The 51659-nt window shown below is 28.7% G+C and carries 53 protein-coding genes and 1 pseudogene (1 of these 54 only partly in view); 7 read left to right on the top strand and 47 right to left on the bottom strand.

Translation table 11 applies throughout. The features are described 5' to 3' along the window. Positions 1-259: 259 nt before the first annotated feature. From K0039_RS18025 to yabG, 18 genes are all read right to left on the bottom strand, one after another. Entirely contained in the window at positions 260-445 is a 186-nt protein-coding gene (locus tag K0039_RS18025) for a hypothetical protein (protein ID WP_228106459.1), read from the bottom strand. 282 nt (positions 446-727) lie between these two features. Next, positions 728-2248, bottom strand: coding sequence for a lysine--tRNA ligase (gene lysS, locus K0039_RS18020; RefSeq protein ID WP_228106458.1), 1521 nt, complete (start codon positions 2246-2248; stop codon positions 728-730). 41 nt (positions 2249-2289) lie between these two features. Continuing rightward, positions 2290-2766 carry a transcription elongation factor GreA gene (gene greA, locus K0039_RS18015; protein WP_228106457.1) on the bottom strand — a complete coding sequence of 159 codons (477 nt, stop codon included), beginning with the start codon at positions 2764-2766 and terminating at the stop codon, positions 2290-2292. A gap of 97 nt (positions 2767-2863) precedes the next feature. Beyond that, positions 2864-3841 (bottom strand): tRNA dihydrouridine synthase DusB, encoded by a 978-nt coding sequence (gene dusB, locus K0039_RS18010; RefSeq protein WP_228106456.1) that lies wholly within the window; start codon positions 3839-3841, stop codon positions 2864-2866. 173 nt (positions 3842-4014) lie between these two features. Further along, a complete protein-coding gene (locus tag K0039_RS18005) occupies positions 4015-4782 on the bottom strand; it encodes a type III pantothenate kinase (RefSeq protein WP_228106455.1) in 768 nt (255 codons plus the stop codon). A 17-nt stretch (positions 4783-4799) separates the two neighbouring features. After that, on the bottom strand, positions 4800-5402 hold the full coding sequence (locus tag K0039_RS18000; protein ID WP_228106454.1) for an ECF transporter S component: 603 nt from the start codon (positions 5400-5402) through the stop codon (positions 4800-4802). A gap of 212 nt (positions 5403-5614) precedes the next feature. Beyond that, on the bottom strand, positions 5615-6583 hold the full coding sequence (locus tag K0039_RS17995; RefSeq protein WP_228106453.1) for a P1 family peptidase: 969 nt from the start codon (positions 6581-6583) through the stop codon (positions 5615-5617). Then, positions 6576-7553 (bottom strand): biotin--[acetyl-CoA-carboxylase] ligase, encoded by a 978-nt coding sequence (locus K0039_RS17990; RefSeq protein ID WP_228106452.1) that lies wholly within the window; start codon positions 7551-7553, stop codon positions 6576-6578. Before K0039_RS17990 ends, K0039_RS17995 begins: the two co-directional genes overlap by 8 nt. A 107-nt stretch (positions 7554-7660) precedes the next feature. Then, positions 7661-9637: an ATP-dependent zinc metalloprotease FtsH gene (gene ftsH / locus K0039_RS17985; protein ID WP_272491544.1), complete on the bottom strand. Its 1977-nt coding sequence runs from the start codon at positions 9635-9637 to the stop codon at positions 7661-7663. Positions 9638-9669: 32 nt separating this feature from the next. Beyond that, positions 9670-11055, bottom strand: coding sequence for a tRNA lysidine(34) synthetase TilS (tilS, locus tag K0039_RS17980; protein WP_228106450.1), 1386 nt, complete (start codon positions 11053-11055; stop codon positions 9670-9672). Between the two features lie 267 nt (positions 11056-11322). Beyond that, the gene (locus K0039_RS17975) at positions 11323-11727 is read right to left on the bottom strand and encodes a YwiB family protein (RefSeq protein WP_228106449.1); all 405 of its coding nucleotides are present in this window, start codon (positions 11725-11727) and stop codon (positions 11323-11325) included. Between the two features lie 141 nt (positions 11728-11868). After that, positions 11869-12393 (bottom strand): cell wall hydrolase, encoded by a 525-nt coding sequence (locus K0039_RS17970; RefSeq protein WP_228106448.1) that lies wholly within the window; start codon positions 12391-12393, stop codon positions 11869-11871. Positions 12394-12428: 35 nt separating this feature from the next. Continuing rightward, positions 12429-13085 carry a stage II sporulation protein R gene (gene spoIIR, locus K0039_RS17965; RefSeq protein ID WP_265589524.1) on the bottom strand — a complete coding sequence of 219 codons (657 nt, stop codon included), beginning with the start codon at positions 13083-13085 and terminating at the stop codon, positions 12429-12431. A 273-nt stretch (positions 13086-13358) separates the two neighbouring features. Next, a complete protein-coding gene (locus K0039_RS17960) occupies positions 13359-14030 on the bottom strand; it encodes a GntR family transcriptional regulator (protein ID WP_228106447.1) in 672 nt (223 codons plus the stop codon). Next, a complete protein-coding gene (ispE, locus tag K0039_RS17955) occupies positions 14023-14904 on the bottom strand; it encodes a 4-(cytidine 5'-diphospho)-2-C-methyl-D-erythritol kinase (RefSeq protein ID WP_228106446.1) in 882 nt (293 codons plus the stop codon). The genes K0039_RS17960 and ispE overlap by 8 nt, the downstream gene beginning before the upstream one ends. A 121-nt stretch (positions 14905-15025) precedes the next feature. Further along, positions 15026-16576, bottom strand: a complete 1551-nt coding sequence (locus tag K0039_RS17950; RefSeq protein WP_228106445.1) for a DUF3794 and LysM peptidoglycan-binding domain-containing protein — start codon at positions 16574-16576, stop codon at positions 15026-15028. 91 nt (positions 16577-16667) lie between these two features. After that, entirely contained in the window at positions 16668-16946 is a 279-nt protein-coding gene (locus K0039_RS17945) for a Veg family protein (RefSeq protein WP_228106444.1), read from the bottom strand. 160 nt (positions 16947-17106) lie between these two features. Beyond that, positions 17107-17958, bottom strand: coding sequence for a sporulation peptidase YabG (gene yabG, locus K0039_RS17940; protein ID WP_228106443.1), 852 nt, complete (start codon positions 17956-17958; stop codon positions 17107-17109). 202 nt (positions 17959-18160) lie between these two features. On the opposite strand from yabG, the gene K0039_RS17935 reads away from it, so the two are divergent. Then, on the top strand, positions 18161-18745 hold the full coding sequence (locus tag K0039_RS17935; RefSeq protein ID WP_228106442.1) for a DUF1638 domain-containing protein: 585 nt from the start codon (positions 18161-18163) through the stop codon (positions 18743-18745). Between the two features lie 52 nt (positions 18746-18797). Here K0039_RS17935 and K0039_RS17930 read toward each other — a convergent pair whose 3' ends face one another. The 5 genes from K0039_RS17930 to K0039_RS17910 form a co-directional block, all read right to left on the bottom strand. Next, positions 18798-19274 carry a C40 family peptidase gene (locus K0039_RS17930; protein ID WP_228106441.1) on the bottom strand — a complete coding sequence of 159 codons (477 nt, stop codon included), beginning with the start codon at positions 19272-19274 and terminating at the stop codon, positions 18798-18800. A 209-nt stretch (positions 19275-19483) separates the two neighbouring features. Continuing rightward, a complete protein-coding gene (locus K0039_RS17925; protein WP_228106440.1) occupies positions 19484-19981 on the bottom strand; it encodes an SEC-C metal-binding domain-containing protein in 498 nt (165 codons plus the stop codon). 44 nt (positions 19982-20025) lie between these two features. Next, a complete protein-coding gene (locus tag K0039_RS17920) occupies positions 20026-20733 on the bottom strand; it encodes a peptide arginase family protein (RefSeq protein ID WP_228106439.1) in 708 nt (235 codons plus the stop codon). A gap of 55 nt (positions 20734-20788) precedes the next feature. Continuing rightward, positions 20789-21460 carry an RluA family pseudouridine synthase gene (locus K0039_RS17915; RefSeq protein ID WP_228106438.1) on the bottom strand — a complete coding sequence of 224 codons (672 nt, stop codon included), beginning with the start codon at positions 21458-21460 and terminating at the stop codon, positions 20789-20791. A gap of 2 nt (positions 21461-21462) precedes the next feature. After that, positions 21463-22335, bottom strand: a complete 873-nt coding sequence (locus tag K0039_RS17910) for a class I SAM-dependent methyltransferase (protein WP_228106437.1) — start codon at positions 22333-22335, stop codon at positions 21463-21465. A 204-nt stretch (positions 22336-22539) separates the two neighbouring features. Here K0039_RS17910 and K0039_RS17905 point away from each other — a divergent pair, with 204 nt between their 5' ends. Further along, positions 22540-23289: a DUF3298 and DUF4163 domain-containing protein gene (locus K0039_RS17905; RefSeq protein WP_228106436.1), complete on the top strand. Its 750-nt coding sequence runs from the start codon at positions 22540-22542 to the stop codon at positions 23287-23289. A 57-nt stretch (positions 23290-23346) separates the two neighbouring features. Here the strand turns inward: K0039_RS17905 and carB are convergent, their stop codons facing one another. The 4 genes from carB to K0039_RS17885 all read right to left on the bottom strand — a co-directional run bounded on the left by carB (position 23347) and on the right by K0039_RS17885 (position 29502). Then, positions 23347-26553, bottom strand: coding sequence for a carbamoyl-phosphate synthase large subunit (gene carB / locus K0039_RS17900; protein WP_228106435.1), 3207 nt, complete (start codon positions 26551-26553; stop codon positions 23347-23349). Positions 26554-26576: 23 nt separating this feature from the next. After that, on the bottom strand, positions 26577-27626 hold the full coding sequence (gene carA, locus K0039_RS17895) for a glutamine-hydrolyzing carbamoyl-phosphate synthase small subunit (RefSeq protein ID WP_228106434.1): 1050 nt from the start codon (positions 27624-27626) through the stop codon (positions 26577-26579). A 12-nt stretch (positions 27627-27638) separates the two neighbouring features. Next, a complete protein-coding gene (pyrF, locus tag K0039_RS17890) occupies positions 27639-28355 on the bottom strand; it encodes an orotidine-5'-phosphate decarboxylase (RefSeq protein WP_228106433.1) in 717 nt (238 codons plus the stop codon). A gap of 286 nt (positions 28356-28641) precedes the next feature. Beyond that, positions 28642-29502 (bottom strand): nitroreductase family protein, encoded by an 861-nt coding sequence (locus tag K0039_RS17885; protein ID WP_228106432.1) that lies wholly within the window; start codon positions 29500-29502, stop codon positions 28642-28644. Between the two features lie 274 nt (positions 29503-29776). On the opposite strand from K0039_RS17885, the gene K0039_RS17880 reads away from it, so the two are divergent. Beyond that, a complete protein-coding gene (locus K0039_RS17880) occupies positions 29777-31006 on the top strand; it encodes an aminopeptidase (protein WP_228106431.1) in 1230 nt (409 codons plus the stop codon). Positions 31007-31232: 226 nt separating this feature from the next. On the opposite strand, the gene K0039_RS17875 is transcribed toward K0039_RS17880, so the two are convergent. The 7 genes and pseudogenes from K0039_RS17875 to K0039_RS22825 all read right to left on the bottom strand — a co-directional run. Then, positions 31233-33632 carry a homocysteine S-methyltransferase family protein gene (locus K0039_RS17875; protein WP_265589526.1) on the bottom strand — a complete coding sequence of 800 codons (2400 nt, stop codon included), beginning with the start codon at positions 33630-33632 and terminating at the stop codon, positions 31233-31235. Beyond that, the gene (locus tag K0039_RS17870; protein WP_228106429.1) at positions 33616-34335 is read right to left on the bottom strand and encodes a vitamin B12 dependent-methionine synthase activation domain-containing protein; all 720 of its coding nucleotides are present in this window, start codon (positions 34333-34335) and stop codon (positions 33616-33618) included. Before K0039_RS17870 ends, K0039_RS17875 begins: the two co-directional genes overlap by 17 nt. Continuing rightward, positions 34325-34780 (bottom strand): S-ribosylhomocysteine lyase, encoded by a 456-nt coding sequence (locus K0039_RS17865; protein ID WP_228106428.1) that lies wholly within the window; start codon positions 34778-34780, stop codon positions 34325-34327. Before K0039_RS17865 ends, K0039_RS17870 begins: the two co-directional genes overlap by 11 nt. 157 nt (positions 34781-34937) lie before the next feature. Beyond that, entirely contained in the window at positions 34938-35798 is an 861-nt protein-coding gene (locus K0039_RS17860) for a Rossmann-fold NAD(P)-binding domain-containing protein (protein ID WP_228106427.1), read from the bottom strand. Between the two features lie 208 nt (positions 35799-36006). After that, positions 36007-36903 carry an FAD-dependent oxidoreductase gene (locus K0039_RS17855; protein WP_228106426.1) on the bottom strand — a complete coding sequence of 299 codons (897 nt, stop codon included), beginning with the start codon at positions 36901-36903 and terminating at the stop codon, positions 36007-36009. Between the two features lie 3 nt (positions 36904-36906). After that, positions 36907-38334: an NAD(P)/FAD-dependent oxidoreductase gene (locus K0039_RS17850; RefSeq protein WP_228106425.1), complete on the bottom strand. Its 1428-nt coding sequence runs from the start codon at positions 38332-38334 to the stop codon at positions 36907-36909. Between the two features lie 278 nt (positions 38335-38612). Beyond that, positions 38613-39057 (bottom strand): annotated as a pseudogene (locus tag K0039_RS22825) (YitT family protein); the annotation flags it as partial. A gap of 191 nt (positions 39058-39248) precedes the next feature. Between K0039_RS22825 and K0039_RS17840 the strand changes: the two are divergent. Then, positions 39249-39617, top strand: a complete 369-nt coding sequence (locus K0039_RS17840; RefSeq protein WP_228106424.1) for a zinc ribbon domain-containing protein — start codon at positions 39249-39251, stop codon at positions 39615-39617. Positions 39618-39667: 50 nt separating this feature from the next. On the opposite strand, the gene K0039_RS17835 is transcribed toward K0039_RS17840, so the two are convergent. The 9 genes from K0039_RS17835 to K0039_RS17795 form a co-directional block, all read right to left on the bottom strand. Next, positions 39668-40009: a zinc ribbon domain-containing protein YjdM gene (locus K0039_RS17835; RefSeq protein WP_228106423.1), complete on the bottom strand. Its 342-nt coding sequence runs from the start codon at positions 40007-40009 to the stop codon at positions 39668-39670. Positions 40010-40208: 199 nt separating this feature from the next. After that, positions 40209-40856: a fructose-6-phosphate aldolase gene (fsa, locus tag K0039_RS17830; RefSeq protein ID WP_228106422.1), complete on the bottom strand. Its 648-nt coding sequence runs from the start codon at positions 40854-40856 to the stop codon at positions 40209-40211. Positions 40857-40874: 18 nt separating this feature from the next. Then, the gene (locus K0039_RS17825) at positions 40875-41801 is read right to left on the bottom strand and encodes a transketolase family protein (RefSeq protein ID WP_228106421.1); all 927 of its coding nucleotides are present in this window, start codon (positions 41799-41801) and stop codon (positions 40875-40877) included. 11 nt (positions 41802-41812) lie between these two features. Continuing rightward, positions 41813-42625, bottom strand: coding sequence for a transketolase (locus K0039_RS17820; protein ID WP_228106420.1), 813 nt, complete (start codon positions 42623-42625; stop codon positions 41813-41815). A 77-nt stretch (positions 42626-42702) separates the two neighbouring features. Further along, positions 42703-44073 carry a PTS ascorbate transporter subunit IIC gene (ulaA, locus tag K0039_RS17815; protein WP_228106419.1) on the bottom strand — a complete coding sequence of 457 codons (1371 nt, stop codon included), beginning with the start codon at positions 44071-44073 and terminating at the stop codon, positions 42703-42705. An 85-nt stretch (positions 44074-44158) separates the two neighbouring features. Beyond that, positions 44159-44434 (bottom strand): PTS sugar transporter subunit IIB, encoded by a 276-nt coding sequence (locus K0039_RS17810; protein ID WP_228106418.1) that lies wholly within the window; start codon positions 44432-44434, stop codon positions 44159-44161. A 1-nt stretch (position 44435) separates the two neighbouring features. Continuing rightward, entirely contained in the window at positions 44436-44837 is a 402-nt protein-coding gene (locus tag K0039_RS17805) for a PTS sugar transporter subunit IIA (RefSeq protein ID WP_228106417.1), read from the bottom strand. A 17-nt stretch (positions 44838-44854) separates the two neighbouring features. Then, positions 44855-46768, bottom strand: coding sequence for a BglG family transcription antiterminator (locus K0039_RS17800; protein ID WP_228106416.1), 1914 nt, complete (start codon positions 46766-46768; stop codon positions 44855-44857). A 223-nt stretch (positions 46769-46991) separates the two neighbouring features. Then, the gene (locus K0039_RS17795; RefSeq protein WP_228106415.1) at positions 46992-47693 is read right to left on the bottom strand and encodes a cyclic nucleotide-binding domain-containing protein; all 702 of its coding nucleotides are present in this window, start codon (positions 47691-47693) and stop codon (positions 46992-46994) included. Between the two features lie 118 nt (positions 47694-47811). Here K0039_RS17795 and K0039_RS17790 point away from each other — a divergent pair, with 118 nt between their 5' ends. Next, positions 47812-48234, top strand: a complete 423-nt coding sequence (locus tag K0039_RS17790; RefSeq protein WP_228106414.1) for a DMT family transporter — start codon at positions 47812-47814, stop codon at positions 48232-48234. A gap of 11 nt (positions 48235-48245) precedes the next feature. Then, the gene (locus tag K0039_RS17785; RefSeq protein WP_228106413.1) at positions 48246-48698 is read left to right on the top strand and encodes a DMT family transporter; all 453 of its coding nucleotides are present in this window, start codon (positions 48246-48248) and stop codon (positions 48696-48698) included. Here the strand turns inward: K0039_RS17785 and K0039_RS17780 are convergent. The 4 genes from K0039_RS17780 to K0039_RS17765 all read right to left on the bottom strand — a co-directional run bounded on the left by K0039_RS17780 (position 48695) and on the right by K0039_RS17765 (position 51346). After that, on the bottom strand, positions 48695-49438 hold the full coding sequence (locus K0039_RS17780) for a hypothetical protein (protein ID WP_228106412.1): 744 nt from the start codon (positions 49436-49438) through the stop codon (positions 48695-48697). The two genes, K0039_RS17785 and K0039_RS17780, sit on opposite strands and share 4 nt — an antisense overlap. A gap of 75 nt (positions 49439-49513) precedes the next feature. Next, entirely contained in the window at positions 49514-50269 is a 756-nt protein-coding gene (locus tag K0039_RS17775; RefSeq protein ID WP_228106411.1) for an ABC transporter permease, read from the bottom strand. Beyond that, complete coding sequence (locus K0039_RS17770; protein WP_228106410.1) at positions 50269-50925, bottom strand: ABC transporter ATP-binding protein; 657 nt, start codon at positions 50923-50925, stop codon at positions 50269-50271. The genes K0039_RS17775 and K0039_RS17770 overlap by 1 nt, the downstream gene beginning before the upstream one ends. A 115-nt stretch (positions 50926-51040) precedes the next feature. Then, entirely contained in the window at positions 51041-51346 is a 306-nt protein-coding gene (locus tag K0039_RS17765) for a PadR family transcriptional regulator (RefSeq protein ID WP_228106409.1), read from the bottom strand. A 223-nt stretch (positions 51347-51569) separates the two neighbouring features. Here K0039_RS17765 and K0039_RS17760 point away from each other — a divergent pair, with 223 nt between their 5' ends. Continuing rightward, positions 51570-51659: the 5' portion of a tRNA 2-thiocytidine biosynthesis TtcA family protein gene (locus tag K0039_RS17760; protein WP_228106408.1), read on the top strand. It continues 630 nt past the right edge of the window; 90 of the gene's 720 nt are visible here — the first part of the coding sequence; it begins with the start codon at positions 51570-51572; its stop codon lies off the right edge, out of view.

The following is a 51659-nucleotide window of genomic DNA, read 5'->3' as shown; positions in this document are numbered from 1 at the left end:
TTGTCCATCGCTCAGACTAATCATTATCTGAATATCTGGCTTGGTTTGTTTGTTGTTTCAGTTTAATTCTTAAAGAATTAATTTATTGTTAACCTACTGTTTAATTTTCAAAGTTCTTTGCTTGTTTCAACTTCTTTATCTTACCAAAGTTGTTTTTCTTTGTCAACAACTTTTCTAAGAAGTTTTTAGCTGTTTGCCCTTATCTCAAGGACAAGTAATACTATATCATTTATAATACAGTAGGTCAACACTTTTTTATTTATTTTGCTATTTTATTTTTATAATCATACGTAACATTTGCAGTAGCTGGTTTTTTGTTATTCTTTTTATTATTACAACTTACTTTATTAAATACTTTTAATGTGTCCTCACATAGAAAAATCATAACCTGTAAAGATAAAAAGCATATACTTATAAGACATATCCATGACATAATTTGATTCATTTTCATTGCCCCTTCCGTATAACATTAATTTTTATATTCATTTCTAAGTATTTATTCCTTTTTCCTTTAATAATTTTTCTTTCATTATTCTCATAATAAAATACCATTTTTTCTTTTTTATCATTTTAAATTAGGTAACAACATTTTTTGTTCATGTTTTTTATATTTTACTGTTGATATGTTAATTAATTTTTGTAATAAAAATAGTTATATTTTATGTAATAAAAAACTCGTGCCTATATAACTATAAAAGTTAGTAAACACGAGTTTTTTATATTAAAACTATTCTTCTATTTGATTTTTATTTTGGTCAATAGGTTTCATCGTTGGGAATAGTATTACATCTCTTATTGATGCAGAGTTAGTAAGTAACATCATAACTCTATCTATACCTATTCCTAGTCCACCTGTTGGAGGTAAACCTACTTCTAGCGCATTTATGAAGTCTTCATCCATATCACAAGCTTCATCATCACCTAGTTCTTTCTTTCTCATTTGATCCATAAATCTTCCTTTTTGGTCGATTGGATCATTAAGTTCAGAGAATGCATTAGCTAATTCCCATTTATTTGCGAAAGCTTCGAATCTATCAGTTTTTCTTGGGTCTTCAACATTTCTCTTAGCAAGAGGTGATACTTCAACTGGATGATGTGTTATAAATGTTGGTTGGATTAATTTATCTTCACCAAATTCTTCGAAGAATGCATTAATAACTTCTCCTCTTCTCATTCCAGGCATTATTTCTATACCTTTTTCTCTAGCTATTTCTAAAGCTTCTTCATCTGTATTTATTGTATCAAAGTCAACACCAGTATATTCTTTAACACATTCTATCATAGTCATTCTTCTCCAAGGTGGTTTGAAATCTATTTCAGTTCCTTGGTAGTTTACAACTGTACTTCCTGTAGCTACTTCCGCCATATGAGATATAAGATTTTCAGTTATTCTCATCATATCTTCATAATCAGCATATGCTTGATATAATTCCATAGCAGTATATTCTGGATTATGCTTTATAGACATACCTTCATTTCTGAACATTCTACCCATTTCATATACTTTATCAAACCCACCTACTATAAGTCTTTTTAAGTATAATTCATTTGCTATTCTTAAGTACATTGGTATATCTAGTGTATTATGGTGAGTAACAAATGGTCTAGCATTAGCTCCACCAGCAATAGTATTTAATATAGGTGTTTCAACTTCTAAGAATCCTCTTTCATCTAAGAATAATCTTAGTGCTTTTAATGCTTTTGTTCTTGTTAGGAAAGCATCTTTAACTTCTGGGTTAACTATTAAGTCAACATATCTTTGTCTATATCTTATATCTTGATCTTTTAATCCGTGATATTTTTCTGGTAATATTTGTAGCGATTTAGATAATAAAACTACAGAAGTAGCTTTTACTGATATTTCTTCTTTTTTAGTTTTAAACACTTCACCTTCTAAACCTATGATATCACCTATATCGTAAGTTTTGAAAAGATCATATTCTTCTTCGCCTATTTTATCTTTTCTTACGTAGCATTGTATTCTACCGTCTTGATCTTGGATATCTATAAATCCAGCTTTACCTTGAAGTCTTTTGCTCATTATACGTCCAGCTATTCTAACAACTTTTCCTTCCATTTCATCAAAGTTATCTTTTATGTCTTTAGAACAGTTAGTTCTATCATATCTGCTTTGTTCAAATGGATTTTTTCCCATTTCTTGTAACTTGCTTAATTTTTCTCTTCTTACTTTCAGTACTTCTGTAAGGTCTTCTTGGTTATCAATCACATTTTGTTGATCTTTACTCATTTTTTTCCTCCAAGTTATGTTCTTATTAAATTTTAATTAAACTATCTTCTTATGTCTAATATTTTATATATTACAACACCGTTTGGTACTTGAACTTCAACATCATCGCCTTTGTGTTTTCCTATAAATGTGCTACCTACTGGTGATTCATTTGATATTTTCCCATTGTATGGATCAGCTTCCGCAGAACCTACTATTGTATATTCTACTTCTTCTTCAAAATCAGTATCATATACTTTAACTGTCGATCCAATTGTTACTATATTGCTGTCTATTTGACTCTCATCTATTATAACAGCCTTTCTTAAAATATTTTCTAATTTTACGATTCTTTCTTCTACTTGAGCTTGCTCATTTTTAGCTTCATCGTATTCAGCATTTTCCGATAAGTCTCCAAATGAAATAGCTACTTTTATTCTTTCTGCAACTTCTTTTCTCTTAACTGTTTTTAAGTACTCTACTTCTTCTTCTATTTTGTTGTAACCTTCTTGTGTAAGTATCTCTTGTTTTTCTACCATAACCCCTACAACTCCTTCTATATATTTTTAAAATATGCTTATTCAACATATTTTACATTTATTCCTATTGATTTATTATGCGCTATATTATAAGTCACTATCTTATTTGTGTCAAGGAGTGTTCCATATACTCTTCTAACATAGCAATTACTTCTTTGTAATCCGTTATTTTATTAATTTGATCTTTATATTTAGCGGAATTTTTTAAACCTTTTAAGTACCAACCTATATGTTTTCTCATTTCCCTTACAGCAACATACTCTCCATGTTCCGCTACTGCTAAATTCATGTGCTTTATTGCTGTAGTTATTTTTTCTTCTAATGTTGGCTCTGGTAATATTTGTCCAGTCTCCATATAATGATTTATTCTTTTGAATATCCAAGGGTTTCCTTGCGAACCCCTACCAATCATTATAGCATCACATTTAGTTTTTTCTAACATATTTACTGCATCTTCAACTTCAAATACATCACCATTACCTATTACAGGTATATTTATAGTTTGCTTTATTTGTGCAATTATATCCCAATCTGCTTTACCAGAATAAAATTGCTCTCTTGTTCTACCATGTATAGCTAAAGCACTTATTCCGCATTCTTCTGCTATTTTAGCTATCTCAACAGCATTTACACTATCGTCGTCCCAGCCTTTTCTTATTTTTAATGTAACTGGTTTTTTTGAGTTCTTAACTACTGAACTTAAAACTTCTGCTGCTAGCTTAGGGTTTCTCATTAAAGCAGATCCATCACCGTTTTTTATAACTTTTGGTGCTGGACATCCCATATTTATATCTAAAACTTCATTTGGATACTCATTCATTATAGCTGCTGCTTTTCCCATAAATTCTGGTTCCGATCCAAATATTTGAACTGCAATAGGATGTTCTTCATCTTCTATTTTCAACATCTTCTTAGTATTTTCATCATCATAGCAAAGAGCCTTAGCATTTATCATCTCCGTGTAAAGCATACCACATCCTTTTTCTTTACAAATTAATCTAAAAGGTAAGTCTGTTACACCTGCCATAGGAGATAAAAAAACTTTATTATTTAATTGGACATTGCCTATTTTCATCTTCTGTCTCCTTTTAATTATGAATTATTTATAATGATTAACATTTTTCCAAATTTTAATTAACTACTCTAAATATATTATTACAAATTCTGAAAATATACTATTATTATTTTGTATTGTATTATTTTTACATATTAAAAAGGAATTGGATTACACCAATTCCTACATGATTTTTATTTGTTTTTTTCGTGTATTAATCTTAATCCTTCTAAAGTTAAAAATCTATCTACATAATCTATGCTATCAGTTTCTGAATGAATAAGAGAAGATAATCCTCCTGTAGCTATAACTTTTATATTTTCACTACGTAATTCTTTTTTCATCATTGATATTATTTTTTCTACCTGTCCAACGTATCCGTATATTATTCCTGATTGCATTGCTTCTACTGTAGTTTTACAAATAGTCTTACCTGGTTTAAGAAGTTCAACTCTAGGAAGTTTTGCAGCACCATTAAATAATGCTTCACTTGATATCTTAAGCCCTGGACATATTGTTCCACCTAGATACTCTGCTCTTTCAGATATTGCACAAAATGTTGTAGCTGTTCCAAAATCTACTATTATAAGCGGACTTCCGTATTTTTCAATTGCTGCCACAGCATTTACTATTCTATCTGCTCCTACTTGTTTAGGATTATCATATTTTATATTTAGCCCTGTTCTTATTCCAGGACCTACTATCATAGGCTTTTTCTCACAATACTTTATACAAAAGTTTTCTAAAGCATGCATTACATTTGGAACAACTGAAGATATTATTACATCATCAATTGATTTTAAGTCCATTTTATCATAAGTTAATAAATTACTTATTAACATTCCATATTCATCAGATGTTTTGTGTATATCTGTACAAATCCTCCAGTCTTTTACTAAAGTCTTTCCTTCATATATACCTATAACCATATTTGTATTTCCTATATCAAATACTAATAGCATATGTTTAAACCTTCCTTCTATTTTTTGCCTTTTCTTATTAGTGCCACTGAAACTGCAGATACTATTAATCCTGCGATTAATGCTTCTGGTACTCCACTTGTTAAAACAACGCCAAATAATAATTTGCCCGCGCTTGATCCTTGTTGTTCCATAAGTGCTAGGTATTTATCTGCATATAGTATATAAATCATACCTAAAACGCCAGCTGTATTAGCAAGAGATCCCATTATACCTGCTACAAATCCTGAAGCATACACTTTTTTACTTACTTTGTATACACCTTGATATACATAATAAGCTACTATTCCTATTAGTATTCTAGGAAGTACAGATACTAGCGGATTTATAAATAATGGCGACAATAATACTGGTTGTGTTATTGCGTTCCATAAGCTTGTTAATCCAAAAATTAACCCTATTGTTGCGCCTACTACTGGACCTTCTATAATCGCGCCTATAATAACTGGTATATGCATTATAGTTGCTTTTATAGGTCCTATAGGTATATAACCTATAAATGGTAACATTGACATCATAATAGAAATTGCAGATAAAACTCCTATTATAGTCATTCTCCTTACATTCAACCTTCTTTGTGCTGATGCTCGTGTGTTAATCATAATAAAAATACACCCCCGTTCCAGCTCTTAAAAGATGCCGGACTATTTTAGTTTTATTTAGTTTTGACTTTTGCGACTCTTAAGTGTCAACTAAGTCAGACTCTTCGTTAAGAAGATGTCAGCTATATAACAAGACAATTTTAACAGTGACTTTTTGCATTGTCAACAATATTATATAAACATATATAGTGCAACTTTTTTATATGATATTATTATTTGTCATTTTCTAATTCATTATAAGAAATAATATTTTTTACGTTTTTAGCGTTTTTTATGGCATTTATAATACTTTTTTCTACTACCTCAACTGTTAAACATCCTAATAGGGTAATATCTGAATCAACTTCTATTTTTCCCGTTGACATAGTAAATATTGCATCTCCATCATGAGGTGTATGTATAGGAAATATCGCTTTTGCATATCCATCATGAGCCATTTGAGATATTTTTTTACATTGGGCTTTTGTTAATTTTGCATTAGTGGCAACTATACCTATAGTTGTATTATCTATTTTAAATCCGCCCTTCATAAATCCTGGCTTCATTATTTCATAAGTATTTAATAATTTTGTTTTGTCATCATTTAATACTCCAGCTATTACTCTTCCATCTTCATATATATCTCCAAAAGCATTAACAGCTATTAATGCTGATACTACCACTCCATTATCAAGTTTAATTGAGTAACTTCCTATTCCACCTTTTGTTACATAGTCTAGCCCTTTTACTTTTCCTACAGTTGCTCCACATCCTGCCCCATAGTTTCCTTGTTTTAATTCAGTCTCACTGGCATTTAAACAAGCTTTGTATCCCATTTCTTTATCTGGTCTTACTTTATAATTTCCTACACCTAAGTCAAATAATACCGCTCCTGTTACAATAGGTACTTTACAAACCCCAACATCAAACCCTATATTCTTTTCTTCTAAATATTTACTTACGCCACATGTAGACTCCAACCCAAATGCAGATCCCCCAGATAATACTACTGCATGTACTTTTTGAACTGAGTTTATTGGATCTAGTAAATCTGTTTCTCTCGTTCCTGGGGCAGATCCTCTAACATCCACTCCACAGGTTGCACCTTCTTCGCATATTACAACAGTACAGCCAGTTAAAGCGTCTGTATCTTCTACTTGACCAACTTTCAATCCTTTTACATCCAAAATATTATTATACATATCCTTTAACTCCTCTTATTGAAACTTCTCCAGATAAAATTTCTTGTACGTTATTATTACCAGCCCTTACTATTAAATTTCCGTCATCACTAATATCAATACATTTGACTAGTTCTTTTTCATCACCTTTAATTATATATACATCTTTATTTAGTATTGCTGAGTATTCTTTACAAATTTTTAAAGTTTCTTCTTTGTAGTCATTTTTTATATAATCATTATATAGCTTTTCAAATTCATAAAGTACTTGTGATACTATTTCTACTCTTGATAAATGATAATCCTCTTTATACAATGATGTTGCCTTTTCTTCTAACTCTTTATCAAAATCTAAGTTCTTCACATTCATGCCTATTCCAACTACCACATAATTAATTCTTTCAATTTCGGCAGATAACTCAGTTAATATTCCACTTACTTTTTTATTATTTATAATAATATCATTTGGCCATTTAATATTTGCAGATACTTGTAAGTTATTTAATGCTTTTACTATAGCTGCCCCTGCTATTAAAGTTATAAAAGGAGCTTTATATGGTATAATCTCAGGTTTAAGTATTATGCTCATCCATATACCTTCTTTGGATTTTGATTGCCAATTTCTCCCCAATCTTCCTTTGCCTTTTGTTTGTTCTTCACTTATAACTACAGTGCCTTCTTGAACATCATCACCTACCTTCTTTAAGTAATCATTAGTTGAGTCTACACTTTCAAGATGAATTACATTTTTTCCTATAAACTCTGTTTTTAAATTATGATAAATATTTTGTGGGTTTAATAAATCCTTTGGTGATCCAATTAATCTATAACCTTTTCTATTAACAGATTCTATATCGTAACCTTCTTCTCGTAAAATATTAATATGTTTCCATATGGCTGTTCTAGATATACCTAATTTTTTTGATAATTCTTCTCCCGATACAAAATCTGTTCCACTATCTAAAATAACTTCTATTATTTTATCTCTCATACTTCACCTCTACTATTTCGACTTTTTTATAAAATTAATTATACACTAATTATATTATATATAAATAAAAACAGAGCTTTAATGCAAGCCCTGTTTTTCTATTTAAATTATTTATTATCATCTTCTGGTAATTTGAAATCTTCTAATTTTGATTTACTTAAATTAACCTTCACTTCTTCATTAGATTCTTCTTGTGTATCTTCTTCCTCATCAATAATAACTTTTGATTCTTCTTTTTTTGCAAATACATCTTTTTCATCTAATGACAACTCTTCATTAAATGCTTGCATAAATTGATCTGAATCTAATGTTTCATATAGCAGTAATCCTTTTGCAACATAGTGTAATTTATCCATATTTTTATTTAATATCTGTTTACACTCTTTATAAGCATTTTCAACTATAGCTCTAACTTCTTTATCTATCTCAAAAGCTATCTCTTCTGAGTAATTTTTCTTAGTAGTTATGCTGTTTCCTAAGAATACTTCATCATCACTGTCTCCGTATACCATAGGTCCCATTTTTTCACTCATACCATATTTTGTTACCATAGCTCTTGCTATTGCTGTAACTCTTTCTAGGTCATTAGATGCTCCTGTTGAAATGTCCTCCATGATTAATTCTTCTGCAACCCTACCACCAAGAGCCATTACTATAGTTTCTAACATTTCATTCTTAGTACCATACATTTGGTCTTCTTGTGGAAGAGGTTCAGTAAATCCACCAGCTCTACCCCTTGGTATTATAGTTACTTGGTGAACTGGATTTACATTTGGAAGTATATGCATACAAATAGCATGACCTGCCTCATGATAAGCTGTAAGCTTTCTATCTTTTTCACTGATAACTCTAGATTTTTTAGCTACACCAACCATAACTTTTGTTATAGCTTCTTCTATAGTATCCATATGAATTTCTTTTTCTCTTTTTCTAGCTGTTAATATAGCAGCCTCATTCATTATGTTTTCAATATCTGCTGGCGTAAATCCTGGAGTTCTCTTAGCTAACACTTCTTTATTTACATCATGTGCTAAAGGTTTATTTTTTGAATGAACCTCAAATATAGCTTCTCTACCTCTAACATCTGGTACTCCAACTACTACTTCTCTGTCAAATCTACCTGGTCTAAGTAATGCAGGGTCTAAAATGTCTGGTCTATTTGTTGCAGCCATGATTATTATTCCTTGATTAACTCCGAAACCATCCATCTCTACTAGAAGTTGGTTTAGAGTTTGCTCTCTTTCATCATGTCCTCCACCAAGACCAGCACCTCTTTTCCTACCAACAGCGTCTATTTCATCTATGAATATTATTGCAGGTGCACTTTTCTTCGCTTGTTCAAATAAATCTCTTACTCTTGATGCTCCAACACCTACGAACATTTCAACAAAGTCAGAACCACTTATGCTGAAAAATGGTACCCCAGCTTCTCCTGCAACAGCTCTTGATAAATATGTTTTTCCTGTACCTGGAGGACCAACCATTAGTATACCTTTTGGAATTCTAGCACCTAGATTAATATACCTCTTGGGGTTCTTCAGGAAATCAACAACTTCCTGCAAATCTTCTTTTTCCTCCGACAGTCCCGCCACATCTTTGAATGTGACCCTTGTCTTTTCATCATCTTTATGAACCCTGGCTTTAGATTTTCCAAAACTCATAACCTTTCCGCCTCCACCTTGAGACTGATTCATAAAAACAAACCATATTATAATCATAAATCCAATTAGAAGAACAGTTGGCAGCATACTTACAAACCAAGGTGTTTGTGGTTGTGCTTCCCCATCAATTACTAACTTATTTTCTACTGATTGATCTAATATCTCATTAGCTAGTTTATCTCCTAATACTTCATTTGGTATATATGACGTGAATTCCTTATTTGAGTCTTTTATTTTTCCTTTTACAGAAGTTCCTTCAACAAAATGTATACTCGATATATTTTCTTCCATTAAATTTTTATAAACTTCAGAAAACTTTAACTCTTCAATCTTAGTTGTTTTAGTACCTGAAAATTGGACTATTCCAATTATTATCATAAATAGTAACAGATAAAAACCTGCTCCTTTTAAAAATTTGTTCAAAAGAAGCCCTCCTTTCATAAGTTGTTTTAATTCTAAATTTTCTTAAAGCAAATCTTTAAGACTTCTTTTGTGGTTTCATCAACCTTATATGCTTCACTATTTCTAAAATTTCCAACACATAAAATTCCATTATCATCCTGTAGCACCGGAACTTTACCTCTTTCTTCTTTTGGAATTTTTAAATCTATGAATAATTCTTTCAATTTTTTGCTTCCCATAGAAAGTTTTATTTTATCCCCTGACTTTCTACTTCTTACAATTATCCCCCCTTTAATTTTATTACAATCAAACCATTTTAATGATTTATCTCTTTTCAAAGCCTTATACCTATTTATAGGCATTGTTTCAGTTTCAATAATGATATTAGCTTCATTTATTTTGACAAACCCATTTTTCGGTACTTTATAAGAGAATTCTATTTCTTCAAATATAATTTCTTTTGTTGTAAATACCAGTTTACTCTTTTGTCTATAAACAAATAATCCTCTTGGAAGAACTATTTTTTTATCAATTTTATTTTCACCTTCTAAGTCTAGAACTTCCTCAACATGCTTTTGGTCTATAAAATTTGTATCTCCCAAAACATATTTTATTCCTAATCTAATAATTCTACTTTTTAATGACTTATGTAAATTTATATATTTATTTAGCTTAATTTCTAAATTGTATCCATTTATAAAGGCTACTTCTTTAAACTTTTTAAAAGCCTCTTTTTCTATAAAATCATTATCAATTCTCAAGCTATTACTCATTCTTACTATGGATTCTATTATGTTAGAATTAAAATTATCCTTCATATATGGTATAAGATCTAGTCTAATTTTATTCCTTGTATATATGTTTTCTAGGTTTGTAGCGTCTATTCTTGGGTTCAATTTATACTCTTCACAGTAAGCTTCTATTTCATACCTTTCAATTTCTAAAATAGGTCTAATTATATCATCATCTCTTATGTAATCTATCCCTTTTAATCCTTGTAAACCTGTCCCCCTCATCATACGCATTAAAACGGTTTCAGCTTGATCATTCATATTATGAGCTATAGCTATTTTATTTGCATTTAGCTTTTCTTTTATTTCAAAGAACATCTCATATCTTAATTTTCTTGCTCCCTCTTCTAAAGACAGCTTATTTTGCTTACAATATTGTGGTACATTTATAGATTTAACAAAAAAAGTTACTCCTAAGCTTTCACACAATTGAGAAACATATAGAGCATCTTTTTGGGCTTCCATGCCTCTAATCTGATGATTCAAATGTGCTGCATAAACTTCTATATCTAGAACATCCCTCAATCTATTCAATATATGTAATAAACAAACCGAATCAGGTCCTCCAGAAAGGCCTAACACAATTTTATCCCCATTTTCGATTAAGCTGTATTTTTTTATCGTACTTAGCGTTTTCTCAAATATCATATTTTATACCTCTATTACAATTAATTTTATCAATAATTAATTTAATTGTCTTACTTATTTGCATCAAATTTTTAATTAATGAAATTCTTAACTACTAGTACTATTTTCTATAAAAAAACTTCAAATCCTTGTTTATATTTATCCTATTTTTTAAGAATATTTTTTAAACACTATAGTTATAATGATAACAAATAAATGAAACAAAAGGTAGTATTTTAACTACCTTTAATTTTATTCCATTAAAAATATTTATTTTTTTAACTTTATTTATTGATAAATATTTATTTTTATTTTATTACGGCCTTTGAACATATCTATTATTTCTATATTATAATCTATATCAATAATAATATTTTTTTCGTTTTTTATATTTAAATTTGTGGTTTTTGTTTCTACAATAAACATACCCTGTGGCGTTGCATAATTAGAGTTAATTGTCTGATCTGCTTTAAAAGCCATAGTTGAATTTATTTCACCAAATCTTTTTATTGTTACCTTATCATTTTCAATTTTAATAGATGTTGTCGTCTCTTTGCCATCTTCTTTTTCCTTATAAACTACATAGGTATTATCCCTTTTTTCATATAAGGTACCCGTAGCTTTTACTTTTATGTCATTTCGCTCTCCATATTCATTATATTGAATAGTATGGATATTAATTTTAACTTCCAATACATTACCTCCTTCTAAATATGGCTTTTTTAAGTAAAGCATTTAGTTTTAAATTTTGCTATCTAAATGATAATTATAATTTATTTTACAAAAAAAATAAAGGAGTAAAACTCCTTTACTTTTTTTATTTAAAATTTTATATTATTTAGCAAAAACATGATTTCCTATTCTTAAGTAAGGAGTCAGTGTGTTTATCCAACTACATGTGGATATATCTGGATTCCAAAAATATATTGCATTATTAGTTGGATCACTTCCATATAGTGCTTCCTGAGCAGCTCTATATGTAGAACTTGTTGGTTCTGCATATATGGTCCCATTTTTTACTACAGAAAATGCATTTTTTTGATATATAACTCCTTCTAAGGAATCGGGGAATCTAGAATCTTTTACTCTATTAATTACAACTGCTGCTACAGCAACTTGTCCTTCATAACTTTCTCCTCTAGCTTCTCCTGCTATTAATTTTGATAATAACATTATTTGTTCATCGTTAAGATTTATAACTGCTTCCTTTTTTTCATCTTGTTCTTGTACTTGCATAAAACAATTTTCTGTTTTATTGTCTAAATAGTAATATTCTAGTGCATATATTTGTTTTATAGATACAAATACATTGCCTAAAACTAATAGTGATACTATAAGTGTTTTATAGCACCTATCCATAGTTAAAGTCACTCCTTTTTTATTTTATTCTTGGTTTAAAACAAATTTTGAAATACTTCTGCTATTTTAAATTTAAATTTCAAATTACCTACTTCAGTCTTATTTTTTGCCATAATTAAGTCATATTCTTGTGGCGTTAGTATTTCTTTTAGTTTTTCATCAGTTTTCTCATCTATTACTCCATTTTGTTCATCTACAAAACAAAGAGGAGGAAACATTACACACCACCAATTTTTACCTTTCCCCTGTCCTATTATGATTTTTAAAGCCTTATATTTGCCTGCTGGTAATACTACACTTGAGTATTGTTTTGCTGGAAAATCACTATACTGTAACCCAATATCAACATTATAATCATATCCGTTCTTAGATATAATATCCTTACTTATTTTTTCTAAGTTATTATATTCATCTTTTATAATTGCTTCACTTTCTTCTATCGATTTAGAATTTTCAAGTTTCGGTTGTAAATAAGCTATAACTGCATCCCTAACTTTTAACTTTAATTCTTGATCTTCGTCTGTGTCGCTATTAGCTATGACATGAAATCTTATTAGTTTTTCTTTATAATCATATGTACAAGCTTCTATTTTATTTATTTCTTTTGATATTACTAAAGTAGTTACTGATAATATAGTAATCAAAATACCAAGCAGTATATATATTCTTTTTTTTATATTTTTCACTTTCATAATAATCCCCCCCAAAAATTAATTCATATTTTGAGTGTATCCATTTATTATTTTTTTATACAGAAATTTGATTTGCAACATATGAATATAAAGGGTTTTAGTATTCATTAAAAAATAAAAATTTACTTATCTTGATTAGCATATCTGAGGAATACTTTATGTCTACAATGATATATCTTCGCTACATTTTCATGCAACGACCTTACTTAAGTTAATAAGTTGGAAATAAAAAAGAAGGCTTAGCCTTCTTTCAAATATAATTCCCATTTTTATTTAACTATTTACTGTGTTCTCCATAAAAAATTGTTCTGCCAATTCTATATGCTCTGTTGCATATTTTTGGGCTAATTCAGAATTACCTGCTTTGATTGCTTCTAGTATTCTATTATGTTCATCTACCAGGCTTAATGATGCCTCATAATTTGATACATACGTCACTCTGAACCTATGCACTTGTTCCCATAAAGAAGTTATTAAGTGATATAGTTTCTTATTATTTGCCATTAAAAATATCTTTTCATGAAATTCTACATCTTTTTTTAATACATTGTCTATGTCAGTTTCTCTTACACTTTTTTCAAATTCTTTTGCAACTCTTTCTAACTCAACAATATCCTCATCTCTTAGTCTCTCTGATGCTAAAGATGCTGCTAACCCTTCTAAGCTTGCTCTTATTTCTAATACATCTATTAAGTCTTTAAATGACATATTAGCTACGTAAGCTCCCTTTCTTGGTAACATTACTACTAGACCTTCAAGTTCTAATTTTCTAATAGCTTCTCTTATTGGAGTTCTACTTACTCCTAACTGTTCTGCAAGTTGTACTTCCATAAGTCTTTGACCTGCTTTTAAATTACCTTCTAAGATAGCTGTTCTTAAGTTTTCAAATACTACATCTCTTAATGGCTTATAATTATCTAGGTTTAATTTTGTTAAACTATCCATTTATTTCAACCCCCTTTTTATGGCTTTTAACTAGATATACTTGTCTAAAGTTTTCTAGTAAAATTTTTTTACATTGTTCTGCGTCGTCTTCGCTATTATATAATCCAAAAACTGTTGGCCCACTTCCACTCATCATAGCTCCTAGTGCCTTATTGTTCATCATAATTTCTTCTATCTCATTAATAACAGGAAATTTTTCCTTAGTAACGGATTCTAAGACATTGTACATGTTCTTTGATAATAGCTCTATGTTATTTTCTTTCAATAGCCTTATTAATAATTTATTATCAGGCCTTTTTTTAATGATTTTAGAATCTATAGCTTCATATACTTCTTTTGTAGACACAAATAATTCTGGTTTACACACCAAAATAAATGCATCCTGAGATAAACCATCTATATTTGTTAACTTTTCTCCAATATTTTCAGCCAATGATGCTTCTCCTTCAATACAAAAAGGCACATCAGCCCCTAGTTGTAAGCCTATTCCCTTAAGTTTATTTTTACTTAAGTTAAGATCCCATAGCTTATTTAATCCAACTAAAACTGCCGCTGCATTACTACTTCCACCTGCCATACCAGCAGCAACAGGTATATTTTTCTCTATGTAAATTTTTATACCTCTTTTTATATTGAATTCTTGTTTTATTAAACTAGCAGCTTTATACACTATATTGCTACTGTCAATAGGGATATCTTTACTATTACTGTTTATTATTATTGTATCTTCATCCAGTGAAAAAATCTTTATAATATCAAATAAATCAATAGTTTGCATTATCATTTCAACTAAATGATATCCATCTTGTCTTTTTCCTAATACATCTATAGATAAATTGATCTTCGCTCTACTTTTCAGTTCTATAGAATTCATTTCATCCTCCTTGTATGTGGTTGCATTTAGTATAATGGATTCTCGAATTATAATTATTATACTACAAAAACAAAATAATAGGGGTTTTATCCCCTATTATTTTGTTACTTTTGTTAGTTTACTAATCTATAGTTGTAACTTTTTTTTGTAAAATTAAGCATTTTCCTGGCTTAATTGGTTCTTCTACCTTAATTTCATTTACATCTGCTATTTCTTCTTCTGTTGTATTATATTTTTTAGCTATATCCCAAAGATTGTCACCTTCCTTGCAAATATATACTATTATACTAGGAGCTGTTGAAAGATCGTAATCACCTTGGTCTTCACCTTTTATAATAAAACTTTCTGATTTCTTATCTATAGCTTCTGTAAATCTTTTCACTTTTATTACTAAATCTATTTCATCTCTGTTTAAATCTGCCTCAACTTTATCTATACACACTGTATTAAATATTGAACAAGTATCACTTAAATTTTCGATAACAACATCATTCTCAAAAGGAATTTCTTCTGATAATTTATAAATCATTTTCTCTCCTTCAACAGGAACAAATAATATTACCACCTTTATTATTCCTTGAATTATGCTTTTATTTCCTTCTACATAAGCGTTTTCTATTGATATTGATGGACACACACTTACTATATCTTTTACTTGTATGCTCTCATCACCTACACTTAAAGTCTCTCTAACTGTAAATATTTCTGACATAGAACACAGTGCTTTATTTAAATTTATTAGTCTATGATCAAATTTTACTATTTTTTGTGGCGAATATGCATCTTGCAATACTTCTCTAGTTACTTCATCAGTAACTTTTACCTTACAACATACTGTACACTCTATCTCTAACATAGCTGTGTTACTTTCACTATTTTCTTTAAAGTTATAATTAAAATCACCTATACTTAATAGGGTTTCTTCTTTCATTCCATCAAAAGCTCCTGGAACTTCAATAAATTGTGTAAAATCAATACCTACTTTATCTAACTCTACAATATCTCCCTCAGAAGTGCATGATAGAGGGCTAATTTCTAAAACCCCACCAATTATAACTTTATTGTCTGCTATTCTACTTTCCTTAACTTTTACTACAGGTGTAATATTTATTATTGCAGACACCTCTTCTGAACTTATAGCTATAGTGTCTCTTATTACACTTTCTGTTTTTTCTATTCCAATAATGTCTTGATATACTATTTCTTTTCTATGTTTTTGAATGCATTCAACTTGAGAAACATCTTTTACAATATCTAATCTTTGTTTTTCAAACAAACTACCTTTAATATTCATAAGAGCTCCTACTCTTATTTTTCTTTCATTCAAAATCGTACAATCAACATGTTCTACCTCTGGATATAGCATGTACTCCATATCTTGAACTATATTATCTTTTTCTACAACCTCATTTATGTCTATTTTTCCACAAACATTGGATAAAGTACTTTTATCATCTGCTATATACATAACATTGTAATTAAAACTTCCTCTACATACAAGTTTTCCATCTGATACATCAATTTTACTCAATGCTATGTACCCTTGAGTATCAACTATTTCATAAACGTCTGACTTAACATCTGGCACTACCGCTTCCGATTCAATAAATGTTTGATACTTCCCAAAATCAACTCTGCTATCTATTTTGATTATATCTTTAATTAATTCCATATTTGTCCCTCCTAAATATAAATAAACTATCACACTATATTTATATTTAAGAGAACAAAAAAAAATTACACCTAATTTAATAGGTATAATTTTAACTTACGCTCAATTTATCTTCTTCTGTTTTGCTATCTTTAAAAACTTGTAATTTTACATTTTCTGTTAACAAATCAGAGTAACTATAAGATACTCTTTGATATCCACTTCCACTTGCTTCTAGCTTCACTATAAAGACACTAGGATAAACATTTTCTAGTATTCCCCTTTTGGTTGTAATCTGTTTTCTTCCCTTATTTGCCTTCAATATTATTTTTTTACCTAGATGTTTTTCCAAATTTAGTCTGATGTTATCTAAAGTTTGAACAGTAGCCATAATATCACCCTCTTTTAGTTTCTATGTTTACATAATATCACAAAAAGAAGACTTTGTCAAATGTTTTAACTAATTATTTTATATATTTTCAAAGCAATTGTCAATAGTATTTTCAAAGAATACAGTATAATTTTAATAAAAATATATTTTTAATATAAAATTATATCAATCTAGGCATTGCCCATCTAAATTTTCCCCTAGTTTCAGAACCCCCTATACCTTTATATCCTGTTATTGTTTGTTCTATTACTTCTTCTATTGGTACTACCATATCAATTCTTGAACAAGCAATTTTTTCAACAATAAATACAGGATCAAGAGCATGTATCATTATTCTTCCTGGAGAACTAGCGTAGTTTGCCCCCGATCTTATTATTTGCTCATAATTGGATTGACATGCACCTGCAAAAATAACTAAGCCATCAAAATCAGGTTGCCATTTTCTAGCTTCTCTAACACACTTTATAAAGTTATAAGAATTTCTATAATTATTTATATCTTTTAAATTTCCCTTTTTAGACGTGATAGCATCATGTCCTGTTATAACCAAAATATCTGGTTTGTGCTTTTCTAAAAGTGCTCTCACTTCTTTATACTGATTTGCTTCTGGTATGGCTACTCCAACAGCTGGTATTCCCAATTCAGTATAAACATCTAAACATATTTTTAAATATTCTTTGTCCCCGTCTATTTGGAGCACCTTTCCTGGAATCCCATATACATTACTACTGGCCTGAAGTTTAGGAGCTCCTCTATACAAATTTTGTCTTTCTCTTGCATTAACTACTGATCTATATAATAAACTTTGAACATTTTTATCTATTAAAATCCCCCTAGTGTCACTTTCTTCCAACAATTCTAAATCATCTAAATATGCATCTGCCATTAATCTAAAAGCCACACCTTTTAATATGGCAACTTTTTTATTTTTTTCGTCCTTAGAAAATCCTACTATTTTAAATATAATATCTCTGTTATAAGATTTTCTAACTACTATATCTCCCTCTTTCATAGTTGTCCTCCTTAACATATGGTTTTAATTTATAGTATGTTTTAGAGGATATTTTGTTCATATGTTGATAAAAAACATATTTTGTTAAATATAATCAATGTACTAGATTAATATGTTCTCATATATATATAATAATTTCTAATATATAATGTATTTAAGAAAGTATTTTTTGTGTTCATAAAAAAGGGGGTTTATATTACATATGAATATATTTATTTTATCCTGTGGGGTATTCGAACCAGAACTAAATAAAGTTTTAGAAGATATAAAAAAAGAAAAGCTATTTAAAGAAAATATTAATGTGAAATATCTACCATTTGGACTGCATACAAGCTTGGATAAGTTAAAAAGTGTAATTACTGGTAATTTAGATAGTATACAGTCAGATAAGATAATTCTGCTTTATGGAAGTAAGTGCCATTATATGTTTCATGAGTTTCTAAAAGACTACGACAATTTAATTACTTTTAAAGATTCTAATTGTATTGAGTTAATAATTGGAGATGAAATAAAAAATAATGATGCTAATTTATATATAACACCAGGGTGGGTTCTTAAATTTGATGAGTTAAACAAATTTATGAACGCAGTTGATATTTATGATATTAGGCAACAGTATGGTCAGTATGATAATGTTATCGTCGGTGATACAGGTGTATGTGAATTTACAGATGATATGATATTTGATTTATTTGAAAAAATTCAAGTACCTATAGAAACGCAAAAAACAGATATTAATAATTTTAAAAATAAAATAATTGATGTTATAAAAAGAGCTATAATATAAATAGTTGACTTAAATCAGCTATTTATAGCTCTTTCATTTATATATTTAAAATTTATATTACTCTTCTTCCATTTACAAAAGTATTATAGTAATGACCACTAGCCATACTTGATATTACAACCTTGCCTTTAGTTGATGATGCATGGATGAATTTTTTGTTACCTATATAGATGCCTGCATGAGATACTCGTCCATTTCCTGTTGTAGCAAAAAATACTAAATCACCTTTTTTTAAATTTTTTCTACTTACATATTTTCCTTGTTTACTTTGTGTAGTTGAAGTTCTTGAGATACTTTTACCTGTAGTCTTTTTTATAACATAGTATGTAAATCCAGAACAATCAAATGTAGATGGACCTGAATTTCCCCAAACGTATTTTTTTCCTAATTGTTTTTTCGCAAAACTTACAACCTTCGTTGACTTACTACTTTTTGAAGCTGCATCTATTTGAGTCGGTGTTGCTAACACTGGCGTAATCATTGTAACAAGTAATAATAAAGCTATTAATTTTCTTTTAAAATTCTTCATATTATTCTATTTATATAGTATTTAAACTATACTCATTCAACCCCCTAATCTGATACAATTCTAATTGTAATCTTTTTGTAATAACTATATATATATTGTTACATTTTTGTAACCATTTTGCAAGAGTTTTTCCCATATTTTTGAATAAATATAGTTTCTTTATTTTGTAACAAAAAAAGACTACCTCATTAAAAGGTAGCCTAAATTATCTATTTTCCACAACATTTTTTGTATTTCTTTCCACTTCCACATGGGCATGGATCATTTCTTCCAACTCTGTTTTCTTTAACAACAGTCTTAGTTTTTTTGTATGCTTTTTCTATTTCTTTTCTTTTTTCTGCTGATAATATTTCTTCCCAACCTGGTAAAGTATATAACCATTCAGCTTCTACATTTAACATATTGAAGTATAATTTTTCGAAATCTATTTTTAAAGATATTTCAGAATCAGCTTCTATCTCTTCTAACACTATCTCCTCTTTTAAACTTTCACTTATTCCATCTATGAATCCCATGAAGTATTCAACAGAAGTGTCGTGAGATGCAGCTAAATCAGCAACTTTCCCTTCTATAACTTCTATTTTTTTATTTAATAATTCATTGTATATTCCAGCTTCTACTTTTAAGTATTCTTCCCAGAATTTTATTTCCGCTTCTTGAGTTTCAAGATTTTCGCTTAAAGCTCTCCATTCAGTTAGTAAACTCATACTAATGCTCCTCCTAAAATTAATTTAAAATTATCCTTGTTTAACTATACTATTATATCACAATTAAATAGTTCTTTTAATACCTTTATGGCATGGTCTTGCTCTATAAAGTATGGGCTAGTAGCTACAGTTATAACTTTTGCACCTCTTATTAATTCTTTAATTTTATTTAATCTAAAATCATAAGGTATATAGTCCATATCTTTTGAAAATATATCTAAGTCTATGTCTAGCACATACTCTCCGTCAATTTTAACATCAAAACCATAAGAACTATCAATTATTATAACTTTTGAGAAAATTTCTTTTTTCAATGCTGGTTGAATAAAGTTCCCTACGTTTAAAACTTCATTTGTATACGTAAATACATCATTCAAACTGTCTACATCCACATTATAATGATTAGGCTCTCTCATGTCTTTGTGCTGATCAACATGAACTAATTTGCAACCTTTATTGAATTCTTTATTTTTTAAACTTTTCATCCAAAAATAAAAGGCGTGATTGTGATTGTCAAAAATATATATAATTTTATCTTCAAATTTATATTTAACTAAGTTCTTAAGACCTTTAGCTTTTATTTCATTGTCTTCATCAATTTCATTAAAAACTATATCATCCCCAACCTGTACATCTTCCAAGTCACCTTCAATTAGTTTTGGTACAAAAATTTTTTTATTTTTTCTTTCTTCATAAGAAAAAACATTATTTCCATAAGGTTTATCAATATAAAACCCTTTATATCTTTCCATTGTATCTCCTTATTACTTGCACATAATTTCCTTACAATTAAAAATTTATAATTCATTAGTATGCAAATATATTCCATGGATATTCTTTTGGGACATCACATACAAATTCCATTTTTTCTTTTGTTGTTGGATGTTGTACTTCTATTTTATAGGACCATAAAGCAATTTGCTGTCCAACTTTATTTAAATGTTGACCGTATCTTTGATCTCCAAATAAAGGATGCTTTCTACTTGCAAACTGCACTCTTATTTGATGTGGTCTTCCTGTTTGTAAATCTATTTGAACAAGGCTAAATCCTTTTTGAGAATCTAGCGTTTCATATGAAAGCCTAGCATCTTTAGCTTCTTTTGTATTTTTACTAACTACACTAACCATATTAGTTTTTTTATTTTTGTATAGGTAGTCTAGAAGATTGTCTGACTTGTTATTCATATTTCCATGAATAACAGCTCTATATGTTTTTTTAAAAGATTTATTTCTTACTTGCTCTGATAGTCTAGAAGCAGCCTTAGAAGTCTTTGCAAAGACCATACAACCTCCTACAGGCCTATCTAATCTATGTACAAGCCCCACAAACACATTTCCTGGCTTATTGTATTTTTCCTTAAGGCATTTCTTTAGAAGATTTACCATATCATCATCATTAGTATTATCTCCTTGAGATAGTATATTAACAGGCTTTTCAACTACTAATAAATGATTATCTTCATATATAACCTTAATCATTATTATTTACACTCCCATCTTCCAAATATACCACATGGAAGAACTTTACCATCTCTTGATGTTGGTATTCCTATTTCTCCTGCATATATATTTCCGCCTTTGGATTTTCTAGCAACTGTAGCATCCAATATATGTTCAAGGATTATTGGAGATAAGCCAGTTGTATAAGAGTTTATTAAGAAGAATAAAGGCTCATCTGATAATACCTTTGTGCATAAATCAACTAAACCGTATAGTTTTTCTTCTATTTGCCATACTTCTCCCTTTGGTCCTCTTCCGTATGAAGGTGGATCCATTATTATGGCATCGTATTTATTTCCTCTTCTTATTTCTCTTTCAACAAATTTAACAACATCATCAACTATAAACCTTACTTTTCTATCTCCAAGTCCTGATGTTTGTAAGTTTTCTTTTGCCCAAGTTACCATACCTTTAGATGCATCTACGTGGCAAACTTCCGCTCCTGCTGCTGCACATGCTACTGTAGCTCCTCCAGTATATGCAAATAAGTTAAGTACTTTTATAGGTTTTTGGGCATTTTTTATCATTTCCATTTGCCAATCCCAATTTGCCGCTTGTTCTGGGAATAAACCTGTATGTTTGAATCCAGTAGGACTTATATTAAATTTTAGACCTTTATAATTTACAGTCCATTTTTGTGGATATTTCTTTTTAGTTTCCCAGTGTCCTCCACCTTTTGCACTTCTATGATAATGACCGTGAGGATTTTTCCATAAACCACTTTCATTTCTTATAGGCCACATTACTTGAGGATCTGGTCTTCTAAGTACTACATCTCCCCAACGTTCTAATTTTTCTCCGTTACCCATATCTATAAGTTCATAATCTTTCCATTTATCTGCTAATAATAACATATGTATCCTCCTAAATATCTTACTAATCTTATGTATTATATCACACTAATTAATTTTATTTTAGGTATTTTAATCAGTTTATATACTTTATTTGATTTGATGATTCCAATATTTATAGCCTTTTATATCTATCTACTATTATTATTTGATTTTGATTTGCATATAAATTACTAATGTAAATTATTTATCTAGGAGGAATTAAATATGAATAACACTCAAGCTAATAATTCATGTCTTTTTAATACTTTATATATTCAGTATGTTGAAGACATAGGACAAAACAAGTATTTTTATTATGATTTGAAATATCCTGTCTTTTATAATGTTAAAAATGGTTATTTTCAAGTGAATGAGGATATATTAAAAAATTTAAATGAAACTATAAACTCTTCTGTTTATACATTTAAAGAAGGTATTTTGGAAGAAGAGCAACAAATCAATGCAGCTAATCCTGATGGTAGTAAAACAAAAATAAATTATAGCGTTTATTCTAATTACGATATTACATTTAATAAAAATCATGTAATTAGCTTCACTTTACATCTAACAGCTATGGATAACGATAATCTACAATATAATGAATTATACAGCTATAACATAGATTTATTAACAGGAAACCAACTTTTACTTAAAGATATTTTTAGACCTGGTGTGGATTATTTAAAACTCGTTTCTGATTTTATAAATTTTAAAATTAGTCAAAATCCAAGTTATTATTACCCAAATATTGTTGTAGACATTCCAGAAGCTCAATCTTTCTATTTAACAGATCAAGGTATCGTAATCTACTTTGGTTTAGATGAAGTATCACCTGCAACAAACGGTATACAAAAGTTTTTAATGGAATTTACAAATTTTGAATCATATATAAATCCTCGTTTCTACTGCAATGCAAAAAATATGAATTATAATAGAAAAAATATAAGACCACAACATAATAGAATGTATTATTAAAATCATTAATAACAAAAAGGCTGATTAATCCACATTAATCAGCCTTTTTGTTGATAACTATTCTGCTATATTATAAACTTTTAATTCATTGTTGTTGATATGTTTTTTATTTACTTTAACTAATGCTTTTAGTGTATCTAAAGATGTCATTACATCCACATTGTACTCTGTAGCTGTTCTTCTTATTTTAAACCCATCTCTTGTTGCATCATTACCTTTTGTAGGAGTGTTGATAACCATATCTACTTGATTATTCATTATTGCATCTAGTATATTTGGTTTTCCTTCTCCTATTTTATTAACTGTTATTGCATCTATATCATTATTTCTTAAAGTTTTAGCTGTTCCTTCAGTTGCTAAGAAAGTATATCCTAATTCCTTCATGTCTTTTGCTATTTCCATAAACTCTTCTTTATCATGATCGTTTATAGTTGCAAGAACCATTCCTCTATCATCTGATATAGTTCTTCCTGCTGCCATAAATCCTTTATATAAAGCTTCTTCTAATGTTTCACCTACACCTAAAACTTCTCCTGTAGATTTCATTTCCGGCCCTAGACTTACGTCTACTCTAGCAAGTTTTGACATGGAGAATACTGGAACTTTTACAGATATTAATTCTGGAGTTTTGTATATTCCTGTACCATATCCTAAATCTTTTAATTTTTCTCCTAACATACATTTTGTAGCTAAGTCAATTATTGGCACCTTACTCACTTTACTGATGTATGGAACTGTTCTACTTGCTCTTGGGTTAACCTCTATTATATATAATTCGCCCTTGAATTCTATAAACTGAATGTTTACCATTCCTAAGACATTAAGTTCTAAAGCTATTTTCTTAGTATAATCTAATATCTTTTCTTTTATTTTCTCAGATACATTTTGGCTTGGGTACATTGTTATAGAGTCTCCTGAGTGAACTCCTGCTCTTTCTAAATGTTCCATTATACCTGGTATTAATATATCTTCTCCATCACATATAGCATCTACTTCTATTTCTCTACCTACTAGATATTTATCTATAAGTACTGGATTTTTGCTGTCTCTTTCAAATGCACTTTTTAAGTAGGCTTCTAATTTGTGCTCTTCATAAGTTATTTCCATACCTTGCCCACCAAGTACGTAAGAAGGTCTAACAAGCACTGGATATCCTATTTCTTTTGCATGATTTATTCCTTCTTCAACAGACCACACAGCTATTCCATTTGGTCTATTTATATCAAGTTTCTCAAGAAGTTCATCAAATTTTTCTCTATCTTCTGCTGCATCTATATCTGCAAAGTCAGTTCCTAGTATTGGTATATTTTTTTCGTTTAAGAACTTAGCTAATTTTATAGCTGTTTGTCCTCCGAATTGGAGAATAACACCTTCTGGATTTTCTTTTTCTATTATATTTAATACTTCTTCTTCTGTTAACGGCTCGAAGTATAACTTGTCAGATATATCGAAGTCTGTACTTACTGTTTCTGGATTGTTGTTTATTATTATTGTTTCTATTCCCATATTTCTTAATGATTTTATACAGTGTACTGAGCAGTAATCAAACTCTATACCTTGACCTATTCTTATTGGCCCAGATCCAAGAACTATTACTTTCTTCTTATCGCTAACTACTACTTCATCATATTGCTCATAAGTTGAGTAGTAATATGGAGATAGTGCATCAAATTCTCCACCACAAGTATCAACCATTTTATAAGCTGCACTTATATTGTATAAAGATCTAAGTTCATATACTTTTTCTGGGCTTATTTTCATTAAGTCCGCTATACCTTTATCTGAGAATCCTTTTTTCTTTAGTTTTTGTAAATAGTCTTTGTTTAAATCTTCTATTCTCATATTTTTAAGTTTGTCTTCTTGTTCAACTATCCATTTGAATCTATATAAGAACCACTTATCCACACCAGTTATTTTTTCTATCATATCTAAGCTATAGCCTCTTCTGATCATTTCACATAAGTCAAATAATCTTTCATCATCTGGCATTACAACTCTTTCTTTTAACTCTTCTATTGTTCTTTCTTGAGATGGTTTATGAATTAATGAGTATTTTCCTATTTCAAGAGATCTTATTCCTTTTAGTAAAGCAGCCTCAAAGTTGCTTCCTATACTCATTATTTCTCCTGTAGCCATCATCTTTGTTCCTAACACTCTGTTAGCTTGCTTAAACTTATCAAAAGGCCATTTTGGTATTTTTACTACAACATAGTCTAATGTTGGTTCGAAACAAGCTTTAGTTTTCTTAGTTACTGCATTTTCTATTTCATCTAATGTATATCCTAATGCTATTTTAGCTGCAACTTTTGCTATTGGATAACCAGTAGCTTTAGATGCAAGTGCTGACGATCTACTAACACGAGGATTTATTTCTATTATTGCATATTCTAATCTATCTGGATGAAGAGCTATCTGCACATTACATCCACCTTGTACTTCTATGGCATTTATTATGTCTATAGAAGCTGTTCTAAGTAATTGATATTCCACATCACTTAAAGTTTGGCTAGGTGCCACAACTATACTATCTCCTGTGTGAACTCCAACTGGATCTACATTTTCCATATTACATACAGTTATACAGTTGCCTTTACTATCTCTCATTACCTCGTATTCAATTTCTTTCCATCCTTTTATACTTTTTTCTAAAAGAACTTGAGTAACTGGACTTAATTGTAAACCATGGTTTAATATTTCCGTTAATTCTTCTCTATTTTCAGCTATACCTCCACCAGTTCCTCCTAGTGTATAAGCTGGTCTAACTATTACTGGATATCCTATTTTATCTGCATATATAAGACCATCTTCTAAGTTAGTAACTATATCACTTTCTATTACTGGTTGGTCGATTTCTCTCATTGTTTCTCTGAAAGTATCTCTGTCTTCACCTTTTTTTATTGACTCTATTGATGTTCCTATTACTTTTACATTGTATTTATCTAATATACCAGCATCACTTAATTCAACAGCTAAGTTTAATCCTGTTTGACCACCCATACCTGCAAGTAAACTGTCTGGTCTTTCTTTTTCTATTACTTTTTCTATTGCTTCTATTGTTAATGGTTCTATATATATTTTATCCGCAACTTCTTTGTCCGTCATGATTGTTGCTGGGTTACTATTTATAAGTACAACTTCGATTCCTTCTTCTTTTAAAGCTCCACAAGCTTGAGTTCCTGAATAATCAAACTCAGCTGCTTGGCCTATAATTATAGGTCCTGAACCTAATACTAATGTTTTTTTAATACTATCTATTTTAGGCATAATTTTTTTCTCCCTCTAAACAATTATAATAATTCTAAAAATTTATCAAATACATATGTGCTGTCTTTTGGTCCCGGACAAGCTTCTGGATGATATTGAACACTATATACTGGTAATTCTTTATGTCTCATTCCTTCTACTGTATTATCATTTAAATTGATTTGAGTAACGTTCATGCACTCTGGCACTTCACTTACATAATATCCGTGGTTTTGAGCAGTTATAAATACCCTATCTTCTTCTAAATCTTTTACTGGATGATTTCCACCTCTGTGACCAAATTTAAGTTTTGAAGTTTTTCCTCCGAATACCTTTCCTAAAATTTGATGACCTAAACAAATTCCTACAACAGGTTTTTTACCTATCATTTGTTTTGCATTATTTACGATTTCTTCTAAATCATCTGGATCTCCAGGTCCATTCGATAAAAATATTAAATCTGGATTTGTAGCTAAGACTTCTTCTGCTGAAGTTAAAGCTGGGAATATAGTTATGTCGCATCCTCTTTCAGCAAAATTGTCTATTATGTTTTGTTTTACACCGTAGTCCATTATTGCAACTTTAGGTCCATTTCCTTTTACATATTCTACTTGCTTTCTAGAAACTGTCATAACAGCAGATCTATTATCAAAAGATTCTAGTTTATGTTTTACATTATCTAATTCAGAATTTCTATCTATAGTTATGATACCTTTCATAGTACCATTATTTCTTAGTATTTTTGTTAAGGCTCTTGTGTCTATTCCTTCAAGTCCTATTATTTTATTTTGTTTAAGATATACATCTAAACTCATTTCACATCTAAAGTTATTTGGTGCATCACTTTTTTCTCTTACTATAAATCCTTTCACTGCTACCATTTTAGATTGCACATCTTCTAAGTTTATTCCATAATTACCTATTAAAGGGTAAGTCATTGTTACTATTTGTCCGTAGTAAGAAGTATCTGTTAAAACTTCTCCATAACCTGTCATTGAAGTGTTAAACACAACTTCCCCAACAGAATCCTCTAAATAACCAAAGGCTTTTCCTTCAAAAATCGTTCCATCTTCTAAAATTAATTTTGCTTTCATATCTCTTGCCTCCTAAGCATTTTCTATTTCTCTTGCAATATCAATCGCTGATTGTTTTGGATTTTCACTTTGAGTTATAGGTCTCCCAACAACTAAATATTGAGCACCATTTTTTATAGCCTGAGCTGGTGTTACTACTCTCTTTTGATCTCCTACACTAGATGATGATGGTCTTATTCCAGGACATACAGTTGCAAAATCTTTGCCACATGCTTCTACTATTTTATCTACTTCTTTAGCAGAACATACTACTCCATCTATTCCTGATTCTTTTGCAAGTTTTGCTCTCTTTATAGCTAATTCTTCTGTTGTCATATTGCATCCTATATCTTGCAAATCTTCATTGCTTAGCGATGTTAAAACTGTAACTCCTACAATTATAGGTTTTTCTATATTTAATCTTTCAGCTTCTTCCTTTGCTACTAATGCACATTGTCTCATTCCTTCTAAATCAGAAACGTGAATTGTCATTAGCCAAACATTGTCTCTTACAGCAGCTCTAACCGCACTTTTCATTGTATTAGGTATATCGTGGAATTTAAGGTCTAAGAATATTTTCTTTCCTTTTTCCTTAAGATAATCTACTGTTTTACCTTTAGTAGCAACATATTGCTCTAATCCTACTTTAAATATGTCTACACTATCTTCTAGCTGGTCTATTAGTTCCTTAGCTTTATCAAAATCATCTGTGTCAATAGCAACAATTAATCTGTCTTTTCCATTTTTCATTTTTCTTCACTCCCTCTTAATAAAGCCCATTAAAAAAATCCCTACACCAAAAGAGGTATAAGGATTCTGTATGCATAATCTAAACAATATAATTAGTATTAGTTATGTGTTATCTTTATCAGCCTCTCTGGACTATTTTAAAAGACTTTATTCTATTTTTGTTTTACTAAAATTTATTTAATAAATAAATCAAATAACTGTACAAGCCTCTCTGGACTTTGATACAAATTATTTTCTTTTTATTAATGTTAAGTTTATATAATTATTACATTTATTCTATTTTGTGTCAACTGTTCTTTGGAGAAGAATTTAAATTTCGTTCTTGATTTTTATCTATAATACTTATAAAATATTCTCTTTTTCTTCTGTCTTTTATACTTTTTTTAAGGTATTCTACTTCTAAATGTCTTTCTTTGCAACATATATCAAAATGTCTTAACGCAATCCCCATACTGATTTTATTTTCATCATCAATATTTAGCTTTTGTTTTTGAGTACATTCGTATAGGTCAAATCCGTCATCTTTTGTCTTAAATTCCCAAGGTTGCTTATTCATGATAGAAGGTGATACTCTTACCCCCTCTAATACCTCTTTCCATTTCGGATCAAATTCTTTACAAATTTCTTTTATTTTTTTCCTATCATAACTTTTTTTACTTTTTCTAAATAAACTTTCATATTCATCGGGATAGCCTATAGCTAATAAGGAAACTGGATATTCGACTTCATTTTCATCTATAACCATGTCTTCATCTTCATCATACTCACTATCTAATTCATCTAATTGTACAAATTCTTTTACATCTTCTCTTTTTAATTGGCATTTTAGCCAACTAGTCCCCACTCCTAAACAAGTTAATTCTAAAATCAACTTTTCCATGGCAAAACCTACATTTTGTAGATAATCTTCACCTTTGTTCGAAGTTATAAGTATATAATGAGGAGCCTTTACCCCTGATTCTTTACCTATTAAAAAATGTATTAAGTGTCCTCTCTCAATTAAATGGGCTTTAATATTTAAATCGTTATTTAGATAAGTTATATTTCCACATAATTTTTTTATTTCTTCTAATAGTGGTTTTTTTATTGTTTTGCTTGAATAGCTTTTTACGGTTTTTCTATAAAAAACAGCATCATATAACTCCATCTATAACCTCCTAACTGAAATGTATTCCCATCCTCTATCACAAATATATTTAATTTAGATGTTATCTATTTCTTAATTTATTATCACTACTTTATTATAAGATTTTTATACTATTTTTAAAATATAATATTTTGATTTTTGTACAATTTTTTAATATTTATTTTATAAAACCTCAATAATAATAAGTTTTTGCATGATTATTATTAATATGATTAAAACTATAATATAATGCTATAATATGATTATTACTATATTTTATATTTGGAGGATTAAAATGGATTTTAATACAAATTTAGAAAAATACGCTGAATTAGCAATTAAAGTTGGTGTAAACATTCAACCAAACCAAACTCTACTTATTAGAACTCCAATTGAGTGTGCAGACTTTGTGAGACTTGCTGTAAAATGTGCTTATAAAAATGGTGCAAAAAATGTATTTGTTGAGTGGTCAGATGAAGAATGTTCTTTATCAAGATACTTATATGCACCAGATGAGGTATTCAATGAGTTTCCTAGATGGGTATCAGATCAATACGTTGATATAGCTAAAGAAGGAGGAGCTTTTTTAAGTATTCATGCTGCAAATCCTGATCTGCTTAAAGATGTAGATCCTGAAAAAATAGCAAACTATCAAAAGGCCTCTGGAATAGCATTAAAAGAATGGAGATCTTATACATTAACTGACAAGTGTAAGTGGAGTATAGTTTCTGTTCCAACTAAAGCTTGGGCTCATAAAATCTTCCCAGACATATCTGAGCAGGAAGCTGTAGATAAACTTTGGGATTTAATATTCAAATGCACAAGAGTAGATAATGAAGATCCTATTGCTGCTTGGCATGATCATAATAAAAACTTAAAAGAAAAAACTGATTTTTTAAATGAAAAAAATTTTAAAACGTTAAAATATAAATCAGCTAAAACAGATTTAACTATTTGTTTACCAGAAAACCATACTTGGGAAAGTGGAGCTTCTGTAGATCCTACTGGTGTTAACTTTAATCCAAATATGCCAACAGAGGAAATTTTCACCCTTCCTCATAAATATGAAGTTAACGGTGTTGTACATAGTTCTAAACCTTTAGTTTATGGTGGAAATGTTATAGATGATTTTTCTTTAACACTTAAAGATGGAAAGATTATAGAGTGCTCTGCTGCTAAAGGAGAGGAAACATTAAAAAATCTTATTGCGACAGACGAAGGTTCTCACTATCTAGGTGAAGTTGCTTTAGTTCCTTATTCATCACCTATATCAGATACTAACGTAGTGTTTTACAACACATTATATGATGAAAATGCATCTTGTCACTTAGCTCTTGGTTCAGCTTATGCTACTTGTATAAAAGGTGGTGCTGATTTACCAAAAGAAGAGTACGACAAATATGGTATAAATGATAGTTTAACTCATGTTGATTTTATGATTGGTTCTGCTGACTTAGATATAGTTGGAGAAACTCATGATGGTCAAACTATACAAATTTTCAAAAACGGGAATTGGGCATTTTAATTATAATCAAATTATTCTTTAAAATTTGCTCAAAACAAAAAGAGGCTATAAAATAGCCTCTTTTTATGTTGACGAGAAATTTCTAATTTTGTTTAATCTAATACAGATTAATTATTATTTAATATTAACATATTAACACAATTTATAATATATATTTTTCTTATTTTAAGTATATAAAATTATAAACTACATTTATATTTTAACATATTATCATATTTTTTTTCAATTATATTTTGTTGTTAAAATTTATTTTAGCAATCTCTACTGCAGATTTTGCATCTTTAGAATAATAATCTGCATTTATCTTTTGTGCATATTCTTCAGTAACTACTGCACCACCTACGAATACTTTTGCATTAATTTGATTTTCTCTTAATGCTGATATTGTTTTTTTCATATTTTCTACAGTAGTAGTCATTAAAGCACTAAGTCCTATAAGTTCAATATTTTCCTCTTTAGCTCTTTTTACAACCTCTTCTATAAGAACATCTTTTCCTAAGTCAATAACTTCATATCCATAGTTCTCAAGCATTATTTTAACTATATTTTTTCCTATGTCATGAATATCTCCTTGAACAGTGGCAACTATTATTTTTCCTTTTGAAGATGTATTATTACTTTTGCTTAATCTCTCTTTTATAATATTTAAAGCAACTTTTACCGTTTCTGCTGATTGTATCATCTGTGGTAAAAATAACTCTCCTTTATCATACTTAGCTCCTACAATATCTAATGCTGGAATTAACACTTGGTCTAAAACATAATGTTCATCTTTTGAGTCTAAAATTTTTAGAGTCAAATCTTTTGCTTCTTCTTTTAAACCTCTTTCTATAGCATCTTCTAAAGTTAAATTATCATGTTTTTTACTTTCTTTTTGTTTACTCTCTTTAGAAACATCTCTAAATTTTTCAATATATTGCAAACAACCTTTATCCATATCGCTTATTACTTTATAAGCATATACAGATTCCACCATTACTCTGTCTTCTGTATTTATTATAGGTAAATCTAAACCTGAACCTAATGCTAGGTTTAAATAAGTATTATTTAATCCTTGTCTATTAGGTATACCAAAAGATATATTTGAAACACCTAATATTGTTTTGCAGCCTAACTTCTCTTTTACCATCTTTATTGCTTTAATGGTTTCCATTGCTTCATCTTGTTGAGCAGATACAGTAAGGGATAGACAATCTATGAAAATATCTTTTCTTTTTATTCCATATTGCTCTGCTCTCTCAACTATTTTTTTAGCCACATTAAATCTACCTTCGGCCGTACTTGGAATTCCATCTTTGTCTAAAGTTAATCCTACTACACATGCTCCATATTTTTTCACAAGAGGTAATATAGCTTCTAGGGACTTTTCTTTACCATTAACAGAGTTTACTATTGTTCTTCCATTGTAATATCTAAGGCCTGCCTCTAAAGCCTCTATATTAGAAGAATCAATCTGTAAAGGAATATCTACGACTTCCTGTATACCTTTTATTACTCTTTTCATGGCTTTTTCTTCATCTAATTCTGGTACTCCAACATTAACATTTAGAATTTCTGATCCTTCTTTGCTTTGCTCTAGGGCTAAATTTATTACATAATCATTATTTCCACTAGTGTATGCATCTATTAAGGGCTGTCTTCCTGTTGGGTTTAGCCTTTCTCCTACTATGGCTGGCCCTTGTATATCTACATATTTTGCAGCAGAACAAACAATAGTTGATTCTTTTCTTTTTGGTTCTTTCTTTTGTAACTTATCTATATTATCACAAATTTCCTTAATAAAAGTTTCATTAGTTCCACAGCACCCACCTATAATAGATACTCCTAAATCAACAAATTTTTTTACTCCTTGGAAAAATTCTTTTGCAGTCATTTTATATACAGTTTGGTTATTTTCAATTACAGGTAAACCTGCATTAGCCTGAACTATCACAGGAACATTTGCTAACTCTGTAATTATTTTTACTATTGGTAGAAGCTGTTTAGGTCCAAGAGAGCAATTTACTCCAAGTGCATCTACTCCTAACCCCTCTATAGTGGCAACCATAGCCTCAGGTAAGCATCCTGTGAAACTTCTTCCATTTTCATCAAATGTCATAGTACATATAACAGGTAAATTTGTATTCTCTTTTGCAGCAAGCACTGCAACTTTTGCCTCATAAAGGTCCATCATTGTTTCTATTATAATTAAATCTGCACCACTTTTTTCGCCTTGTACAGCTTGTCTTTTAAATATTTCATAAGCTCTATCAAAAGATAAAGTTCCCATAGGTTCTAACATTTCTCCTATTGGCCCAATATCTAACGCAACAAATCTAGGTTTGCTTTTATCGCTTTCATTTATGGCTTGTCTTGCTATTGTAATGGCATCATTAATTATTTTTTCTACTGTGTATCCTAATTTAGTAACTTTTAATTCATTACATCCAAATGTATTTGTAGTTAATACATTACAACCCGCTTCTAAATACTTTTTATGTATCTTTAATAGTTTATCAGGATTTTTCAGTCCAAATATTTCTGGATTATCTCCAATAGGAAGGCCTTCTCTTTGAAGCATTGTCCCCATTGCACCATCAAATATTAGTAAGTTATCTTTTGAATATTCTTTAATTTTCACAACCATTGGTCTCCTTTTTATAATCACAATTATGTCTATTACTACAATTCTCACAAGATTTTTTAGTATTAGTAATTCCTTTGTGAGAAATCCCAATTAAAGCTACTACGGATTTTCTTGGAATCATTATTCCACTATTTGTCACAGTTAATCCTATTTCTTTTTGGCTATTTAATAAATTATTAATATCAACATTTTTTTCTATGGCTAAATCTCCATATCCAGGACTATATCTATAAGTTATATATTTATCTTCTTTTAATGATTTTTTTGATATATCATCTTGCACTATGTCACAAACTTCCTCTATAGCTGTTGTGGCACAAGCATCTATAATTATCCCCTTTGTTAGGTCTGTATAAGTTAATTTTCTAATCTCTCTTTCTATCTCTAATCCTAAAGTAGCACTCATTAATATACATTCATCACATTCTAATAATAAATTATATACGTCATCACTTTGTAAAGTTAGATTAGAACCTTCTAAATAAACTTTGCTCTTTTCTTCAGATAATTTCAACTTTTTTATTTTATATTTTCTAAATATAAATCTTGGATTTATAATCTCTCTTGTTTTATTAATACATTGTTTAATTTCATCTGATAAACTATCCCCTATATCTTGATCCTTATATTGTAAATATCTTAAAACTTCTCTCTCATCTATTTCAATTAAGTTTTTAATATTATCTATCATATTATTTTCCATAAATGCTCAAAGAGAACCCTTCTTTTAATGCTTTTTTTGCATATTCTTGTGTTCCGAATAAAGATAAGTCTCTATAATTTCCACATTCTACTGCAGAAGCTGCTACCATCTCCTTAGAGTCTATTACCTTTTGTAAAGCTCTTTCTAGTCCTGATTTAACTAAGCTAGGTTCTATATCACCCCACATTATTAAATAGAAACCTGTTCTACAGCCCATTGGTGATAAATCTATTATATCCTCTAATTCTTCTCTCAAATATGTAGCTAATAAATGTTCTAAACCATGTATAGCTGCTGTTCCAAAAGCTTCTATATTAGGTTGTAAAAATCTTAAATCAAATTTACTAACCTTATCTCCCATTTTTCCGTCTAAAACACAACATTTTCTTACATAAGGTGCTTTTACTTTATTATGATCTAACTTAAAACTTTCTACTTTTTCCATATTCCAAACTCCTTATATCAAATTGTTAATATATTATCCTAAAATAACATTAATATTATTATAGTATTCTTTTTTACTTTTTTCACAAATATTTCTAATTTTTAGACAAAAAAGCCTTTACCATTTTTCCATGATAAAGGCTAAGAATCTCTTTATTTTATCCTATTTGTAATACTTTTTCTATTTTATTTTTTATACTTATCTTTTCTTGGTAAGTTTGTTTATACCAACTATATAAAATTTCTATTCCATTATTTAATAATACATTTGGAATATATAATCCATGTTGTATTATTTTATCTATATCTAAATAATTTCCTCCAAATATTTGTTTTATCTCTTTATCAACAATATTTGAATCAGTATACTTAATATTAGCTTCTTTTCCTATAATTTCACTACATGTCTTTATACATTCTTCCAATGATATTATTTGAGGGTTTGTAACATTATATATTTCTCTAATATAAGTAGTTTTTAATAAACTAAATAATACCTTTACAAAATCATCTATATAAATAAATTGCGCTTTTAAATTACTGTTTTTAGGGATTACTATTTCAATTGATTTTTCTATTTTATGAAAAAAATATGCTTCTTTGCATATTTTGCTTTTATCACCATATATATGAGATGGTTTAATTATAATATAAGGAATTGATGTGTTTTGAATAAAGTCCTTTATCTTCAATTCTTCCTCTTTAATATTATTATCCTGAGATGATACTACTATATATTTTTTTAATGATTCATTGTTTAAATTCTCGATAAGTATTTTTGCATCTTCTTTATCTTTTATGCTTATATCATAGACATAGTCATACTTCTTATCTTTTAAAATATTTTTTACTTCATCTACATTCTTCCTATCACAAATTAAATGCTTGTTTACGCCGTCATAGTTAATCTTTCTAATTCCTTTGATCATTATGTCCACATTATATTTATTTTTAATTAAGTACTTAGCTAGCGATGAACTAATAAGATCACTACCTCCCATAATTAAAATTGAACACATTTATAATACATCCTCCTTTTATACAATAATAGTCCCTTATATATAGTAGCATAATTTTCCATATTTCAAACTTTGTTATTTTTTTAATTTTATTCTGTTATTTTTACATTTTTTTATTTATAAATTTTGCATAAATTGAGAGCCAAAATAACTTCTGTATATAAAAAAGAAATGAAATATAAAGTAATTACATTTCATTTCTTTTTTATCAATTATTAATAATTTCTTCTATTAACAATACACTTTCTATTTCTATTTCTTCAATATAATCATGAATATAAATTCCATTTCCACAAGCGTATACTTTTTCCTTTGAGGTCATATATTCATCATTTATTTCTGGTCCAGTAGTTTCTGGATTTAGTTTAATTCCACTTCTCATTGCAACTAATCCATCAGAAAGTTGTTGTTTTGCAAATAATATTGAATCACATTCTACTTCAATTTCATCATCATCATTACTTAAAAGTACTTTTTCTACACGACCTTTTCCTTCTATATTTAATATTTCATAATTGTAGTATATATTTTTTGTTAATCCATAAGTATTTATTTCTTCTTTATCAGAAATAATTCCAACCACTTCAATATTACTTCTTTTTAGTTCCTTTTCAATCATATATAATGTATTCCAACCATCTATAAGGATTTTTCTGCCTGGTATCATATTATCCATAGCAAAAATTTTCTTTGCCATTCCTACAGTATATATACCTGCACATCTGTTTCCTACCATGGCCACAGCTTTTCTAGATCCTTCTTTTGCTCCATTAGCTAATATAACTTTTTCCCCTTTTATTTTCTCAATACCATTAGCTGGACTTGTACATAAGACTTCATTATTTTCTTCAATTTTTAATACCATTGTATTTAATTTTGTCTCGATGTTATATCTTTCATATTCTTCTATTAAATAAGTTCTGTAAAATTTTCCTGTGATTTTTAATTCATTACTTATATTATAATTTCCTAAGCATAAAGCTCCTCCAAGGATATTATCTTTTTCTATTAATAATACACTTTTTATCCCTGACTTTTTTGCTTCTATGGCACAAAGCATCCCTGCTGCACCACCGCCTACAATTATTAACTCATATGCTTCCATGGATTAGTCCTCCTTAAATCCTACTACTGAAGAATTTTCAATATCTTTATTAACCTCGCTTATGTCTATATCTAATTCTCTACTTAAGATATCGCTTATCGGTATCATACAGCCAATTCCTTGACATCCTCCCATCATAGCTCTTGTTCTTCTTTTTACTCCATCTAAAGTTCTTGCTCCTAAAGGTCTTTTTATAGAATCTATTATTTCACCTTCTGTAACAAATTCACACTTACATATCATTTTACCATAAGCAGGATTTTCAGCTATTAATTTATTTTTCTCTTCTATGCTAAGATCACTCATTCTTATCATTTTTGTTCTATGAGGTTTAAAGTTTGTTTTCTGTTCTAATTTAATATTACCTTTTATTAGATCTATTACATAATTTGATATGGCTGGAGCACAAGTTAGGCCAGGAGAATCTATTGCTATTACATTGATAAAGTTTTTAGCATCTTTTGCTTCTTCAATAATAAAATCTTTAGTTTTAACTTTGGGTCTTATTCCACTAAAAGTATTTAAAACTCTAGCAAAAGGTATTTTTTCCATGGTTTTTTTGCTTTTTTCTATTATTTCATCTATTCCTTTTCTTGTAGTTTTTATATCCTCAACTTCACTCTGAGTAGCATTTGGTCCAATTAATAAATTTCCGTCTACTGTTGGAGTAACTAAAACTCCTTTACTTAAGTCACTTGGTACTTGAAACAAAGTTTTTTTACAAAGCTCACCTGCTATTTTATCAAGTAAACAATACTCTCCCTTTACCCCTTCTATCTCATATTTAGTTTCACTTACTAGGTTATTTAAAAATGCACCATATAGGCCCGCTGCATTTATAATTATTTTAGCTTCTATAGATTCTTTATCTTTTATAATAAGTGTGTAAGAATCTTCATTTTTTTTTATATCAGTTACTTCATGCCCTAGTAAAAAATCTACGCCATTTTCACAAGCATTTTCTGCAAATGCTAATGTCATTTCATAAGGACTTACTATACCAAAATTTTTTACATGTAAAGCTCCTACTACATCATCATTTATATTTTCTTCTAAATCTAAAACCTCATTTTTAACTAAGATTTCTAATTCATTTATTCCTAATTTTTCTCCATTGGATTTTAGTTGTTCTAATTTTTTAAATTCATCTTCGTTGAGAGCTAATACTAAGGAGCCATTTCTTTTGAAAGAAAACTCTAACTCTTCAGATAAAGATTCTATTATTTTGTTTGCCTCTAAATTTAATTTAGCTTTTAATGTTTCTTTTTTTTCATTATATCCACCGTGAATAATCCCGCTATTAGCCTTGGATATTCCTTCTGATATATCTTGATTCTTATCTATTACTACCACCTCTAAATTATATTTAGATAACTCTCTGGCTATAGAACAGCCTACTACACCAGCACCTATAATTACAATATCTTTCAAAACTACTCCTCCTTAAATTATTGTCAAATTTAATGTTTACTGAACCCTTCAAATTTATCAATATTTCATCAATATTATAATCCTCTTAAGATTTATTTTCCATATGTTTTATCATGAAAAATATTTATTATAATCATAAAAAAACGTATCAATATAATTAATACGTTTTTTTGTTAAGCAGCTACGCTTTCTTCTTTTAATTTTAAATTAGATTTTTGATTCTTCTCTATCATTATAATTACTCTATCAACTACTAATCCATTCATTATTACAGCTAATAAAGAATAAAATCCTTTGTCTAATCCAAACGTTAAAGTTCCACATACAACAACAGCTAAATCTACTATTAATAAAGATATTCATAAATTTATTGTAGAATACTTATTAAGTATTTTTGCTAATATGTCAGTACCTCCTGTTGAAGCATTTATTGCAAATGTTATTCCTATTCCTGCTGCTATTATTAAAGTCCCAAACATAACTGCCAATAGTAAATTATTTGTTAACGCATAAGAGTTCATTACTTTTTCCAAAAAATACAATAGTACCTACAGATAATGCAGGAACATAGTTACTAATAACCAATGATAGTCCACTTAAACCGCCACCTGCTATTTGATTTGGTGCATAAAAATATTGTATTCCAAATGCTACTAATATTACTCCTATTGTTACAATAACGTAGTCTCTTATAATTGATATAAAATTATTAGTTTTCCCCATGCTGAATTTTCCTTTCCATATTAAAAAAGTTATATATTTTTACAGCTTAAGTATATATTATATTATATAATATTGAAAAAAATATATTAGTTTTTAGTGGTAATTAATCGTTTTCTTAATTATTTTTTCTCTTTAATATACTTATATTAATGCTTTTGTCCTGTGATATAATTAATATGGGAGTTGATATTATGTTTTTTATTGGTGGTATTTCCAATGGAGAAAAGAAACTAGATTATATTCAAACTATGGTTTGCCCCATGTGTGGCGCCTTTGGCAGAATGGAAGTTTATATGACTTATATGTGCTTCAGTCTTTTCTTTATTCCCATTTTTAAATGGAATAAAAAATACTATGTTAAAAATACTTGTTGTAATAATATTTATATTTTAAGTGATGAGTTGGGAATAAAAATAAGTAGGCGAGAAAACATAATAATTTCAGAAAATGACTTACAATTAGCAAACTATAATCAACCTAATATAAATAGATGCTCAAATTGTGGATACATAGGTAACGAAGATTTTCAATATTGCCCTAAGTGCGGACAAAAATTATAAGTTTAAGAAGTAAAATAAGAACTAGATCTAAGTCTAGTTCTTATTTTATACTATGCTTTTTTTACAACGCTTGATTTTAGTTTCATAGCTCCGAAACCATCTATTTTACATTCTATATCATGTCCATCAGTAGCATCAGGAACTAAACGTATACTTTTAACTTTTGTTCCTATTTTTATAGAAGATGAAGATCCTTTTACTTTAAGGTCTTTTATTACTGTTACAGCATCTCCATCATTTAATATGTTTCCATTTGCATCTTTTATTACATTTTCTTCTGTGGCTTCTTCTGTTTGTGACCATTCATGAGCACATTCTGGGCAAACATATAAAGTTCCATCTTCATAAGTATATTCTGAATTACATTTAGGGCAATTTGGATAATTTTCCACGATATTATTTCCTCTCTTTCTTATGTCCTTATGTCCAATTCTTAAAATAGAATTTTCATTATATAACAGCTTTATAGCCTTTCATATTGTATCATATTTTTATGACTTAACAATATACCTATACATAATTAGTTTATCTATTTTATAGTTTTTTATATGATATTCTACATTAAATAAAAAAGAGAGGAATTGTTTCACTCTATTTTCCAAATGCTGCTTCATAATCTTTAACGAATTTTTCTATTCCGCTTGTAGTTAATGGATGATTAAACATTTGATTATATAATTTATATGGTATTGTTGCTATATGAGCACCAGCTAAAGCACTTTCATGTACATGCATTGGATGTCTTATACTTGCTGATATTATTTCTGTTTGTATATTGTGTATTTGGAATATTTCACTTACTTGTGAAATTAAATTTATTCCTACTGTTCCTATGTCATCTAATCTTCCTACAAATGGGCTTACATAAGTTGCACCAGCTCTTGCAGCCATTAAAGCTTGAACTGCTGAGAATATTAATGTTACATTAGTTTTTATTCCTTTTTGAGATAATATTTTTACTGCTTTTAATCCTTCCTTGCACATTGGTAATTTTATTACTATGTTCTTATGTATTTTAACTAATTCTTCAGCTTCTTTAACCATTTCATCACATTTTAGAGCAATTACTTCTGCACTTATTGGTCCATCAACTATTTCTGTTATTTCTTTCATTGCAGCAACTATATCTCTACCTTCTTTTGCAATTAGTGAAGGGTTAGTTGTAACGCCACATATAACTCCTAATTCTGCAATTTCTCTTATTTCTTCTATATTCGCTGTATCTATAAATAATTTCATTTTCTGTCTCTCCCCAAATTATCTAACTATATTTTTTACTGTCTCTTTTATATTTTCTACTGTTAATCCATGTTTTTCTAATAAAGCATCAGGACTTCCTGATTCTCCAAATACATCTTTTACACCGATTTTTTTAACCACTGTTGGTGCATTTTCACAAACCACAGCAGATACTCTATCTCCTAAACCACCTATAATTGAGTGCTCTTCAACTGTAACTATTCCTTTTGTTTCTTTTGCTGCTTTTATTATTATTTCTTCATCTATAGGTTTGATTGTAGCCATATTAATAACTCTTACATTTATACCTTCTTCTTTAAGTTCTTTCGCTGCTTTTAATGATTTATGAACCATTATTCCAGTTGATATTATAGCAACATCATCACCAGCCATAAGTTCATTTCCTTTTCCTATTTGGAAATCATATTCATCAGTGTATATATCATCTAAAGCTATTCTTCCAAATCTTAAATAAACTGGTCCATCTATTTCAGCGGCTGCCTTAACACACTTACAAGCTTCTATATCATCTGCTGGAGATAATACAACCATATTAGGAAGTGAGCACATAAGTGCCATATCTTCTATTGCTTGATGAGACCCTCCATCAGGTCCTACAGTTATACCTGCATGAGTTGCTGCTATTTTTACATTAGCTTTGGGATAGCATACTGAGTTTCTTATTACTTCAAAAGCTCTGCCTGCTGCAAATACTGCAAATGTTGTAGCAAATGGAACTTTTCCTGTACTCGCAAGTCCCGCTGCCATACCAACCATATTTTGTTCTGCTATTCCCACATTAACAAATCTTTCTGGAAATGCTTTATCAAACATTTCTGATTTAGTAGCTTTTGATAAATCCGCTTCTAAAACTACTATATCTTCTCTCTCTTTTCCTAACTCTACTAATGTAGCTCCATATGATTCTCTAGTTGCCCTTTTCATCTAAACTCCCCCTATCCTACAATTTCTTCTATAGCTTGTTTAGTTTGTTCTGCATTTGGTGCTGCACCATGCCAAGCTACATTGTCTTCCATAAAAGAGATGCCTTTACCTTTTACAGTATTCGCTATTATACAAGTAGGTTTATTTTTTGTAGACTCTGCATTATTAAATGCTTTTTCTAACTCTTCAAAATCGTGACCATTACATTCAACCACATTCCATCCAAAATTAACTATTCTTTCTTTTAAGTTATCGTTTGGCATTATTTCACTTGTTCTACCATCTAATTGAATTTTGTTATTATCTATGATAGCCACTAAATTATCTAACTTGTATTTGTTAGCTGCCATCATAGCTTCCCATACTATTCCTTCTTGGATCTCACCATCTCCAAGAGCAACATATACTCTTCCAGTTGATTTATTCATTTTATATCCTAAAGCTATTCCACATGCATTTGACATACCTTGTCCTAAAGATCCTGTTGATATATCTACACCTGGGCATTTTTTTGCATCTGGATGACCTTGAAGTATTGAGCCTAATTCTCTTAAATTATTTAACTCTTCTTTATCAAAAAATCCTTTTTTTGCAAGTGTTGTATAAAGGGCTGGCGCTGCATGACCTTTACTTAATACGAATCTATCCCTATCATCTGCCTTTGGATTTTTCACATCCACATTCATTTTTTCAAAATAAAGATATGTTAATATATCTATAACAGAAAGAGATCCTCCTGGATGTCCTGAACCTGCTTTATTTATCATTTGAATAATATCTTGTCTTAATTCTTTTGATATTTCTACTAAATTTTCCTTGTTCATTTAATCTTTTCTCCTCAATTATTCTGATTTTGGGTATAAAAATTGAGGAATTAATTATTCCTCAATTTTTTTATATATTAAGCTGCTTCTTTAGTATCTTTGTCTTCTTTATTTTTAGATAATACACTTATAGCAACTAGTAATGCAAATATTCCTACTAAGACTGCTGTCAAGCCATTTCCACCTATAAATTCTTGAATTTTTCCTAAGAATATACCTGCAACACCAAAGTCTGCATCTGAGAATGTAGAGTTTGCAAATCCTAAGTTACCAAGTACAGGTAATAATGCTATTGGTAAGAATGATATTAATATGCCATTTGCAAATGATCCTATTATAGCTCCTCTTCTACCTCCAGTTGAGTTACCAAATACTGCTGCAGTTGCTCCACAGAAGAAATGAGGTACAACACCTGGTATTATCATTACTAATCCTAAAGTTCCCATGATTGCCATAGAAACTACTCCTCCTAAGAATGAGCATATAAACCCTATTAAAACTGCGTTTTGTGCATATGGAAATACTATTGGACAATCTAGCGCTGGTTTTGAATTTGGAACTAATTTGCTAGATATACCCTTAAATGCTGGTACTATTTCGTTAAGAACTAATCTAACACCATTTTGTATTAATATGAATCCTGCTGCAAATGTTAATGCTTGAATTAGTGCAAATACTAAAAAGTTGTCTCCACCTGATAATTTTGTTTCAACAAATTCTGGTCCTGCTGCTATTGCAACTATAACATAAAGAATTAACATTGTTATTGAAACTGATACTACTGAGTCTCTTAAGAAACTTAATGATTTTGGAACTTTCATTTCTTCAGTTGATTTAGAATTTTTACCAACAACTTTTCCTATTAATGCTGATAATGCATATCCTGTTCCTGAAAAATGCCCCATTGCTACTGAATCATTTTTAGTTATTTTTTTCATAAAAGGTTGTAACATTGCTGGTGATAATACCATTATTAAACCTAAAGCTAGTGAACCTGTGAATATTAATTGCACTCCGCTCATTCCACCTGATGCTAATATAACAGCTATCATACAAGACATAAATAAAGTATGATGTCCTGTTAAGAATATATATTTAAATTTTGTGAATCTTGCTATTATTATGTTTGCTACCATACCAAATGCCATTATTAAAGCTGTTGCCGTACCAAATTCATCTATGGCCATTGCAACTATTGCTTCGTTATTTGGTATAACACCTGATATGTTAAATCCTTTTTCAAACATTACTCCAAATGGTTCTAATGACCCAACTATAACTCCTGCTGCTGCACTAATTACAACAAATCCAACCATTGCTTTTAAAGTTGATTTTATTATTACATCTACAGGTTTCTTTTGAAGTAACAAACCTATCAAAACTATAATACCTACTAATACCGCTGGTTCAGATATAAAATCTACTAACACTTTTAAAAATCCTGTCATTTTAACTTCCCCTCATTCTGATTTTTAGTAAAACGTTTTTATGACTATTATTTTTTCCCCTTTTATTATAAAAAGAGGATATTAATTAAACTCCTATTTTTTCTTGTATCTTAGCTTTTAATTCATCTCTATCTAATAAAGAATCTAACACTATTAATTCTGGTAAGTGACTTGCACTATCTGCTAAATCTGCACCCGTTACGAATATATCTGCATCTGATGCTGTTACATCTGCTAATGAAGTATGACTAGCTTCATATTGATCAGCTACACCTAACTCATTTAATACATCTGTTATATTCATTTCTACCATAAAACTTGATCCTAATCCTGATCCACAAACTGCCATTATTTTTTTCATATTAAAATACCTCCATTAATTGTTGTTCTGTTTCTACCTTTAGTAAATTATTAAATTTATCTTTATTCATACATACATCTGCAATTTTTCTCATAAGTCCTAAATGTGACTCATTATCTTTTGCTGATAATGTGAAGAATACTCTAACTGTTTTTCCCATAAAATCTACTGGTTCATTTAATTTTATAATGCAAAGTCCTTCTTCTATTGCTCCATCTTCTGGCCTAGCATGAGGCATGCATATATCATCTGCTATACAAAAATATGGTCCAAATTCTTCTATTTTATTTAGTATTGCATCATAATATCTATTTTCAACTACTCCCTCTGCTTCTAACATATCGCATGACATTTTTATAGCATCCATGTAGTTATCTACTTTATCTAATATTTTTACTAACATTCCCGTTTCTCCCTTAGCTAAACTATAGATTTTAAATCCTCATATGATTTAGCATTTTTAAATTTCTTTATATTATCATCCTTAATCAATATATTAGTTAAGTTAATTAAGTTCTTATTTTCTTCTTTATTTGCAAGGACAACTATGGTCTTTACTGTTGATCTGTTTTTACTTCCAAAATCTATTGGACTTTTTAAATTCAATATACTAACAGCATTTTCTATTACGTTTTCTGGAGTAGCATGTACAAATGCTATCTCTGGTATAAACATCATGTAGTTTCCTAAGGTTTCTATAACTCTTATGGAATCATTTACATAGGCCTTTTCTATTTTTTTATCTCTAATTAAAGGCTTCGCTGCTATTTCTATTGCTTCCCTCCAGTCTTCTATAGATTGCTCAAACTGTGCATACTTTTCTAGTATTATCTTAGTTAAATCACTTTCATTCTCATTTTTAACTTTGTCTGCTAAGTATTTACAGTTTTTTTCATACCATATACTATAGATTTCAGATTTTATTTTTTGTGAATCTCCTGATTCTAGTAGCGGATTTACTTGTATAACTTTATAGTCTTCGATTTGTAAAGGGACAGTTGAAACTATAAAGTCAATTTCTTCATTTAAGTAATCATCCACATCTTTCAATCTACAAATTGATTGTATCTGTATTTCAGGAATCATCAGATTCATTCTTGATTTTAATAAGCTTGATGTTGCTAAACCGCCGTTACAAACAACTAATACATTAGCACCAAAGTTTCCTTTTGCGTACTTTTCGAAAATTGTTCCGAAATACATAGCCATATAAGCTATTTCTGCCTCTGGAAACTCTACTCCTATAACATCTTTCTTTTTACTTAGTATTTCTTCAGTAATTCCATATATAAAGGACATTTTGTACTTAATTTCTTCTAAGAGAGGATTATTAATTACTAAATTATTTTCCACTCTATAAATAGCAATTTCCAAATGAAGTTGCATCTGTCTAATAAATTCAGCATCTGAATCTACTTCGATGTTTAACATTATGCACAACTCAGATAAAACTTCTGATGTTATTTTATTTATTTTTTCTTCTTTATTTAAATTAAAATCCTTTGCTATTTTTGCACCTTTAAATATTTTTAGTAAATATTCTATCTTATCATTATGGATCTTTTCATCAATTTCTTTTTCTATGATATTTCTTAATATTTTAAATTCACTACTTTCATTATCAGCATTCATATCTAGTTTAACTTCTTGATTATTTAATACTCTTGATAAAGTGAATAATATTATTATTTCTAATTCTTCTAATGATTCTTCAGTATATTGAATGCTTTTTTCTTCTTCTACAGCTTCTATAATTGTTTTAATATATTCCTCATTTATATTGCTGTATTTATATAGCCATTTATAAATTTCTTTACCCTGTCCTTCAGATAACCTACTATATAATTTTAAGAAGGCATCTCCTAACTTTTCATCATTATTTTCTTCTATAAAAGTTCCATGATAAGATTTTTTTGAGATACTAATATCAAATTCTCTTAATTTTACTTCAGTTAATTTCAAATCATTAACTAAAGTGTTTTTACTTACTTCTATATACTCTGATAATTCTTCTATGGTAGCATTTCCCTTTATCATCAGGATTAATGCTATCATTAAGGCTCTTTCTTCTGGTGAATATAATTTATTTTTATATCCCTTAAGAATATGATCTATACTTTCTCCTTTTTTGATGATCAACTTAACTCCAACCTTTGGTTTTCTTTCAAGTTTTGCATCACAATCTTTTAATAATGTTTTTATACAATCTAAATCATTTCTAATAGTTCTTACACTAACGTCAAAAACCTTAGCTATATTTTCAATTGTTATCCATTCTGAACTATTTTGTAAAAAATCAATTATATTAATTTGTCTTTTATTAAGTACTATCAATTTGTCCCCTCCTGAATTACCTTACAACTATATTCTATAAAGTTTTATATTTTTTAACTATACCAATTCATTTCATTTATTGTGGCAATTTTTATAATTTACTATTTTATATTAACAAAAAAAGAAGATATTTATATATATATCTTCTTTTTTTTTACGCAAAAATATTTAATATTTTTAATTATATTTCTATATTTATTATCATATAGGTTTCCTAGTATATTTATAAAAATTTAGCATCTTGATATAAGTCCCCAGCTAAATCTTTTAATAAAGCTTTGTTAATTATCTTATATTTTCCATCTTCTCTTTTTAATACACCTTTCTTACATAATGTATTAAATGTTCTAAGTAAGTGTCTATAACTACTTCCCAAAAGCTCAGCTATATTATTTAAATTTTCATCAAAATCTATATATAGATCATCTCCATAAGTTAATGATTCATTAATATAACTAGCCAATCTATTTTCCAATGGATAAAGTAAATTAATAGAACTATTCATACTAACAGCAGCTAACTTTTCTGCTAAACTCTCACAAGTAAATTTTAAGAATTTATTATCTTTAATTAATTTTAACCTTGCTTTTTCCATTGGTATTGCCAAGCAGTAACAAGTACTCAAAGCTAGAACTGTGCCTGTTGCACTTTGATTTTTTATAATTTCTATATCTCCTATTACTCTGAAAGGCTTATAAAAAGCAAGAAGCAAACTTCTACCATTTGGCAATGTTTTAAATACCTTCGCTTTACCTTGTATAAAAAACAGCAAATACTCTAAATCTTCATCCTCTCTTATCAAATATTCATGTTTCTCAAATTTTAATAATCTCATATCACTTTTCATATCATCTATGAAAATTTTTTGCATATTTAACTCATTATAGTAATTTTCTATTATAAATAAATCTTCTATTTTCTTCACCTAAACTCCACCTTTATTTTTTACTTAATTAAAATTCTACATTTACAGGTGACATATGTCATTATTTTTATTATTTTTTTGTGTTATTCTATATATTATTCAAAAGGAGGGATTTATAATGAATTATTTTATTTCAATTTTTATGGGAATTATACTTTCAATAATGATTTCTTTAAATGGCCAAGTAAGTAATATTGCTGGAAATTATGCTTCCAGTGTTATCATTCATTTTGTGGGGTTAATCGGAATTATACTTGTTCTTATTTTTACAAAATCAAAAATAGGTAATTTAAAAGGTATACCTTTTTATATGTTTACAGGTGGTCTTATTGGTATTTTAACAGTTTTATTTACTAATGCTAGTTTTGTGGGTCTTGGTGTTTCATTAACTGTTTCTCTTTCTTTGTTAGGTCAATTAGTAACGTCTCTTGTTATCGATCATTTTGGATATTTTAATATGCCTGTAGTTGAATTTGATAAAAAGAAAATTTTAGGATTAGTCATCATTGTTGCTGGTATTTATGTGATGACGTTATCATAAGGAGGTAATTTATGATATATATATTATTTGCAATTTTATGCGGGATTTCAAACGTATTATCTAGATCTGTAAACTTTGTTTTATCAAAAAAAATAGGAATGTATCAAAGTACATTATTCAATTATATATTTGGTCTTTCTGGCTCTTTTTTACTACTATTAATTAGTGGTGAGACTTTTAAATTACTTGCATCTTCATCTTATGGTGCTCCATGGTTTGTTTATGCTGGTGGGCTTTTAGGCGTTGTTGTAGTTACAATGCTATCTTTTTTATCTTCAAAGGTTTCATCTTTTTATTTAACTTTATTATTATTTGTTGGTCAGCTTTTCACAGGAATAATTATAGATGCTTTATCTACAGGTAAAATTTCTTTTTATCAAGTAATTGGTGGGGCTTTAGTAGTATTAGGCTTAACTTATAATTTATATATTGATAAAATAAATAGCAAAACCGTATCAGCTTAAGATACGGTTTTTTTTATGAAATCTATCATACTTTGTTTATTTTCTTCCAATTGAACTAATCTATTAACATTGGCTCCTGATGGATGAGGAAACCCCATAAGAATTTGATTTTCTTTAATAAATTTTTCATCTTTTAATTTGCATAATACCTCTTCAACAGCCTTTCCTAGTGGTATTAATAATATATCTTCAAAATCATCTAGTTCATGTATTTCATTTATAAAATTTTCATAGATATATTTCATTAAAAAATCACTTTTCAATAACTTTGGTGTGTGTCCTGTATAATTTTGTTTTTTTACAAAAACAGGATAAGGTATTAATGACACGGTATGCATTAAATAATCTTTTTTATCAAATAATTCACTGCAACTTTTTAAGTTTAGCGCTTCATTTAATTTTATTTCATCTAGCATTGATATAATATTTTTTCTTAAACTTCCACTAAATCTACCTGCTACTTTGCATTTATACTGTATATCTTTTATGTTATTGTTGCTTTCTAATTCTTTTCTTGCAGTAGCTATAGCTGTATTCATTTGTATAAACCCTGGAGTTATTCCTACTATTAGTATTTTTGCATTCGGATTTATGTACTCATTATGTGGAGAATAATATATCTCTATATTATTTTCTTTATCTATTAGAAAGCTTTCTGTTAGTAATTCTTCTTTTGTATATTTATCTTTAATGGGAAGCTTTTCTATTTCCGTTTTATAATCATATAGTGTTTTTTTCATCTTATCTCCTAAATATATAATTAAATTTGTTTCATTCTACTTACTTAATATTATATCAATTATTTTCTAATCTATTTAGGCTACTATTGGCTTTAGTTGCTTTCTTTTGTTAAAGAACTTTTTATAACTTAAGTATGTTGCCATAATAGTAGCTATTGATGACGATGATAAAATCATAAATGTAACCATAATTTGAAACTTAACTGCAACTAATGGAGAAGATCCTGCTAAGATTAATCCTGTCATCATTCCTGGTAATGATACTATACCTAAAGTTTTAGCTGAATCAATTGTAGGCATTATTGATATTTTAATACTCTCTCTAATTATTTCATCAGATGCTTCTTTTATGCTTGCCCCTAAAGATAACTTAACTTCAACTGCTATTGAATTATTTTTGAAATTATTGATCAAATTTCTATAGCTTAATCCTATTGCAACCATAGAATTACTTATTATCATTCCAGCTACTGGTATTACTTCATTTGGCGTATAACCTATAGCTTTTGAACTAATTAAAATACCTAAGGTTATAATTGTGCCCACACTAATAGATACAAATGATATAAAAACTTGACTTTCTATAGTAAATCCTTTTTTCTTTGTATTAATTGCCGCATTAATAATCATTACTAAAACTAATATAACTGTATAAATTAATTTATCTAATCCAAATATAAAGTCTAATACATATCCAACTGCTAATAATTGAACTACTGCTCTTAGCATGCTGACTATAATGTCTCTATTTAATTCTAACTTTTCTTTATATGAAATTATAATAGGAACCATTACTAATACTGACGATAAAATTAATGCTTCTGTTTTCATTAGTTAAACTCCTCCACTTTTTCAATTTTACCTTTTGATATGGTTACTCTTTTATTAAATATTGTTTCACTTTGTTTCTTACTATGAGTAACCCATAATATAGTTATTCCTTGCTTATTTAATTCTTCTACATAACCTTGTATAAGATTTGTATTGTCAGCATCTAAGGCAGATGTTATTTCATCTAATAATAATACTTCTGGAGTGAAAATTATATTTCTTATAAAAGATATTCTTTGCTTCTCTCCTCCTGATAATAAGTTTATATTTTTATTCAATATGTTTTCTTCCAAATTAAATCTCTTCAACAAATTTATAATTTCTTCACTATCTACTTGTTTATTTCTTATTTTAAAAGGAAACTCTAAATTATCATAAACTGTCTTACCAAATAAATATGGTGTTTGGATAGAATAACTAATTTTTTTCCTTAAATCAGTTGCTTCATAAAAAGAATAGTCATTTCCTTTAAATTTAATATTTCCTTCTTTTACTTCTATTAAGTCTGCACATATTTTTAATAATGTACTTTTTCCACTTCCTGATTCGCCTACAATAGATATGCAATCACCTTTGTTTATATCTATTGTAACTCCGTCCAAAATAATATTTTCTTTGTCTTTATAATATAAATTTTTCAATTCTATTATTTTCAAAACCTCATTCTCCTTCTCTATCATATATCGATATCGTAGTTCGATATTATCATATTTAATTTATTTTTTCAAGGAAAAGAACTAAGATATTGTATTACCAACACCTTAGTTCTTCTTATAAAACTTCATCTACTAATTCTTTTAAATTATGTTTTAATTCTTTTAGTAGATCTCTACCTTTATCAGTACTTCTATAGTATTTTCTTATTTTACCATTAACATTCTTTTCTTCCTTAATTAAATAATCTTCATCTACCATAGATTTTAATATTGGATACAAGGTTCCTGGACTTACATTGTATCCGTGTTCTTTTAATTCTTCAATCATCCAACTTCCATAAAACCAGTCTTCTTGGCCATGATGCAGTATATGAATATATATAAACCCATTGAAAATTTTTCTTATTATTTGGTCCTTCAAAATCTCAACTCCTTATTTTCACTTAAATACATAACTCTATTTTAATCTATATATCATATCTATCCTAGACATTTTATCTATATATTATAATTGTTTATGGTTTTTATATAAATGTATCCAATTTATTATAATTGTTACAGCTTTCCATATTTGTTATAATATTTAGGTTGCTTTAATAAAAGTTAAAAATTTTTTATTTTATATAGTTGGGAGGAATAGATACATGCAAAAATTACTTAGCAAAACTCGCCAAGCAATTAAAGATTTTAACATGATAGAAGAAAATGATAAAATAGCAGTTGGTTTATCTGGA

It is taken from the genome of Terrisporobacter mayombei, assembly GCF_020748465.1.
GTDB classification, from domain to species: Bacteria; Bacillota; Clostridia; order Peptostreptococcales; family Peptostreptococcaceae; genus Terrisporobacter; species Terrisporobacter mayombei.
Note: the sequence above shows the minus strand (reverse complement) of the source record. Positions and strands in the feature narration are given on the sequence as shown.

Coding starts and splice junctions, on each gene's coding strand:
- K0039_RS17960 (WP_228106447.1), bottom strand. CDS start 14,030: ATGGATAGTTTAACAAAATTAAACCTAGATAATTATAAGCCATTAAGA.
- tilS (WP_228106450.1), bottom strand. CDS start 11,055: ATGATATTTGAGAAAACGCTAAGTACGATAAAAAAATACAGCTTAATC.
- K0039_RS17880 (WP_228106431.1), top strand. CDS start 29,777: ATGGATTTTAATACAAATTTAGAAAAATACGCTGAATTAGCAATTAAA.
- K0039_RS17805 (WP_228106417.1), bottom strand. CDS start 44,837: ATGTTAGTAAAAATATTAGATAAAGTAGATAACTACATGGATGCTATA.
- spoIIR (WP_265589524.1), bottom strand. CDS start 13,085: ATGAAAGTGAAAAATATAAAAAAAAGAATATATATACTGCTTGGTATT.
- K0039_RS17810 (WP_228106418.1), bottom strand. CDS start 44,434: ATGAAAAAAATAATGGCAGTTTGTGGATCAGGATTAGGATCAAGTTTT.
- K0039_RS17840 (WP_228106424.1), top strand. CDS start 39,249: ATGTTTTTTATTGGTGGTATTTCCAATGGAGAAAAGAAACTAGATTAT.
- K0039_RS17970 (WP_228106448.1), bottom strand. CDS start 12,393: ATGGATAGGTGCTATAAAACACTTATAGTATCACTATTAGTTTTAGGC.
- K0039_RS17915 (WP_228106438.1), bottom strand. CDS start 21,460: ATGATTAAGGTTATATATGAAGATAATCATTTATTAGTAGTTGAAAAG.
- dusB (WP_228106456.1), bottom strand. CDS start 3,841: ATGAAAATAGGCAATGTCCAATTAAATAATAAAGTTTTTTTATCTCCT.
- K0039_RS17945 (WP_228106444.1), bottom strand. CDS start 16,946: ATGGCTACTGTTCAAACTTTAGATAACATCAGACTAAATTTGGAAAAA.
- K0039_RS17780 (WP_228106412.1), bottom strand. CDS start 49,438: ATGAAAAAAACACTATATGATTATAAAACGGAAATAGAAAAGCTTCCC.
- K0039_RS17990 (WP_228106452.1), bottom strand. CDS start 7,553: ATGAGAGATAAAATAATAGAAGTTATTTTAGATAGTGGAACAGATTTT.
- K0039_RS18025 (WP_228106459.1), bottom strand. CDS start 445: ATGAATCAAATTATGTCATGGATATGTCTTATAAGTATATGCTTTTTA.
- yabG (WP_228106443.1), bottom strand. CDS start 17,958: ATGAAAGAGGGAGATATAGTAGTTAGAAAATCTTATAACAGAGATATT.
- K0039_RS17905 (WP_228106436.1), top strand. CDS start 22,540: ATGAATAACACTCAAGCTAATAATTCATGTCTTTTTAATACTTTATAT.
- carA (WP_228106434.1), bottom strand. CDS start 27,626: ATGAAAGCAAAATTAATTTTAGAAGATGGAACGATTTTTGAAGGAAAA.
- ispE (WP_228106446.1), bottom strand. CDS start 14,904: ATGAATTCTATAGAACTGAAAAGTAGAGCGAAGATCAATTTATCTATA.
- K0039_RS17785 (WP_228106413.1), top strand. CDS start 48,246: ATGATATATATATTATTTGCAATTTTATGCGGGATTTCAAACGTATTA.
- K0039_RS17920 (WP_228106439.1), bottom strand. CDS start 20,733: ATGGAAAGATATAAAGGGTTTTATATTGATAAACCTTATGGAAATAAT.
- K0039_RS17875 (WP_265589526.1), bottom strand. CDS start 33,632: ATGGTTGTGAAAATTAAAGAATATTCAAAAGATAACTTACTAATATTT.
- K0039_RS17910 (WP_228106437.1), bottom strand. CDS start 22,335: ATGTTATTATTAGCAGATAAATGGAAAGATTATGAACTTATAGATATG.
- K0039_RS17930 (WP_228106441.1), bottom strand. CDS start 19,274: ATGAAGAATTTTAAAAGAAAATTAATAGCTTTATTATTACTTGTTACA.
- K0039_RS17870 (WP_228106429.1), bottom strand. CDS start 34,335: ATGGAAAATAATATGATAGATAATATTAAAAACTTAATTGAAATAGAT.
- K0039_RS17950 (WP_228106445.1), bottom strand. CDS start 16,576: ATGGAATTAATTAAAGATATAATCAAAATAGATAGCAGAGTTGATTTT.
- fsa (WP_228106422.1), bottom strand. CDS start 40,856: ATGAAATTATTTATAGATACAGCGAATATAGAAGAAATAAGAGAAATT.
- K0039_RS17820 (WP_228106420.1), bottom strand. CDS start 42,625: ATGAACAAGGAAAATTTAGTAGAAATATCAAAAGAATTAAGACAAGAT.
- K0039_RS17865 (WP_228106428.1), bottom strand. CDS start 34,780: ATGGAAAAAGTAGAAAGTTTTAAGTTAGATCATAATAAAGTAAAAGCA.
- pyrF (WP_228106433.1), bottom strand. CDS start 28,355: ATGAAAAATGGAAAAGACAGATTAATTGTTGCTATTGACACAGATGAT.
- K0039_RS17790 (WP_228106414.1), top strand. CDS start 47,812: ATGAATTATTTTATTTCAATTTTTATGGGAATTATACTTTCAATAATG.
- carB (WP_228106435.1), bottom strand. CDS start 26,553: ATGCCTAAAATAGATAGTATTAAAAAAACATTAGTATTAGGTTCAGGA.
- ulaA (WP_228106419.1), bottom strand. CDS start 44,073: ATGACAGGATTTTTAAAAGTGTTAGTAGATTTTATATCTGAACCAGCG.
- K0039_RS18000 (WP_228106454.1), bottom strand. CDS start 5,402: ATGATTAACACACGAGCATCAGCACAAAGAAGGTTGAATGTAAGGAGA.
- K0039_RS17885 (WP_228106432.1), bottom strand. CDS start 29,502: ATGGAGTTATATGATGCTGTTTTTTATAGAAAAACCGTAAAAAGCTAT.
- K0039_RS17925 (WP_228106440.1), bottom strand. CDS start 19,981: ATGAGTTTACTAACTGAATGGAGAGCTTTAAGCGAAAATCTTGAAACT.
- K0039_RS18005 (WP_228106455.1), bottom strand. CDS start 4,782: ATGCTATTAGTATTTGATATAGGAAATACAAATATGGTTATAGGTATA.
- lysS (WP_228106458.1), bottom strand. CDS start 2,248: ATGAGTAAAGATCAACAAAATGTGATTGATAACCAAGAAGACCTTACA.
- K0039_RS17855 (WP_228106426.1), bottom strand. CDS start 36,903: ATGGAAGCATATGAGTTAATAATTGTAGGCGGTGGTGCAGCAGGGATG.
- greA (WP_228106457.1), bottom strand. CDS start 2,766: ATGGTAGAAAAACAAGAGATACTTACACAAGAAGGTTACAACAAAATA.
- K0039_RS17935 (WP_228106442.1), top strand. CDS start 18,161: ATGAATATATTTATTTTATCCTGTGGGGTATTCGAACCAGAACTAAAT.
- K0039_RS17860 (WP_228106427.1), bottom strand. CDS start 35,798: ATGTGTTCAATTTTAATTATGGGAGGTAGTGATCTTATTAGTTCATCG.
- K0039_RS17995 (WP_228106453.1), bottom strand. CDS start 6,583: ATGTATAATAATATTTTGGATGTAAAAGGATTGAAAGTTGGTCAAGTA.
- K0039_RS17775 (WP_228106411.1), bottom strand. CDS start 50,269: ATGAAAACAGAAGCATTAATTTTATCGTCAGTATTAGTAATGGTTCCT.
- K0039_RS17825 (WP_228106421.1), bottom strand. CDS start 41,801: ATGAAAAGGGCAACTAGAGAATCATATGGAGCTACATTAGTAGAGTTA.